Annotated in this window: 53 protein-coding genes (1 of these 53 only partly in view); 30 read left to right on the top strand and 23 right to left on the bottom strand. The window is 70.3% G+C overall.

Annotated features, from left to right (window positions below):
- Both ACFYP5_RS26915 and ACFYP5_RS26920 read right to left on the bottom strand, forming a co-directional pair.
- Positions 1-211: the start of a threonine/serine exporter ThrE family protein gene (locus ACFYP5_RS26915; protein ID WP_389040786.1), read on the bottom strand. Its footprint begins 1,493 nt before the window's first position; the window shows 211 of its 1,704 coding nt (coding positions 1-211); it begins with the start codon at positions 209-211; its stop codon lies off the left edge, out of view.
- 226 nt (positions 212-437) lie between these two features.
- Positions 438-932, bottom strand: a complete 495-nt coding sequence (locus tag ACFYP5_RS26920) for an inorganic diphosphatase (protein ID WP_003968257.1) — start codon at positions 930-932, stop codon at positions 438-440.
- Between the two features lie 86 nt (positions 933-1,018).
- Between ACFYP5_RS26920 and dacB the strand changes: the two genes are divergently transcribed.
- The 6 genes from dacB to folE all read left to right on the top strand — a co-directional run bounded on the left by dacB (position 1,019) and on the right by folE (position 8,666).
- The gene (gene dacB, locus ACFYP5_RS26925) at positions 1,019-2,524 is read left to right on the top strand and encodes a D-alanyl-D-alanine carboxypeptidase/D-alanyl-D-alanine-endopeptidase (RefSeq protein WP_389040788.1); all 1,506 of its coding nucleotides are present in this window, start codon (positions 1,019-1,021) and stop codon (positions 2,522-2,524) included.
- Between the two features lie 49 nt (positions 2,525-2,573).
- Positions 2,574-3,707 (top strand): zinc-dependent metalloprotease, encoded by a 1,134-nt coding sequence (locus ACFYP5_RS26930; RefSeq protein ID WP_389040790.1) that lies wholly within the window; start codon positions 2,574-2,576, stop codon positions 3,705-3,707.
- 197 nt (positions 3,708-3,904) lie between these two features.
- Positions 3,905-5,023 (top strand): tRNA lysidine(34) synthetase TilS, encoded by a 1,119-nt coding sequence (gene tilS, locus ACFYP5_RS26935; protein ID WP_389040792.1) that lies wholly within the window; start codon positions 3,905-3,907, stop codon positions 5,021-5,023.
- Between the two features lie 99 nt (positions 5,024-5,122).
- On the top strand, positions 5,123-5,662 hold the full coding sequence (gene hpt / locus ACFYP5_RS26940; RefSeq protein WP_030972308.1) for a hypoxanthine phosphoribosyltransferase: 540 nt from the start codon (positions 5,123-5,125) through the stop codon (positions 5,660-5,662).
- 228 nt (positions 5,663-5,890) lie between these two features.
- The gene (gene ftsH, locus ACFYP5_RS26945; RefSeq protein ID WP_389040794.1) at positions 5,891-7,918 is read left to right on the top strand and encodes an ATP-dependent zinc metalloprotease FtsH; all 2,028 of its coding nucleotides are present in this window, start codon (positions 5,891-5,893) and stop codon (positions 7,916-7,918) included.
- 142 nt (positions 7,919-8,060) lie between these two features.
- Positions 8,061-8,666: a GTP cyclohydrolase I FolE gene (gene folE, locus ACFYP5_RS26950; protein ID WP_389040795.1), complete on the top strand. Its 606-nt coding sequence runs from the start codon at positions 8,061-8,063 to the stop codon at positions 8,664-8,666.
- Between the two features lie 62 nt (positions 8,667-8,728).
- Here the strand turns inward: folE and ACFYP5_RS26955 are convergent, their stop codons facing one another.
- From ACFYP5_RS26955 to ACFYP5_RS26980, 6 genes are all read right to left on the bottom strand, one after another.
- The gene (locus ACFYP5_RS26955; protein ID WP_389040797.1) at positions 8,729-9,211 is read right to left on the bottom strand and encodes a DUF3180 domain-containing protein; all 483 of its coding nucleotides are present in this window, start codon (positions 9,209-9,211) and stop codon (positions 8,729-8,731) included.
- 96 nt (positions 9,212-9,307) lie between these two features.
- On the bottom strand, positions 9,308-9,919 hold the full coding sequence (gene folK, locus ACFYP5_RS26960) for a 2-amino-4-hydroxy-6-hydroxymethyldihydropteridine diphosphokinase (RefSeq protein ID WP_389040799.1): 612 nt from the start codon (positions 9,917-9,919) through the stop codon (positions 9,308-9,310).
- On the bottom strand, positions 9,916-10,275 hold the full coding sequence (gene folB / locus ACFYP5_RS26965) for a dihydroneopterin aldolase (protein ID WP_313937934.1): 360 nt from the start codon (positions 10,273-10,275) through the stop codon (positions 9,916-9,918). Before folB ends, folK begins: the two co-directional genes overlap by 4 nt.
- A gap of 181 nt (positions 10,276-10,456) precedes the next feature.
- Positions 10,457-10,939 (bottom strand): nuclear transport factor 2 family protein, encoded by a 483-nt coding sequence (locus tag ACFYP5_RS26970; RefSeq protein WP_389040801.1) that lies wholly within the window; start codon positions 10,937-10,939, stop codon positions 10,457-10,459.
- Positions 10,936-11,733 carry a dihydropteroate synthase gene (gene folP / locus ACFYP5_RS26975; RefSeq protein ID WP_389040903.1) on the bottom strand — a complete coding sequence of 266 codons (798 nt, stop codon included), beginning with the start codon at positions 11,731-11,733 and terminating at the stop codon, positions 10,936-10,938. The genes ACFYP5_RS26970 and folP overlap by 4 nt, the downstream gene beginning before the upstream one ends.
- A 93-nt stretch (positions 11,734-11,826) precedes the next feature.
- Positions 11,827-13,668: a phosphatidylglycerol lysyltransferase domain-containing protein gene (locus ACFYP5_RS26980; protein WP_389040803.1), complete on the bottom strand. Its 1,842-nt coding sequence runs from the start codon at positions 13,666-13,668 to the stop codon at positions 11,827-11,829.
- A gap of 139 nt (positions 13,669-13,807) precedes the next feature.
- Between ACFYP5_RS26980 and ACFYP5_RS26985 the strand changes: the two genes are divergently transcribed.
- Positions 13,808-14,929: an alpha/beta hydrolase gene (locus ACFYP5_RS26985; protein ID WP_389040805.1), complete on the top strand. Its 1,122-nt coding sequence runs from the start codon at positions 13,808-13,810 to the stop codon at positions 14,927-14,929.
- A 31-nt stretch (positions 14,930-14,960) separates the two neighbouring features.
- Here the strand turns inward: ACFYP5_RS26985 and ACFYP5_RS26990 are convergent, their stop codons facing one another.
- Positions 14,961-16,148 (bottom strand): ABC transporter ATP-binding protein, encoded by a 1,188-nt coding sequence (locus ACFYP5_RS26990; RefSeq protein WP_389040807.1) that lies wholly within the window; start codon positions 16,146-16,148, stop codon positions 14,961-14,963.
- 131 nt (positions 16,149-16,279) lie between these two features.
- On the opposite strand from ACFYP5_RS26990, the gene ACFYP5_RS26995 reads away from it, so the two are divergent.
- From ACFYP5_RS26995 to ACFYP5_RS27010, 4 genes are all read left to right on the top strand, one after another.
- A complete protein-coding gene (locus ACFYP5_RS26995) occupies positions 16,280-16,993 on the top strand; it encodes an ABC transporter permease (protein ID WP_389040809.1) in 714 nt (237 codons plus the stop codon).
- Between the two features lie 3 nt (positions 16,994-16,996).
- Positions 16,997-17,671, top strand: coding sequence for an ABC transporter permease (locus tag ACFYP5_RS27000; RefSeq protein ID WP_389040811.1), 675 nt, complete (start codon positions 16,997-16,999; stop codon positions 17,669-17,671).
- Between the two features lie 68 nt (positions 17,672-17,739).
- Positions 17,740-18,717, top strand: a complete 978-nt coding sequence (locus ACFYP5_RS27005) for an ABC transporter substrate-binding protein (protein ID WP_389040813.1) — start codon at positions 17,740-17,742, stop codon at positions 18,715-18,717.
- Positions 18,718-18,823: 106 nt separating this feature from the next.
- The gene (locus tag ACFYP5_RS27010; protein WP_389040815.1) at positions 18,824-19,837 is read left to right on the top strand and encodes a hypothetical protein; all 1,014 of its coding nucleotides are present in this window, start codon (positions 18,824-18,826) and stop codon (positions 19,835-19,837) included.
- Between the two features lie 58 nt (positions 19,838-19,895).
- Here ACFYP5_RS27010 and ACFYP5_RS27015 read toward each other — a convergent pair whose 3' ends face one another.
- Positions 19,896-21,038 (bottom strand): NADH-quinone oxidoreductase subunit D, encoded by a 1,143-nt coding sequence (locus ACFYP5_RS27015; protein WP_389040817.1) that lies wholly within the window; start codon positions 21,036-21,038, stop codon positions 19,896-19,898.
- Between the two features lie 123 nt (positions 21,039-21,161).
- Positions 21,162-22,193: an SAM-dependent methyltransferase gene (locus tag ACFYP5_RS27020; protein WP_389040819.1), complete on the bottom strand. Its 1,032-nt coding sequence runs from the start codon at positions 22,191-22,193 to the stop codon at positions 21,162-21,164.
- A gap of 96 nt (positions 22,194-22,289) precedes the next feature.
- On the opposite strand from ACFYP5_RS27020, the gene ACFYP5_RS27025 reads away from it, so the two are divergent.
- A complete protein-coding gene (locus tag ACFYP5_RS27025; RefSeq protein ID WP_389040821.1) occupies positions 22,290-23,489 on the top strand; it encodes a sensor histidine kinase in 1,200 nt (399 codons plus the stop codon).
- 41 nt (positions 23,490-23,530) lie between these two features.
- Positions 23,531-24,208 (top strand): response regulator, encoded by a 678-nt coding sequence (locus ACFYP5_RS27030; RefSeq protein WP_389040823.1) that lies wholly within the window; start codon positions 23,531-23,533, stop codon positions 24,206-24,208.
- 23 nt (positions 24,209-24,231) lie between these two features.
- On the opposite strand, the gene ACFYP5_RS27035 is transcribed toward ACFYP5_RS27030, so the two are convergent.
- Positions 24,232-25,344 carry a DUF5937 family protein gene (locus ACFYP5_RS27035; RefSeq protein ID WP_389040825.1) on the bottom strand — a complete coding sequence of 371 codons (1,113 nt, stop codon included), beginning with the start codon at positions 25,342-25,344 and terminating at the stop codon, positions 24,232-24,234.
- Positions 25,345-25,448: 104 nt separating this feature from the next.
- Between ACFYP5_RS27035 and ACFYP5_RS27040 the strand changes: the two genes are divergently transcribed.
- Positions 25,449-25,718 carry a hypothetical protein gene (locus tag ACFYP5_RS27040; protein ID WP_389040827.1) on the top strand — a complete coding sequence of 90 codons (270 nt, stop codon included), beginning with the start codon at positions 25,449-25,451 and terminating at the stop codon, positions 25,716-25,718.
- Between the two features lie 37 nt (positions 25,719-25,755).
- Here the strand turns inward: ACFYP5_RS27040 and ACFYP5_RS27045 are convergent, their stop codons facing one another.
- Entirely contained in the window at positions 25,756-26,991 is a 1,236-nt protein-coding gene (locus ACFYP5_RS27045) for a threonine aldolase family protein (RefSeq protein WP_389040829.1), read from the bottom strand.
- Positions 26,992-27,172: 181 nt separating this feature from the next.
- Here ACFYP5_RS27045 and ACFYP5_RS27050 point away from each other — a divergent pair, with 181 nt between their 5' ends.
- From ACFYP5_RS27050 to ACFYP5_RS27095, 10 genes are all read left to right on the top strand, one after another.
- Entirely contained in the window at positions 27,173-28,132 is a 960-nt protein-coding gene (locus ACFYP5_RS27050; protein WP_389040831.1) for a Rossmann-like and DUF2520 domain-containing protein, read from the top strand.
- Positions 28,129-29,139, top strand: coding sequence for a pantoate--beta-alanine ligase (panC, locus tag ACFYP5_RS27055; RefSeq protein WP_389040833.1), 1,011 nt, complete (start codon positions 28,129-28,131; stop codon positions 29,137-29,139). Before ACFYP5_RS27050 ends, panC begins: the two co-directional genes overlap by 4 nt.
- Positions 29,136-30,923, top strand: a complete 1,788-nt coding sequence (locus ACFYP5_RS27060) for an L-aspartate oxidase (protein ID WP_389040835.1) — start codon at positions 29,136-29,138, stop codon at positions 30,921-30,923. Before panC ends, ACFYP5_RS27060 begins: the two co-directional genes overlap by 4 nt.
- 2 nt (positions 30,924-30,925) lie before the next feature.
- Positions 30,926-31,969, top strand: a complete 1,044-nt coding sequence (gene nadC / locus ACFYP5_RS27065) for a carboxylating nicotinate-nucleotide diphosphorylase (RefSeq protein WP_389040837.1) — start codon at positions 30,926-30,928, stop codon at positions 31,967-31,969.
- On the top strand, positions 31,969-32,766 hold the full coding sequence (locus ACFYP5_RS27070; RefSeq protein ID WP_030925312.1) for a type III pantothenate kinase: 798 nt from the start codon (positions 31,969-31,971) through the stop codon (positions 32,764-32,766). Before nadC ends, ACFYP5_RS27070 begins: the two co-directional genes overlap by 1 nt.
- Positions 32,767-32,904: 138 nt before the next feature.
- Positions 32,905-33,492, top strand: coding sequence for a hypothetical protein (locus tag ACFYP5_RS27075; RefSeq protein WP_389040905.1), 588 nt, complete (start codon positions 32,905-32,907; stop codon positions 33,490-33,492).
- Positions 33,493-33,554: 62 nt separating this feature from the next.
- Positions 33,555-33,734, top strand: a complete 180-nt coding sequence (locus ACFYP5_RS27080; protein WP_389040839.1) for a hypothetical protein — start codon at positions 33,555-33,557, stop codon at positions 33,732-33,734.
- A gap of 133 nt (positions 33,735-33,867) precedes the next feature.
- Positions 33,868-34,284 (top strand): BlaI/MecI/CopY family transcriptional regulator, encoded by a 417-nt coding sequence (locus ACFYP5_RS27085; RefSeq protein ID WP_389040841.1) that lies wholly within the window; start codon positions 33,868-33,870, stop codon positions 34,282-34,284.
- Between the two features lie 9 nt (positions 34,285-34,293).
- Positions 34,294-34,851: an amino-acid N-acetyltransferase gene (locus ACFYP5_RS27090; protein WP_078852725.1), complete on the top strand. Its 558-nt coding sequence runs from the start codon at positions 34,294-34,296 to the stop codon at positions 34,849-34,851.
- Between the two features lie 144 nt (positions 34,852-34,995).
- Entirely contained in the window at positions 34,996-35,331 is a 336-nt protein-coding gene (locus ACFYP5_RS27095) for an Lsr2 family protein (protein ID WP_267004524.1), read from the top strand.
- Here the strand turns inward: ACFYP5_RS27095 and ACFYP5_RS27100 are convergent.
- Positions 35,310-35,924 (bottom strand): SCO3374 family protein, encoded by a 615-nt coding sequence (locus ACFYP5_RS27100; RefSeq protein WP_389040843.1) that lies wholly within the window; start codon positions 35,922-35,924, stop codon positions 35,310-35,312. The two genes, ACFYP5_RS27095 and ACFYP5_RS27100, sit on opposite strands and share 22 nt — an antisense overlap.
- Before the next feature lie 429 nt (positions 35,925-36,353).
- On the opposite strand from ACFYP5_RS27100, the gene ACFYP5_RS27105 reads away from it, so the two are divergent.
- Positions 36,354-38,882: an ATP-dependent Clp protease ATP-binding subunit gene (locus ACFYP5_RS27105; RefSeq protein WP_030925328.1), complete on the top strand. Its 2,529-nt coding sequence runs from the start codon at positions 36,354-36,356 to the stop codon at positions 38,880-38,882.
- 1,114 nt (positions 38,883-39,996) lie between these two features.
- Entirely contained in the window at positions 39,997-40,707 is a 711-nt protein-coding gene (locus ACFYP5_RS27110) for a M23 family metallopeptidase (protein WP_389040845.1), read from the top strand.
- A gap of 35 nt (positions 40,708-40,742) precedes the next feature.
- Here the strand turns inward: ACFYP5_RS27110 and ACFYP5_RS27115 are convergent, their stop codons facing one another.
- Positions 40,743-41,327, bottom strand: coding sequence for a TetR/AcrR family transcriptional regulator (locus ACFYP5_RS27115; RefSeq protein WP_389040847.1), 585 nt, complete (start codon positions 41,325-41,327; stop codon positions 40,743-40,745).
- Between the two features lie 124 nt (positions 41,328-41,451).
- Here ACFYP5_RS27115 and ACFYP5_RS27120 point away from each other — a divergent pair, with 124 nt between their 5' ends.
- A complete protein-coding gene (locus ACFYP5_RS27120; protein WP_389040849.1) occupies positions 41,452-43,077 on the top strand; it encodes an MDR family MFS transporter in 1,626 nt (541 codons plus the stop codon).
- Positions 43,078-43,193: 116 nt separating this feature from the next.
- Here ACFYP5_RS27120 and cseC read toward each other — a convergent pair whose 3' ends face one another.
- The 5 genes from cseC to ACFYP5_RS27145 all read right to left on the bottom strand — a co-directional run bounded on the left by cseC (position 43,194) and on the right by ACFYP5_RS27145 (position 47,796).
- Positions 43,194-44,597 (bottom strand): two-component system sensor histidine kinase CseC, encoded by a 1,404-nt coding sequence (cseC, locus tag ACFYP5_RS27125; RefSeq protein WP_389040852.1) that lies wholly within the window; start codon positions 44,595-44,597, stop codon positions 43,194-43,196.
- Positions 44,594-45,298: a two-component system response regulator CseB gene (cseB, locus tag ACFYP5_RS27130; protein ID WP_389040854.1), complete on the bottom strand. Its 705-nt coding sequence runs from the start codon at positions 45,296-45,298 to the stop codon at positions 44,594-44,596. The genes cseC and cseB overlap by 4 nt, the downstream gene beginning before the upstream one ends.
- A gap of 78 nt (positions 45,299-45,376) precedes the next feature.
- Positions 45,377-46,066: a hypothetical protein gene (locus ACFYP5_RS27135; RefSeq protein WP_389040856.1), complete on the bottom strand. Its 690-nt coding sequence runs from the start codon at positions 46,064-46,066 to the stop codon at positions 45,377-45,379.
- Entirely contained in the window at positions 46,054-46,704 is a 651-nt protein-coding gene (locus ACFYP5_RS27140; protein ID WP_389040858.1) for a SigE family RNA polymerase sigma factor, read from the bottom strand. The genes ACFYP5_RS27135 and ACFYP5_RS27140 overlap by 13 nt, the downstream gene beginning before the upstream one ends.
- Positions 46,705-46,893: 189 nt before the next feature.
- Positions 46,894-47,796 carry an A/G-specific adenine glycosylase gene (locus ACFYP5_RS27145; RefSeq protein ID WP_389040860.1) on the bottom strand — a complete coding sequence of 301 codons (903 nt, stop codon included), beginning with the start codon at positions 47,794-47,796 and terminating at the stop codon, positions 46,894-46,896.
- An 882-nt stretch (positions 47,797-48,678) separates the two neighbouring features.
- Between ACFYP5_RS27145 and ACFYP5_RS27150 the strand changes: the two genes are divergently transcribed.
- Positions 48,679-49,482 (top strand): hypothetical protein, encoded by an 804-nt coding sequence (locus ACFYP5_RS27150; protein ID WP_389040862.1) that lies wholly within the window; start codon positions 48,679-48,681, stop codon positions 49,480-49,482.
- 316 nt (positions 49,483-49,798) lie between these two features.
- Here the strand turns inward: ACFYP5_RS27150 and disA are convergent, their stop codons facing one another.
- Together disA and radA are read right to left on the bottom strand one after the other, a co-directional pair.
- Positions 49,799-50,923: a DNA integrity scanning diadenylate cyclase DisA gene (gene disA, locus ACFYP5_RS27155; RefSeq protein ID WP_030972387.1), complete on the bottom strand. Its 1,125-nt coding sequence runs from the start codon at positions 50,921-50,923 to the stop codon at positions 49,799-49,801.
- Positions 50,924-51,003: 80 nt separating this feature from the next.
- A complete protein-coding gene (gene radA, locus ACFYP5_RS27160; RefSeq protein WP_389040864.1) occupies positions 51,004-52,416 on the bottom strand; it encodes a DNA repair protein RadA in 1,413 nt (470 codons plus the stop codon).
- Positions 52,417-52,604: 188 nt separating this feature from the next.
- Between radA and ACFYP5_RS27165 the strand changes: the two genes are divergently transcribed.
- Positions 52,605-54,434, top strand: coding sequence for a hypothetical protein (locus ACFYP5_RS27165; RefSeq protein WP_389040866.1), 1,830 nt, complete (start codon positions 52,605-52,607; stop codon positions 54,432-54,434).
- 26 nt (positions 54,435-54,460) lie between these two features.
- Here ACFYP5_RS27165 and ACFYP5_RS27170 read toward each other — a convergent pair whose 3' ends face one another.
- A complete protein-coding gene (locus ACFYP5_RS27170; protein ID WP_389040868.1) occupies positions 54,461-55,330 on the bottom strand; it encodes a hypothetical protein in 870 nt (289 codons plus the stop codon).
- Positions 55,331-55,370: 40 nt separating this feature from the next.
- On the opposite strand from ACFYP5_RS27170, the gene ACFYP5_RS27175 reads away from it, so the two are divergent.
- Positions 55,371-56,315 (top strand): Ppx/GppA family phosphatase, encoded by a 945-nt coding sequence (locus ACFYP5_RS27175; protein ID WP_389040870.1) that lies wholly within the window; start codon positions 55,371-55,373, stop codon positions 56,313-56,315.
- Positions 56,316-56,558: the final 243 nt, after the last annotated feature.

Here is a 56,558-nt window from a genome sequence, read left to right on the forward strand (position 1 = left end):
AGCCGCTGCCCGAACCCGCCCCGGAGCCGGAAGCGGAACCTGCACCAGGGGGCTCGGGCGTCAGACCAGCCGGAATGGCGAACTCCGAAGTGGGATGGTCGTCCTCCGGCGGAGCTGCGGACTTTCCCACCCCCTCCGGCGGGACGAAGGCGCTGCGCGCCTCGTCGGACTGGGGCTTCTGGTCCTCCGGACCGCCCTGTTCCGCCACCACTCGACCTCGCTCCTTCTTGGCTGCGCGTCTTCGGTTGCGCTTGTGCCCAGTATGGGCACGGACATGGGCGCAGACGCGAAACGGGCGGCACACCTGTGAAAGGTGTGCCGCCCGTTCCTTGCGCGGAACCGCGCACGGACCTTGCGCGGGATCCTGCGGAGCGTGCGCAGGACCGCATACGGAATCTGCGTCGAGCCGGTCCGACGGCTGCGGGGGACCGCAGGCGTCAGTGCGCGCCGCCCTGCGCCTCGAGGCGCTTGTAGGAGGCCTCGATCTCGGCCTCCGCCTCGGCGCGGCCGACCCAGTCGGCGCCCTCGACGGACTTGCCGGGCTCCAGGTCCTTGTAGACCTCGAAGAAGTGCTGGATCTCCAGGCGGTCGAACTCCGACACGTGGTGGATGTCGCGCAGGTGCTCCACCCGGGGGTCGGAGGCCGGGACGCACAGCAGCTTGTCGTCGCCGCCGGCCTCGTCCGTCATCCGGAACATGCCGATGGCGCGGCACTTGATGAGGCAGCCGGGGAAGGTCGGCTCGTCCAGGATGACCAGCGCGTCCAGCGGGTCACCGTCCTCGCCGAGGGTGTTCTCGACGAAGCCGTAGTCCGCCGGGTAGCTGGTCGAGGTGAAGAGTCGACGGTCCAGGCGGATCCGACCGGTCTCGTGGTCCACCTCGTACTTGTTCCGCGAACCCTTCGGGATCTCGATGGTGACGTCGAACTCCACGGGTGGCTCCTCCATGATCAACACATACGACTGGTGATTAAGTGTCCCCCACGGAGATGTGTGCTCGCGAAAGGGGCTGGTCAACGGTGGCCGAGCCGGTGAAAAGACCGTCGATCAATCCGTTGAAAGCGTTCCGCGGGCCGACCGGAGCGGCCCGCCCGAACAGGTTGCACGGACTGAGCAACTGGCAGTTCACGGCAGGCTCCGCCGTCCTCGGCCTGGCGCTCGCAGCCGGCGCCGTCCTCGCCGCCGGCCCCTGGGACTCGGGTCAGCGTAAGGCCGAGCGGGAGTGGGCCGCCGCCAGGAGCCGCACAGGTGGCGCACATCACGAGGTCACCGCACCGTCCGGCCCGGCCCCGGCCCCCAGTGCCCCCGCGGTCCTCGCGGGCCTGAGCACCGGGGTCGACAAGTCCGCCCCGGACGCCCCGGACGTCCCGGACGGAGCAACGGCCGATCTCCGGCACACCCTCACCCCATTGCTGAACGCCTCCGCGCTCGGCACGGTCCGTACCGCCGTCGTCATCGACACCGCCACCGGCAAGCGGCTGTACGGGAAGGGCGCCGACACGGCCATGACGCCCGCCTCCACCATCAAGATCGCCACCACCGTCGCCGCGCTCTCCGCCCTCGGCCCCGGACACCGCATCGCCACGACGGTCCAGGCGTCACCGGACTCCCGGAGCCTCACCCTCGTGGGCGGCGGTGACCCCACGCTGGACAAGGCGGCGCTGCGCGAGCTGGCCGCCGACACCGTGCACGCGCTGCGCGACCGCGGCATCGACACCGTCCGGCTCGCGTACGACACGTCCCGCTACTCCGGACCCGCGCTGCACCCGATCGGCCCCAACGAGAACATCGCCCCGGTCAGCGCCCTGATGGTGGACGAGGGGCGGCTCGACGGTACGGACAGCGGGCCCGCCCCGCGCAGTGGCGACCCGGCCGGTGACGCCGCCCGGGCCTTCGCCGGACTGCTGAAGGACGCGGACATCGACACCGGCTCCGGCCCGGTGTCCGGCCGCCCGGTCGCGAAGTCCCGGCCCCTCGCCAAGCACCTCTCCGCCCCGCTGTCCGCCCTCGTCGAGCGCGCCCTGACCAACAGCGACAACGACATCGCCGAGGCACTGGCCCGGCAGACCGCCCTGGCCGCGGGTGAACCCGCGAACTTCGACGGCGGCCGACGGGCCGTCACCGCGCAGCTGAAGAAGCTGCATCTGCCGCTGAACGGCGCAAAGTTCGCCGACGGCAGCGGACTGAACCGGCAGGACAAGGTCACCGCCGGGCTGCTGGCCGGGCTGCTGGCCCGCGCCGCCGACCCGGACCACCCCGAACTGCGCACCGTCCTCACCGGCCTCCCGGTGGCCGGCTTCAGCGGCACCCTCAGCAAGCGGTACACGGAGACATCGCGCGGCACCGGCCTGATCCGCGCCAAGACGGGCACCCTCACCGGGGTGAACACCCTCGCCGGGACCGTCGTCGACGGGCAGGGGCGACTGCTCGCCTTCGCCTTCCTGGCATCCGGTACGACCTCGCCGTCCGAGGCCCAGTCCTCGCTCGACGCCCTTGCCGCGAGCCTGGCCGCCCGCACCGGATGAGCCGGTCAAGAGCTCACCGCGGAGCGACCCGAGCACGTACGGTTGACGCATGACGAGCATCGGTGGTGCCGAGATGGTCGACTGGAATCTGGCGGTTGCGACCGCGACCCGGCTTGTACGGCCGGGCCCCGACATCAGCCGCGAGGAGGCCCGCGAAGTCGTCGCGGAGCTCCGCCGGCATGCCAAGTCCGCGGAGGAACACGTCCGCTCCTTCACGCGGATGATCCCCGAGGGGACCGAACCGGAGGACACCCCGGTCCTGGTCGTCGACCGGGCCGGCTGGATCAGGGCGAACGTCGCGGGCTTCCGCGAACTCCTCCGCCCCCTCCTGGAGAAGATGCAGGACCGGCGCGGCAACAGCCCGGGAGGCGCCGTACTCGGCGCCGTCGGCGGCAAGGTCACGGGTGTCGAACTGGGCATGCTGCTGTCGTTCCTGGCATCCCGGGTGCTCGGCCAGTACGAGACCTTCGCCCCGGCCGGCCGCGACCTCCCGGCCTCGGCCAACGGCGGCGGCAGGCTGCTGCTCGTCGCCCCGAACATCGTCCACGTCGAGCGTGAACTGGAGGTCGACCCGCACGACTTCCGGCTCTGGGTCGCACTCCACGAGGAGACCCACCGCACCCAGTTCACCGGTGTGCCGTGGCTCCGTGACCACCTGCAGGGTGAGATCCAGTCGTTCCTCGACGAGACCGACGTCGACCCGATGACCGTGCTGGAGCGGCTCCGCGAGGCCGCCCAGTCGCTCGCCGGCGGCCGGCCCGAGGGCGAGGACGGCGAGGACGGCGGCCGCAGCCTCGTGGAGATCGTCCAGACCCCTGCCCAGCGCGAGATCCTCGGCCGGCTCACCGCCGTGATGTCGCTGCTCGAAGGACACGCCGACTATGTGATGGACGGCGTCGGCCCCGAGGTCGTGTCCTCCGTCGGCGAGATCCGGGAGAAGTTCCAGCAGCGCCGGGCGCGCGGCGCCTCGCGGCTCGACCAGGCGCTCCGCAAGCTCCTCGGCCTCGACGCCAAACTGCGCCAGTACCGGGACGGCGAACGGTTCGTACGGGCCGTGGTCGACGAGGTCGGCATGGGCGGCTTCAACCGGGTCTGGACGTCCCCGAACACCCTCCCCACCAAGGCCGAGATCGCCGCTCCGGCCGACTGGATCGCGAGGGTGCACCGTAAGGCAGAGTCGTGATCATGAGGCGGCCGACGGCGGAAGACGACAGAAGTACGCGCCGGTAATCACCCATCCGAGGGACCGTAGGGGCATGGAAAGGCGTGCAATGCTCGATGGGCGGCCCGGCTCTGTCACCATCGACGCACTCTGAGTGACGGCACTCGACCGTGCCGACGCTCCGAAGCACCCCTAAAACTTCACGAAGGGCACCGGACATGGGTCCCCATCCTGCGGTCGCGGCGATACGCCTGGCGGTTCGCCGCGTACTCCACGACGTACTCAACGAATTCGCCGAACGCACCGATCACAACGACCACATCGCACATACCGAGCGCGCCTCACGCCCCGAGTTCGCCGAAGCCGGCACGGGCAGGTGCGGCGCCGCACTAGCCGACCGTCCCGCGCTTCCCGAACGGCCCGAAACCCCGCTGGTCCTGGTCGCCTGTTCCGGCGGCGCCGACTCCATGGCGCTCGCCTCCGCCCTCGCCTTCGAGGCCCGCAAGCTGGCCGTCCGGGCCGGCGGCATCACCGTCGACCACAACCTCCAGGACGGGTCCGCCGTCCGTGCCGCCGAGGTCGTCGCCCGGCTCAGGGACATGCACCTCGACCCGGTCGAGGCCGTTGCCGTGCACGTCGGCAGCGAGGGCGGTCCCGAGGCCGCCGCCCGTGACGCCCGCTATGCCGCCCTGGACGCCGCGGCCGAGCGGCACGGCGCCGCCGCGGTGCTGCTCGGCCACACCCGCGACGACCAGGCGGAGACGGTCCTGCTCGGCCTCGCCCGCGGCTCCGGTATCCGCTCGCTCTCCGGCATGGCCGCCGCATCCGGTCCGGCCGGCCGCTACCGCCGCCCCTTCCTCCAGCTCGACCGGCAGACCGCCCGCAAGGCCTGCCTCGTCCAGTCCCTGCCCGTCTGGGACGACCCGCACAACATCGACCCCGCCTACACCCGCTCCCGGCTGCGTCATGAGGGCCTGCCCGCCCTGGAGAAGGCCCTCGGCAAAGGCGTCGTCGGGGCCCTGGCCCGTACCGCGCAGCTCTCCCGCGACGACGCCGACGCCCTGGACACCTGGGCCGCCGAGGCCGACTCCGCCGTACGCGACGACGCCGGGCAGCTGGAGTGCGCCAAGTTGTACGCGCTGCCGCCGGCCGTCCGCCGCCGAGTGCTGCGCCGTGCGGCCGTGGAGGCAGGCGCTCCGGCCGGTTCGCTGTTCGCCCGGCACATCGAAGAAGTCGACCGGCTGATCACCGGCTGGCGCGGCCAGCAGGCCATCAACCTCCCCGGCCGAGTCGAAGCCCGGCGCCAGGGTGGCAGACTGGTGATTCGGCAGAGCTGACGCACAAGCGGCTGACATGCAGGCGAGCGGCCGCGCAGGTCGGGGGCACCACCCCGGACCGGGCAGGCAGAGAAAGAGACGCGGGTGAACGAGAAGGACATGGGCACCGACCTTCAGGCGGTGCTCCTCACCAAGGAAGAGATCGACGCGAAGCTCGTCGAGCTGGCCGCGAAGATCGACGCGGAGTACGCGGGCAAGGACCTGCTCATCGTCGGCGTCCTCAAGGGCGCAGTGATGGTGATGGCGGACCTGGCGCGCGCGCTGTCCACACCCGTCACCATGGACTGGATGGCTGTCTCGTCGTACGGCGCGGGCACGCAGTCGTCCGGTGTCGTCCGGATCCTCAAGGACCTGGACACCGACATCAAGGGCAAGCACGTCCTGATCGTCGAAGACATCATCGACTCGGGTCTGACGCTGTCCTGGCTGATGTCGAACCTGGGCTCGCGTGAGCCCGCCAGCCTGGAGATCTGCACCCTGCTGCGCAAGCCGGACGCGGCGAAGGTCGCGCTCGACTGCAAGTGGGTCGGCTTCGACATCCCCAACGAGTTCGTCGTCGGTTACGGCTTGGACTATGCGGAGAAGTACCGCAACCTGCCCTTCGTCGGGACGCTCGCCCCGCACGTCTACGGCGGCTGACCGGCCCCGGCCCCTCCCTGCCAGGTCCGCATCCGACGTGGGCGGGCTGCCGGGGAACCCTTGACCGCCGTGCGGCGTTGAAGGCTTCGAAGGCACGTTTGACAGACGTCCCCGGCGGTCACGGGTGACAATGCTGGGGTACCGTCCGAAGAACAGTCTTTTCTCATAGCAGCATTCAGCAGCATTTACCTACGGGCAGGAGGGACGGGGCGACTTCGCTCCGTATGGATGGACGTGAAGCGATACTTCCGTGGGCCGGTCATGTGGATCGTGCTGGCCGTCCTCGCCGTGGTCGTGCTGATGCAGGTCGTCGGCTCGTCGGGCGGCTTCAAGACGGTGGACACCGGCAAGGTGATCCAGGCGATCAGCAAGAACCAGGTGGAGCAGGCCAAGCTGACCACCGGTGACGAACAGATCCTCAAGATTGAGCTGAAGGACGGCCAGAAGCTCTCGGGCGAGTCCGGCAGCAAGTTCCAGGCGAGCTACATCGGTGACCAGGGTGTCCAGCTTGCCGACACGCTGCAGAAGAAGTTCGAGAGCGGTGACATCGAGAAGGGTTACACCGTCTCGCCGTCGAAGCAGTCGCCGTTCATCTCGATCCTTCTCTCTCTGCTGCCCTTCGTCCTGATCGTGGTCGTCTTCCTGTTCCTGATGAATCAGATGCAGGGTGGCGGCTCCAAGGTCATGCAGTTCGGCAAGTCCAAGGCCAAGCTGATCACCAAGGACACCCCGAAGACGACGTTCGCCGATGTGGCGGGGTCCGACGAGGCGGTCGAGGAACTCCACGAGATCAAGGAGTTCCTCCAGGAGCCGGCGAAGTTCCAGGCCGTCGGGGCCAAGATCCCCAAGGGAGTCCTGCTGTACGGGCCTCCCGGTACGGGCAAGACGCTGCTCGCACGCGCCGTCGCGGGCGAGGCGGGCGTCCCGTTCTACTCGATCTCCGGTTCCGACTTCGTCGAGATGTTCGTCGGTGTCGGTGCCTCCCGGGTCCGTGACCTGTTCGAGCAGGCCAAGGCGAACGCCCCGGCGATCGTCTTCGTCGACGAGATCGACGCCGTCGGCCGGCACCGCGGTGCGGGTCTCGGCGGTGGCCACGACGAGCGCGAGCAGACCCTGAACCAGTTGCTCGTCGAGATGGACGGCTTCGACGTGAAGGGCGGCGTGATCCTGATCGCCGCCACGAACCGGCCGGACATCCTCGACCCGGCGCTGCTGCGTCCGGGCCGCTTCGACCGGCAGATCGCGGTCGACCGGCCGGACATGCAGGGCCGTCTCGAGATCCTCAAGGTGCACCAGAAGGGCAAGCCGGTCGCCCCGGACGTCGATCTCGGCGCCGTGGCCCGTCGTACGCCTGGTTTCACCGGTGCCGACCTGTCGAACGTGCTGAACGAAGCGGCGCTCCTCACGGCGCGCAGCAACCAGAAGCTGATCGACAACGAGATGCTGGACGAGGCGATCGACCGCGTCGTGGCCGGCCCGCAGAAGCGGACCCGGATCATGTCCGACAAGGAGAAGAAGATCACCGCGTACCACGAGGGCGGACACGCCCTGGTCGCGGCGGCTTCGCCGAACTCGGACCCGGTGCACAAGATCACGATCCTCTCCCGCGGTCGCGCCCTCGGTTACACGATGGTGCTGCCCGAGGAGGACAAGTACTCCACGACGCGCAACGAGATGCTCGACCAGCTCGCCTACATGCTGGGCGGGCGCGCGGCCGAGGAGCTGGTCTTCCACGACCCGACCACCGGCGCTGCGAACGACATCGAGAAGGCCAGTGCCACGGCCCGCGCGATGGTCACGCAGTACGGCATGACGGAGCGGCTCGGCGCGATCAAGTTCGGCGGCGACAACACCGAGCCCTTCCTGGGCCGGGAGATGGGCCACCAGCGCGACTACTCGGAAGAGGTCGCGGCGCTCGTCGACGAAGAGGTCAAGAAGCTCATCGAGACCGCGCACAACGAGGCCTGGGAGATCCTCGTCGAGAACCGCGACGTTCTCGACAACCTGGTCCTCCAGCTGCTGGAGAAGGAGACCCTCGGCAAGGAGCAGATCGCCGAGATCTTCGCCGGAATCGTGAAGCGTCCGGCCCGTCCGGCGTGGACCGGCTCCGCACGGCGTACGCCGTCGACGCGGCCTCCGGTGCTCTCGCCGAAGGAGCTCGCTCTCACCAACGGCGTCACCACGGCCAACGGCTCGACGCCGACGGACACCGCCCCGGCCACCGAGGCGGTCCCGGAGGAGCGTCCGGAGAGCTAGTACGGACCCGGTGTGCCCCCGTCACGGGGGTCGCCGACCCGGAATGGATGCCGTGCCCCCCAGGTTTTAGCCTGGGGGGCACGGCTTTTTGGTAGGACCGCGCGATGTCCGCGCAGGTGACAGCTGAAGGAACGAGGCACAGATGACCGACCCGGTGACGCTGGAGGGCCAGGGCTCGATCGGTGAGTTCGACGAGAAGCGGGCCGAGGCCGCGGTGCGCGAGCTTCTCATCGCCGTCGGGGAGGACCCGGACCGGGAAGGACTGCGGGAGACGCCGGGACGGGTGGCGCGGGCGTACCAGGAGATATTCGCAGGCCTGCACCAGACGCCCGAGGACGTCCTGACGACCACGTTCGACCTCGGTCACGACGAGATGGTGCTGGTCAAGGACATCGAGGTGTTCTCCACCTGTGAGCATCACCTGGTGCCGTTCCGGGGGGTCGCGCACGTCGGGTACATCCCGGCGACCACCGGAAAGATCACCGGCCTGTCGAAGCTGGCCCGGCTGGTCGACGTCTACGCCCGGCGCCCGCAGGTCCAGGAGCGGCTCACCACGCAGATCGCGGACTCGCTGATGAGGATCCTGGAGCCGCGCGGAGCCATCGTCGTGGTCGAGTGCGAGCACATGTGCATGTCGATGCGCGGCATCCGCAAGCCGGGCGCGAAGACGCTGACCTCCGCGGTACGCGGCCAGCTCCGTGACCCCGCGACGCGCGCTGAGGCGATGAGCCTGATCATGGCGCGCTGAGGGCCGGTCGCGGTGCCGGTGCTGCCGTGGGTGGTGCCGATGTGCCGGACGGGCACGGCGCGTCAGGTGGAAGCGGCGCTCTTGTCGTCGTCCTTGTCGTCCGGGAGCTTGCAGACGCGCTCCAGGAACAGGGCGGCGGCAACCACCCCGATGCCGGCCAGCACCGCGAACCCGGCGTAGATCGCCTGGTCGCGGCGGGCAGGCACGTCGAGCGAGCCGAGCAGGAAGACTCCCACGCCGCCGTACAGTCCGGCGACCAGCGAGACGACCAGGGCGCTGGCCTGGCCGAACACCACGGCGCGGGCCGCCATCAGCGGCTCGACGCCCTTCGCGCCCGGGCGGCGCTCACGCTGGGCGCGCAGCCGGGAGCGGATGGAGAGCGCCGTCGCGAGCAGGATGACCGCGATCACCGCGAGCACGACGGGTGCGGCGAGCGGCACGCTCGGCAGGGTGTCGAGCGAGTCCCAGAGGCGGGCACCGCCCCAGGACAGCACGCCTGCCGCGACGAAGATTCCGGCCAGTACCCCGAGCCGTAGTTGCCTCACCGCGAGAGCCGCCCTTCACCGCCGGTCGACCGACCGTCGGTCTCCGTGTCCGTCCGTCTGTTCCGTGCCGTTACCGGCCTGCCCTGAGCCTAACGACTACTCGGGCAGGCGGAGTTCCAGATCGGGCCGGGGACGTATGCCCTCGCGTCCGACGCCGTTGAGCAGGTCGGCGACCGGGCCGCGGCCGGGCAGCTGGGCCTCGGGGTCGATGTCGTGCCACGGGGCGAGGACGAAGGCGCGCTCATGGGCCCGGGGGTGGGGGAGGGTGAGGACCGGGTCGTCGGAGACGACGTCCGCGTACGCCACGATGTCGACGTCGATGGTGCGCGCGCCCCAGCGCTCGTCACGGACGCGCTCGAACGCCTCCTCGATGGCCTGGCCGCGCTCCAGGAGGGAGGACGGGGGAAGCGTCGTCTTCACGACGATCACCGCGTTGAAGTACATCGGCTGGGAGCCGGGGGCGACGCCCCAGGGCTCCGTCTCGTACACCGGGGAGACCGCTTTGACCCGGAGACCGGGGGTGTCCTCCAGCGCGTCGATGGCGCCCTGCAGGGTCTCCAGCCGGTTGCCGAGGTTGGAGCCGAGGGAGAGCACAGCGCGTTTGGGGTTCGAAAGGGTGATGTCCGCGGCGTCCACCTGCTCGACCACGGAGGCGGGAACCGGCTGTACGGTCGGGTCGCTCTGCCCCTCGGTAGAAAATGCAGTCATGCTCGGCTCCGGGTGATGGTGATGGTCACATCGTCGAAGGGAACGGTGATCGGCGCGTCCGGCTTGTGGACGACGACCTCCACCTCCTCGACACCTTCGTGCCCCAGGCACTTCTGGGCGATGCGTTCCGCGAGTGTTTCGATCAGATCGACCGGGTCCCCCTGCACGATTTCGACGACTTCCTCCGCGACCACCCCGTAGTGCACGGTCTTCGTCAGGTCGTCGGCGGCTGCCGCAGGGCGGGTGTCGAGGCCGAGAACCAGGTCCACGATGAAGGTCTGGCCCTCTTCCCGCTCCCGGGGAAACACACCATGGTTCCCACGGGCCCTGAGGCCGCGCAGCGCGACACGATCCACGCGAATCACTCCTGCTTTCGTTGGTCGTAGAGGCACGGGGCCGCATGCGGGCGGCGAGGTGCTCTCATTCGAATCTACCTGCGAGCACCGACAGTGCTCGCCCGCGGGGCTATGGACAGGGCCGGTAGCCGCCTCCCCTACCCGCGGTCCCGGATTCCATTCCTTTCGGAGGCATACCCGCTCAGGAGGGCGTGTCCTCGTCATCGTCGTCATCGGAGTCGGCCAGCACCGGCGACCCGTGGTGGGACCAGAGCTTCCAGCCGTCCCCGGTGCGGCGGAAGACATTGGTGGCGACGACGAGTTGGCCCACCAGCGGCCCGAGCTCGCCGCCGTCCTCCGCCGGGCCGCCGCTGAGGATGTTCTCGGTGCAGGTCACCAGGGCCGTGTCACCGGTCATGGCGACCCCGACGTCGGTGAGGAAGAACTGGATGTACTCGGTGTTCGCCATGATCAGTGCATAGCTGCGCAGCACCTCGCCGCGGCCGCTGAGCACAGGCCAGCCGGGGTGGACGCAGGAGATGGTGAGGTCCTCGCCGGGGAGCCAGAGCCCGGACAGCTCGTCGAGATCGCCGCGTTCCATCGCCTCGTAGAAAGCGGTGTTGGCCTGCTCGACCGCCGCGATGTCGGCGGCGATCTCCGCCTGGTCGTCGTGGCGCTCGCTCACGCGGCTCCCTCGACGGCGCGGGCGACCCGTACGGCATCGGCGGTGGCCCGGACCTCGTGGACCCTGACCGCCCAGGCGCCCGCCTGGGCGGACAGGGCGGAGATCGCGGCGGTGGCCGCGTCGCGTTCGCGGGCGGGCGGCGGGGCGGCGCCCTCACGGGCCAGCACATGGCCGAGGAACCGCTTGCGGGAGGCGGCGACCAGCAGCGGACGGCCGAGAGCGCGCAGCTCGTCCAGGTGAGCGACGAGGGAGAGGTCGTGGGCGGCGTCCTTGGCGAAGCCGAGGCCCGGGTCGACCACGATCCGTTCGGGGGCGACACCGCCCGCGACGACGGCGTCCATCCGTACCCGCAACTCCGCGACGACCTCGGCGACGACGTCCTCGTACACCGCGCGGCTGTTCATGGACTCGCTGAAGCCGCGCCAGTGCATGACGATGAACGGCGTGCCGGACGCGGCGACGACCGGGATCATGTCCGGGTCGGCGAGCCCGCCGCTCACATCGTTGACGAGGGCCGCACCGGCGGCGACGGCCTGTTCGGCGACGCGGGCCCGCATGGTGTCGACGGAGATCGTGACGCCTTCCCGGGCCAGCTCCCGGACGACCGGGACCACGCGCCGCAGCTCCTCGGACTCGTCCACCCGGCTGGCGCCGGGGCGGGTCGACTCGCCGCCGACGTCGACCAGGTCGGCGCCCTCGGCGACCAGGTCGAGGCCGTGCTTGATCGCAGCCGTGGTGTCGAACCAGCGGCCCCCGTCGGAGAAGGAGTCCGGGGTCACATTGACGACACCCATGACCGCACAGCGGTCCCACTCCGGCAGGCCTTGGACCGTGCCTCGTCCACGCAACGTACTCATGCGACCAGCGTAGGCCCGTACCGAGCAGTGTTATGCCGTGCGGGCACCGTGCTCCTGCCCGGTGACCGGTGCGTGGGCGCAGGGGAGGGGCCGGGCGGACGCGAAGCGGCGGGCGAACGGACGGGGCAGGCCGACGTTGACGAAGCCCTCGGCCTGCATTGCGGCGAACGAGATCCGGGGCAGGTCGCGGCTGGTGCGGTAGACGACGAAGCGGGGCTCCCAGCGGGGCCGGAACTTGGCGTTGAACTTGTACAGCGACTCGATCTGGAACCAGCGCGACAGGAAGATGAGCAGGCCGCGCCAGCCCCGGAGCACCGGGCCCGCACCCAGTCGCTCGCCGCGGGCGAGCGCCGAGCGGAACATCGCGAAGTTCAGCGAGATGCGCTCGATGCCGAGCCGGGGCGCGTCCTGGAGGGAGGCGACGATCAGCAGCTCGTTCATGCCGGGGTCGGCGGAGCGGTCGCGGCGCATGAGCTCCAGGGACATGCCGTCCGTACCCCACGGGACGAAATGGATCACGGCCTTCAGGTCGCCGTACGCGGAGTCGGCGGTGCGTTCGTCGGCCTTGTGAGCGGTGGCGATGACGCAGTCGCCGTCGGCCGGGTCGCCGATCCGGCCGAGCGCCATGGAGAAACCGCGCTCGGTGTCCGTGCCGCGCCAGTCCGAGGCGGCCCGCCGGATGCGGGCCAGTTCGGTCTCGCCGATGTCGTGGACGCGCCGGACGCGGGTCTCGTAGCCGGCCCGTTCAATGCGCTTCACCATCTGGCGCACGTTGCGCATCGCGCGCCCGGCGAGCGAGAAATCCGCGACATCCACCACCGCCTCGTCGCCGAGCTCCAGCGCGTCGAGTCCGGTCTCGCGGGTCCAGACCTCGCCGCCGGTCTCGCTGCAGCCCATCACCGCGGGTGTCCAGGAGTGCGCCTTGGCCTCGTCCATGAACCGCTCGATGGCGCCCGGCCAGGCCTCCACGTCGCCGATCGGGTCGCCGCTGGCCAGCATCACTCCGGAGACGACGCGGTAGCAGACGGCTGCCTTGCCGCTGGGGGAGAAGACGACACCCTTGTCGCGGCGGAGTGCGAAGTGTCCGAGCGAATCGCGGCCGCCGTGCCTGTCGAGGAGGGCGCGCAGCCGGAGCTCGTCCTCCTCGGTGAGGCGGGCGGCCGGATGTTCGGGGCGGAACGCGAGGTAGATGGTGGTGACGGCGGTCAGCAGGCCGAGCGCGCCGAGCGAGTACGCCACGGTCCAGGAGGTCACCCCGGCGTACTCGACGGGGCCCTCGAAACCGAACATTCCGTACAGGACGTGCTGGAGCCGGTCGGCGATGGAGGGGTTCCCGACGACCCGGCCGGGGTGGACGGAGACGATGACCAGCCCCAGGCCGAGCGAACCCGCCCCGAGGAGAACGAAGTTGGCGAGCGCCCTCCAACGGCTCCGAGGGTCGGGGAGCGCGGTGAACTCGCTCCGGTGGCGGACCAACAGGTAGCACAGCGCCAGTGAGACGACGGTGCCGATGACCGAGTGGCGGTAGGTGAACTGCGCTGCCGCACCGGCCGGGAGGAGGGCCACGGCGGCGCGCCAGGCCCGCCGCTTGCGCCGCTTGAGGCCGTGTGCCAGCAGGAGCAGCAGCACTCCCGCGCTCAGCGACAGTGCGGCGGCGAAGGGCCCGAGGGCCCCGGGGAGCACTTCGGCGAGCGTGTGCATCCGGCTGTGCCTGAAGCGCGGGAACACACCTGCGGCGACGTCGATCAGGCCGACGAACGAGCATGCGGTGCCGACGAGCGCCGGAACGGCCTCCGGGCGCGGTCCGCGTACGAGCTTGCGCACAGCCCGCGGAACCAAACCCGATTTATCCCCATCTAGCGTGACAGACATCGCTTCCCGTGGCTCCGCGAGAGTTTCCTGAGTCCGTCGGCCGAAGCGCCCCGGACGATGTGCGACCTCTAGGACGAGGCTTCCGGGCAGCGGGTTCACCCGCATCCCGGAAATTTCCTGACAAGAAAGCTCACCCACTATGGGGCTCACCAGTAAGGCAGTTCTGGCCCTGGCCATCGGGCTGGCTGTCGTTCTGTTCGCCGCCACCGTCTGTATCTGGCCGAGGCTCGCCCGCCGCAGTGTGTCCGCGGTGATCGGCCGGATCGGCCTGTTGCTGGCCACCCAGGTGATGCTCTTCGCCTCGGTTGGCCTGCTGGCAAACAACTCCTTTCAGTTCTACGGCTCCTGGGCCGATTTTTTCGGCCGGCAGCAGGAACCGGGCGTGGTCGTGGACGGTGCCGACGGGGCGTCGGCATCGAAGAACATCGTCCGGGTCGGTATGGAACGGCCCGATGTCCCGGGCGAATCGCGGCTCACGTCCGTCGGCCGGATCGACAAGGTCGCCGTCGCAGGACGGCTCTCGGGAATCGAGAGCTCGGCCTACGTGTATCTGCCGCCGGAGTACTTCCAGTCCGAGTACGCCCGCCGGATGTTCCCCGCGGTCGTCGTCCTCACCGGCTACCCGGGTACCTCGGAGAACCTCCTGAAGGGACTTCAGTACCCGCGGACCGCGCTCGATCGGGTGAGGTCCGGCCGGGCGCAGCCGATGATTCTGGTGATGCTGAGGCCGACGGTCGCGCCGCCGAGGGACACCGAGTGCGTGGACATAGAGGGTGGCCCCCAGACCGAGACGTTCTTCGCGAAGGACCTGCCGCAGGCGGTCTCGGACGCGTACCGGGTCGGGAAGCGGGCGCGGAACTGGGGCATCATCGGTAACTCGACGGGTGGCTACTGCGCGCTGAAGATCGGCCTGCACCACCCGGACGGGTTCGCGGCCAGCGCCGGACTGTCCGCCTACTACAGGGCGGCCGAGGACCCGACGACCGGTGATCTCTTCCACGGGAGCCGGCGGGCCCGCGAGCGCGCCGACCTGCTGTGGAGCCTGGATCATCTGCCGCAGCCCGACTCGTCCTTCCTGGTGACCACGTCACGGCACGGCGAGGGGAACTACCGGGGCACGCGGCACTTCATGGCGAAGGTGAGGGCGCCCGCCCAGGTGTCGTCGATCGTGCTGGACAGCGGCGGGCACAACTTCAACACGTGGCGACGAGAGATCCCTTCGGTGCTGGAGTGGATGAGCAGCCGGCTCAGCGAGAACTGAGCGCTCGTCGCATGCTCGGCGGGGGCCGGTCTCAGTGAGAGCCGGGCCTGGCAATGGTCGCCACGGTTTCCACAGCCACCTCTGCGCGGGGCACGTCCTGGGCGTCCGCGTCGATCGAGCGGCGCAGCGCTTCATGGAGGCGAGCCGGGGTGAGCACCCCGAGGAAGCGGCCGGTGCTCTCCTCGTCGATGACCGCTATCCAGCCAGCGTCGTGCTGGAGCATGGTGGCGAACGCCTGCTTGAGCGGGGCGCCGACGGGGAGCCAGGCCTCCATGCGGCGGGCGTGTTCACGGACCGTGCCCTTGGCCTCGGTGGGGGCGGTGTCCGCCGGGATCCAGCCGTGCAGTCTGTCGTCGCGGTCCAGGACGACGGCCCAGCGCGCCCCTTCCGCGCGCAGCCGTTCGGTCGCCCGGGAGAGCGGGTCGTCCAGATGCACGACAGGAGGCTGGTCGAGGTCGCTCTCCTCGATGGGGGTGACGGAGAGCCGCTTGAGACCGCGGTCCGCGCCGACGAAGTCCGCGACATAAGGGGTGGCGGGTGCACCGAGCACGGTCGCGGGGGAGTCGAACTGCTCGATGGAGCCCTGCCCGTAGACGGCGATTCGGTCGCCGAGCCGGACGGCTTCCTCGATGTCGTGGGTGACGAAAAGCACGGTTTTGCGGACCTGTGCCTGGAGTCTGAGGAATTCGTTCTGCAGGCGTTCACGGACGACCGGGTCGACCGCTCCGAAAGGTTCATCCATCAGCAGTACCGGCGGATCCGCGGCCAGTGCCCTTGCCACTCCGACGCGTTGTCGCTGACCGCCGGAGAGCTGGTCCGGATATCGGTCACCGTAAACGGACGGATCGAGTCCCACGAGGTCGAGGAGTTCGGCGGCGCGCTCCCGGCCCTTTCCCCGTTTCCAGCCGAGGAGATGGGGAACGGTCGCCGTGTTTTCCAGCACCGTCTTGTGCGGGAAGAGACCGACCTGCTGGATCACATAGCCGATACGGCGGCGCAGCAGGACGGGGTCGATGGCGGATATGTCGTCCCCGTCGAGGAATATCCGGCCCTCGGTCGGTTCGATCAGCCGGTTCACCATCTTCATGGTGGTGGTCTTGCCGCAGCCCGACGGCCCTACGAGGGTGACCAGTTCACCCTCGGCCACGTCGAAGGAGAGATCGTCGACGGCGGTCGTGCCGTCCGCGTACCGCTTGGTGACGTGCTCGAATCGGATCATGGTTCCCCATTGTGGCGCGTGTTCTGTGAAGGACATGTTGCTGGAATACAACGGCCTCGGCGATTGTCAGTGGTCGAGGATAGGGTCGCCAGACATCGGTCCGACACGGCAAACGGGAGATGGGGGGACGGATGGCCGGACAGAACTGCCTGGTGGCGAACGACTGGATCTGCGGGGAGTATCTCCGTTCCCGTAGCCAGGAGTTGACCGATGCGACCGTCCAGCACATCTGGATCACCGCCGTATCGGTGGTGATCGGACTCCTCGTGGCATTTCCGCTGGCGTTGCTCGCGCGCCGCAGCCGGCGGCTCGCGGGACCGGTGCTCGGTCTGACGACGGTGCTCTACACCGTGCCTTCGCTGGCGATGTTCTCGCTGCTGCTGCCGCTGTTCGGACTTTCCGCCGCGCTCGTCGTCACCGGCCTGGTGCTGTATTCGCTGACCATTCTCGTACGGAACATCCTGGCCGGGCTCGAAGCGGTGCCGCAGGAGGCGAAGGACGCGGCGAAGGGCATGGGGTACGGGCCGGGGAGGCTGCTGTGGGAGGTCGAACTCCCGCTGGCTCTGCCCGCGTTGATGGCCGGGGTCCGGATCGCCACGGTCTCCACGATCGCGCTGACGACCGTCGGCTCGATCGTCGGCAGAGGCGGCCTCGGCAACCTCATCGAGGATGCCCTGCCGAGCTTCTTCAAGGCGCAGGTGCTCACCGCGTCGGCGCTCTGCGTCCTGCTCGCGGTGGTCGCCGACCTGCTGCTGCTCGGGGTGCAGCGGCTGCTGACGCCCTGGACCCGGATACCGAGGACCCGCGACGCCGTGGGTACGGCTGCTACGGCAGGGGCGGTCTGACGCATGGGAGTTCTCGGAGAGGCCTGGACCTGGCTGACCACCGGTGCCAACTGGTCGGGGGAGAGCGGGGCGGGTCACCGGCTCGGCGAGCATCTGTACGTCAGCGGGGTGTCGCTCGCGCTGGCCTGCCTGATCGCGTTGCCGTCGGCCCTGTATCTGGGGCACATCGGGAAGGGGGGCGCGCTGGCCGTCAACGTCTCCAACGTGGGGCGGGCGATCCCGGTCTTCGCGGTGCTGGCCCTCTTCATGGTGTCGCCGCTGCGCAACGCCGGATATGTGCCGACGGTCATCGCGCTGGTGCTGTTCGCCGTGCCGCCGCTGCTGACCAACGCCTATGTCGGGATGACGGAGGTGGACCGGTCGGTGGTGGAGGCGGCGCGGGGCATGGGGATGTCCGGCGGCCAGCTCTTCGTGCGGGTCGAGCTCCCGCTGGCCTACCCGATGATCATGACCGGTCTGCGCTCGGCGGCGGTCCAGGTCGTCGCCACGGCCACGATCGCCGCGATGGTCGGCCAGGGCGGTCTCGGCCGGATCATCACCGCCGGATTCAACACGTACAACACACCGCAGGTGGTCGCGGGCGCGCTGCTCGTCGCCGTGCTCGCGCTGCTCGTCGAGGCGGTGCTGGTGGGGCTGGACCGCGCCCTGTCGCCGCTCCGCCGCCGGCGGACCACCTGATCACCCGATCCCATTCATGTGCCCAACACACCTCGCAAACAGCCCTGTTGCTGTGGACGGAGAACAACATGAGCAAGACCTCGCGCATAGCGGGCGCGGTCGTCGGCATGGCCGTGCTGGCCGGCTCGCTCGCAGCCTGCGGCGGCGACAGCCTGGAGAAGGACAAGGGCGGTTCCGCCGCGTCCGGTGATTCCGGGAAGAAGGGCTCGCTCGTCGTCGGCGCCGCCGCGTTCACCGAGTCCAAGGTGGTCGCCGAGCTGTACGCGCAGATTCTCGGGGACACCGGATACAGCACCTCGGTCACCACGGTGAAGAACCGGGAACTGTATGAGCCGTCCCTGGAGAAGGGCGAGATCGACGTCGTACCGGAATATGCCGCGACGATCGCCGAATTCCTCAACGCCAAGGTGAACGGCGCGAAGGCGGCCGAGGAGAAGCCGGTTGCCTCCGGTGACGCGGCGGCCACCGTCGCCGCGCTGGAGAAGCTCGCCACCCCGCGCGGACTGAAGGTGCTTCCGGCCGGTGACGCCGTCGACCAGAACGCCTTCGCGGTGACCAAGGAATTCGCCGACAAGCACAAGCTGAAGACTCTTTCGGACCTCGGTGCTTCCAAGCTGAAGGTGAAGATCGCGGCGGGTGACGAGTGCGAGGTGCGGCCGTTCTGCGCACCGGGTCTGAAGAAGACGTACGGCATTGATGTCACCGGTATCGACCCCAAGGGCGTCGGCACCCCGCAGGCCAAGCAGGCCGTGAAGGACGGCAAGGACCAGCTGGTCCTCACCACCACCACGGACGCGGTGCTGGACAGCTACGACCTGGTGTTCCTGGACGACGACAAGAAGCTCCAGAACGCGGACAACGTCCTTCCGGTTCTCAATGCCAAGGACGCCGGCGCACCGGACATTGCCGATGCGCTCGGCAAGCTCACCGAGGTGCTCACCACGGAGGACCTCGCGGAACTGAACCGCAAGGTCGACGCCGAGCGCGCCAAGCCCGCCGATGTGGCCAAGGACTATCTGCAGTCGAAAGGCCTGATCAAGAAGTAGCGGATGTCGACTTAGGAGGCCGCCGGTAAGCCCGTCAGGTAACTGCCGGGGAACAGATTGCCGGGCGGCCTCCCAAGTGACCCCTACGCACGGTAAATTTCAGGCCATGCCACGTGGACGTCATCGCCATTCGCCACCTCTGCACAGAATCCTTCCTCCGTCGGTCGTCGCCGGAGCGGCAGTCGTCTGTGCGGCGGGCGCCTGGCTGCTCGCCGAACCCCTGGTCCTGCGCGGACTGGTCGCCGCCGCGGCGGCCGCCGCCGTCACCGGGGCGTATCTGATGCGCGCCTGGGACCGGGAGGCGGGCCGCCGCGTCGCGGATCTGACGCGCGCCCGTGCCAGCGACGAATGGAAGACCGAGGAGCGCATAGCGGAGCTCGAGGCCGACCTCGACGAGTCGCGGACGCTGCGCGTCCGGCTCGAGACGAAGCTGCGCCGCAAGCGCGTGGAGCTCGCCGGTCTGCGCGGTGAGCACGCCGCACTGCTGCGCCGGTACGCCAACGCCGAGACCGAGCGGGCCAGCGCGCTGGAGGGCCGCAGGCAGCTCGCGATCGAAGCGGCCGCCACGCCCCGGGAGCTGCCCACCGCCCGTTCCACGCCGACGCCGGCCGCGTATCTGCGCGCCGCCCAGGCCCTGCAGGATCTCAGCCGCAACGCCGCGCTCCAGGAGGCCCGCCGCACCGCCGAGCAGGCCAGGAAGCGTGATCTCGAGGAGCGCGCCCGGGAGGCCGAGGAGCCGCAGGGGAAGCACGCGGCGACCGCGGCACCGGGCACCGAGCAGCGCCGCCCGCAGGCCGCCCTGCCCCCGGCCCGCCGCCCGTCGACGGTGCTCCCGGCGCCGCGCACGGTCCCGGCTGCCAGCGCGGTCGTTCCGTACGCCGCGTCCCGCCGCCATCCGGTGCCGCAGGGAAGCTTCGACTTCTTCGGTACGCAGAAGGCGCACGCCGCGATCGAGTCCGTGCAGAACGAGGACCTCGCCGACGTGGTCGGCGAGGAGGCACTGGCAGCGCACCGCACGGGCACGGCCGCGAACCGCACCGTCGGCAAGGTCATCGACCTGACGGCGCACGACGAGACCGAACAGCTGGACGTCGCCGGACTGCGCAGCGCGATCTCGTAGCGGGCCGGCGGATCCCGTCACGGGCCGGCGGCAGCGGGCCGGCCCGGGGCCCCGCCGGCTACTTGTCGATGTCGCCGACCACGAAGAACAGCGAACCCAGGATCGCCACCATGTCGGCGACGAGCGTCCCTGGCAGCAGTTCGGTGAGCGCCTGGATGTTGTTGTACGAGGCGGAGCGAAGTTTCAGCCGGTATGGGGTCTTCTCGCCCTTGGACACCAGGTAGTAGCCGTTGATGCCGAGCGGGTTCTCGGTCCAGGCGTAGGTGTGGCCCTCGGGGGCCTTGAGCACCTTGGGGAGCCGCTGGTTGATCGGACCGGGCGCCAGCTCGGCCATCCGGTCCAGGCAGGCGTCCGCCAGGTCCAGGGCGTTGTGGGTCTGCTCCAGCAGGCATTCGAACCGGGCCAGGCAGTCGCCCTCGGTACGGGTGACGACCTTGAGGGTGTCCTGCAGCTCCCCGTACGCGAGATACGGCTCGTCGCGCCGCAGATCGAAGTCGACTCCGGAGGCGCGGGCGATCGGACCGGACACCCCGTACGAGTGCACGGTTTCGGCGGACAGCACGCCGACACCGCGGGTCCGGCCCCGGAAGATCTCGTTCCCGAGCACCAGCCTGTCGTACACGTCCATCCGCGAGCGGACCGACGCGACGGCGTCCCGCGCGCGGCCCAGCCAGCCCGCCGGGAGGTCTTCCTTGAGACCGCCGACCCGGTTGAACATGTAGTGCATCCGGCCGCCGGAGACTTCCTCCATCGCGGCCTGGAGCTCCTCGCGCTCCCGGAAGGCGTGGAACACCGGAGTGATACCGCCCAGTTCGAGCGGGTACGAACCGAGGAACATCAGATGGTTCAGCACCCGGTTCAGCTCGGCGAGCAGGGTCCGCGTCCAGACCGCGCGCTCCGGGACCTCCATGCCGAGCATCCGCTCGACGGCCATCACGACGCCCAGCTCGTTGGAGAACGCCGACAGCCAGTCGTGGCGGTTGGCGAGCATCACGATCTGCCGGTAGTCGCGGGCCTCGAAGAGCTTCTCCGCGCCGCGGTGCATGTAGCCGATGACCGGCTCGGCGTGCTGGATCCGCTCGCCGTCGAGGACGATCCGCAGACGGAGCACGCCGTGGGTCGAGGGGTGCTGGGGCCCGATGTTGAGCACCATGTCGGTGCTCTCCGCCGCGCCGCCGATGCCGACTGTCGTCTCCGTCATACGGCCAGTATTCCCTGAGCGCCGGGGGCGGTGCGGGGTGGGGCGCCTGCGATGGGCCCGTCTGAGCGCCCCTTCCCGTCCCGGCCCCCCGGCGCTCGACGACGGACGGGCCGAGAGACGACCTCAACCGCCAGGGGGGCCGGCAGTGCCGGACGCGGCCGCCGGACAAGGCCCCTGCGTCACCCGTTGCATCAGCCAGCCGAAGTCCCCGAGCCCGCCGCGGGCGGTCAGCTCAGCCGCCTCGCCCGCCGACGCGAGCGCGCGCAGGTACCCCGCCGGATCGGTCGAGGCCAGACCGAGCGACGGCCGCTCCCCGCTGATACCCAGCCCCCGCAGTGCCTCCCTCTGGTCCACCACCTCGGCTTCCTCGCCGCCCAGGGCACCGGCCGCCGCGCACGCGTCGAGCGCGACATGCGAGGTGAGATCGCAACTGCCGTCCGGCACCGGCCGCACCTCGCGCCCCGCCCGGAAGCCGGTCAGCGTGCCGAACGGCGGCCGCGCCTGCCGTACGTGGGCGTAGTCGACAGCCACCGCGAGCCCCGCGGACAGGGTGGAGACCGCCCGCGCCCACGCCTCGTCGCGCGGCCGGCCGATCTCCGCACGGCTGCCCGGCCCGGCCGACGGCCACCAGCGCCGCAGCCAGGCGGCGTCCGCCCCGGCCACTGGTTCACCCAGCCGCTCGGCGCCGTCCGCCGTCCTGACGAGGACGTACCGGTCGATGCCGTCCGCGTCGGTCTCCGCGACCGGCGTCGGGACGTTGTCCAGCCACTCGTTGGCGAAGAGCAGCCCCCGCGCCCCCGGCGGCGGCTCGGCGCACCACTCGATCCGGGGGTCCAAGCCGGCCGGCCGCCCGGCGATCTCCACCGCGTACGCCCGTACCGAAAGTCCCGCCGGGGCGATCCCGGGCAGTGCCGCAAGCACCCCCGTCAGCAGCTCTCCCCGCCCGGCCCCCAGATCCACCAGATCGACCGTGTCCGTCCCCAGCTCCCGCGCCGTCCTGACCAGCATCCGGGCCACTGCGGCGGCGAACAGCGGGGACGCGTGCACGGACGTACGGAAGTGCCCGGCCGGCCCTTCGAGGCTCCGGTAGAACCCCCCGGCCCCGTACAAAGCGGTCTCGGCCGCCTCCTGCCACCCACGCCACTCATCCGTCACGGGGCCAAGTCTCCACCTTGGGGAGTACGGTCCCAGGAACCGGATCGACCCTCCGGCTGACCCACCCACCTGCCGCCTGTCCCTACGCTGGGTTACGTGCAGCGCCTTTACGACTTCATCCGCAGACACCCGACGGGCGTCGACATCTTCTGGGCTGTCGTCCTCCTCGGGCTCTCCGGCGTGTTCATCGTGGGTGACCCCAGCCGCGGCACGCAGCCGCTGGCTGCCGTGCCGGTCGTCATCGGCCTCTGCCTGGTCGTCGCGCTGCGCCGCAGGGCGCCGGAGAAGATGCTGCTGCTCGCCGTCGCGGCGGGCGTCGCGCAGCTGGTGCTCGACGTCAGGCCGAGCGTCGCGAACTTCGCCATGCTGGTGATCACCTTCACGGTGGCCACGGTCGGCGAGCGATGGGCCTCACGGCTCGCACTGGTCTGCAGCCTGGGCGCGGCCGGTCTCTCGCAGCTGCGCTGGCCCAGCGAGACCCGGGGCGGCTGGGTCCAGGAGGTCTTCGTCGTCGTCGTCATGACCGTGCCGTTCGTCCTCGCCTGGGTGCTCGGCGACTCGATGCGGACCCGGCGGGCGTACTTCAGTCAGCTGGAGGAGCGGGCCGCCCGGCTGGAGCGGGAGCGCGAGGCGCAGTCGAAGGTCGCCGTGGCCGCCGAGCGGGCCCGCATCGCCCGCGAACTCCACGATGTCGTGGCGCACAACGTCTCGGTGATGGTGGTGCAGGCCGACGGGGCGGCGTACGTGATGGACGCGGCGCCCGACCAGGCCCGGCAGGCCCTGGAGACCATCTCCGGCACCGGCAGGCAGGCCCTCGCCGAGATGCGCCGGCTGCTCGGCGTGCTGCGCACCGGCGACAGCCAGGAGAGCGGGGAGTACGTCCCGCAGCCCGACGTCGAGCAGATCGAGGACCTGATCGAGCAGGTCCGCCGGACCGGTCTGGCGGTGGACTTCAAGATCGAGGGCACGCCACGCCCGCTGCCCACCGGCGTCGAGCTGACGGCGTACCGCATCGTCCAGGAAGCCCTGACCAACACCCGCAAGCACGGGGGCCCGGACGCCGGGGCCAGCGTGCGGCTGGTCTACTTCGACGACGGGCTCGGGCTGCTGGTCGACGACGACGGCCGGGGCGCGGCGCACGAACTGTACGAGGACGGCGGCGCCGACGGCGCAGGTCACGGAATGATCGGTATGCGCGAGCGGGTCGGCATGGTCGGCGGCACGCTGGACGCCGGGCCGCGTCCCGGCGGCGGGTTCCGGATCAGCGCACTGCTGCCGCTCAAGCCCGCCCACTAGCCCACTGCCCCCTTGCCGGACAGGAACAGGAGACAAGACCCATGGCGATCCGCGTGATGCTCGTCGACGACCAGGTGCTGTTGCGCACCGGCTTCCGGATGGTGCTCGCGGCGCAGCCGGACATGGAGGTCGTCGCCGAGGCCGGCGACGGCGCGGAGGCGATCGAGAACCTTCGCGCCACCGCCGTCGACGTGGTGCTGATGGACGTACGCATGCCGAGGCTGGACGGTGTCGAGGCGACCCGGCGTATCTGCGCCCGGCCCGATGCGCCCAAGGTGCTCATCCTGACCACGTTCGACCTGGACGAATACGCCTTCTCCGGTCTGAAGGCCGGGGCCAGCGGTTTCATGCTCAAGGACGTGCCGCCGGCCGAACTGCTGGGCGCGATCCGTTCGGTGCACAGCGGCGACGCGGTCGTCGCCCCGTCCACCACCCGGCGGCTGCTCGACCGCTTCTCGCCCCTGCTGCCGAGCAGCACCGACGAACCCGAGCACAAGGACATCGGCAAGCTCACCGAACGCGAACGGGAAGTGATGCTGCTGGTCGCGCAGGGCATGTCGAACGGCGAGATCGCGGCGCGGCTGGTGCTCTCCGAGGCGACGGTCAAGACGCACGTCGGCCGCATCCTCACCAAGCTGAACCTGCGGGACCGGGTTCAGGTCGTCGTGCTCGCGTACGAGACGGGGCTGGTGCGGGCCGGCGGAGGCGGGGCGGGCTGACAAGGGCGGGCGCGCCGGTCACCTCACCGCAGCACGCCCTCCAGGAAGTCGCTGCCCAGCCTGGCCACCACCGTCAGGTCCAGCTGATGCAGTACGTAACGGCCGCGCCGCCGCGTGGTGACCAGACCGGCCTTCTTCAGTACCGAAAGATGCCGGGAGACCTCGGGCGCCGTGATGCTGTGCGAGTCGGCGAGCTCACCGGTCGTGTACGGAGAACGGGCGAGGTTGCGGCACAGCCGCATCCGCATGGGGTGGGCCAGGGCCTCCATCCGCAGCTGGAGCATTTCGACCGAGGCGGGGGAGGGCAGCTCGGGCCGGCGCACCGGATAGTGGATCACCGGCCGCCAGCCCGGCGCGTGCAGCACCATCAGATGCGGCCAGCCGAAGCTGGTCGGGATGAGCGTGAGCCCGGCACCGACGGCCGGGTCGGTCGCGGTGGTCGAACCCTCCGTCATCTTGTCGGCGCTGATCCTGCACGCGCCCTCGTCGAGCGAGAGCGCGGCGGACACCGCGCCCAACGCCTCACCGGCCCCCTTGCGGCGCAGCAGATCCGTCTTGTGCCGGGCGTCGGCGACCAGCTGGACCTGGACCCGCCGCCAGGTGTCCGCGAAGAAAGCCTCGTCGCAGTCCTCGAAGAGACGCCGGACCCAGCGGCGTACGGGGACGGGGTCGGCCAGCAACTGCCGGGTGAACTCCACCTGCCGCGGGCCGCGCGCCGCCGCCATGTCCAGTGCGCGGGCACGCATCATCGGGTCGCTGAGCGGGGAGGGTGCGCCGATCCCGTACAGACTGGCGCAGGTGAACTCCAGGGCGGAGGCGACGAACCGTTCGTCGTCCAGCCGGTCGAGGATGTCCAGATCCTCGGCGAGCGTCGCCCCGGTCCGGCCGTCGCCGCCGCGCACCCCGGCGAACGGCATGAAGACGTCGGAGAACGTGTTGCGCCACAGGAACTCGGCCTCGTGCAGCCGGTCGGCCAGGTCGGGCTCCAGCGAGGCGGCGGTCGCCGTTGCCCAGCCGTGAAGCCCGGGATGGTGCCCCGGCTCGGAGAGCGCATGCAGAGCCAGCCCCAGCTCGGCGAGGGGGGAGGTCTCGAAGACGATGCGCTCGGGCGGCAGTCCCGCGATGTCGATGTTCACGCTCACCCCTCCATAGTGCGGGGTGCGGTGAATACGTCAGGCGCCGTTTGACGGGGGTCGTCAATCGTCGCGCGGGACTGCCGGCACCGGCCCACGCTGAGTTCATGGACGCCATGCAGCAGCACATGATCGACAGCTATCGGGCAGCCCAGCACGGGGAACTGCCGCCGCCGCTGCCCGGCCGGCACGACTGGGCGGTGGCACGGGACGTACGCGACCGGCGCCGCTTCGACGCGGTGATGGCGGGCCTCCCGGCACGCCGCCGCTGGCGGACGGCGCTTCGAGAACTGTTCACCAGCGGCCACCGCCCCACCTCAGCGGACTCACTGGACAACTCCACCCCGCCGGGCAACTCCAGCCCCTCCGGCGTCTGAGGACGGAGCGGCCGCCGGACGGCCTCCGGCGCCCCCGCTAACCCAGCCGCTTCACGAACTCCCCCACCGCCATCCGCACATCCCGCGGGGTCCACTCCAGCCCGGCCTCCGACACCGTGACCTCCGTGAAGGACACCCCGGGCGGTCCCGCCGCAGCCGGGTGCCACTTGCGGAAGAGTGCCACGCCCGTCTCCTCCGCCTGCCGTACCGCAGCCTCGGTCAGGGCCTCCGCCCCGTACGGCAGCCAGACCTGGAACTGGTGCGTGTGCGGCGGTTCCGGATGCACCCGGAACCACGGAACCGCGGACTCCGTGAAGCCCTCGGACAGGGCGCCGGCCACCACCTTCGCCTGTGCCACGTAGGACGACAGCTTCGGCAGCTCCCGGTCCAGGCCGACCAGCGCGGAGAGCGCCGCGGGGAACTGCTGGAAGAGCTGGCCGCCGTACCGGTGGCGCCAGGTGCGGGCCTCCTCGATCAGGGACTCCGGACCGGCGAGCGCGGCCCCGGACAGTCCGCCGAGGGTCTTGTAGAACGACACGTACACGCTGTCCGCGAGCGCTGCGATCTCCGGCAGCCCGCGCCCGAAGCGGGGGGCGCATTCCCACAGTCGCGCGCCGTCGAAGTGCACCACTGCATCGCGTTCGCGGGCGGCCGCCACCGCGTCCTCCAGCTCCTCCCACTCCGGCAGTACGAAACCGGCGTCGCGCAACGGCAGCTCCAGCATCAGCGTGCCGAAGGGTTCGGCGAAGTCGCGGATCTCCTGCGCGGTGGGCAGCCGTGGCTCGGCCGTCGGGTGGACGGTACGCAGCCCGCTCACCGACTCCAGAGCACCGCGCTCGTGCACCTCCGGGTGGGCGAGCGGGTGCAGTGCCACGGTCGGGCTGCCGGTGCGTCCTGCCCAGCAGCGCAGGGCGACCTGCTGAGCCATCGTTCCGGTCGGGAAGAAGGCCGCGGCCTCCATGCCGAGCAGATCGGCGACGCGCTGCTCCAGTACGGCGACGATCCCGTCGCCGTAGATGTCCGCGGGCCTGTCCAGATCGGCGACGGAACCGGCGTACGCACCCAGGTCGGCCAGTTGCTCGCCGAGGGTGCGGTCGACGGGCGGCCGCGAAAGGATCCGCTCGGCCCGGCGCCAGGCGGCGATCCGCCGGAACCGTTCAGCCGTTTCGCGGTCCGGCTCACCGTCCCGTATCCCGTCCCCCGCCCGGTCCCGGACCTCGTCCCGGACCTCGTCCGGCGTCTGCGCTCGTGCCTGCTCGTGCCTGTCTGCCATGGGACGATCATCACGCAGAAGGCGGTCCCCGCCCACACGGTTACGCGATCCCCGCCCCGGCGGTCGTCCACGCATTCGTCCACAGGCTGTGGACGGCCAGGAGTCCGCGCGAAACGCTGGCGTAGCATGCAGAGAAATCGTCCGGTACCCCCCGCGGACTGGAACGGAAGGCCATCGCCGCGTGAACGCATCAGCACCCAAGGAGCCCCTCGACGCGAGGGACCGCCCCGCCCGCCTCACCGTGGGCGTCGTGGGCGCGGGCAGGGTCGGCCCTGCCCTTGCCGCGTCCCTGCAACTCGCCGGTCACCGCCCGGTCGCCGTGTCGGGCGTCTCCGACGCGTCGGTGCGCCGGGCCGCCGCGCTCCTGCCCGACGTGCCCCTCGTACCGCCCGCCGAGGTGCTCGCGCGGGCCGAGCTGGTCCTGCTGACCGTGCCCGACGACGCCCTGCCCGGCCTCGTCGAGGGACTCGCCGAGACCGGTGCGGTCCGCCCGGGGCAGCTGATCGTCCACACGTCGGGGCGGTACGGGACACGGGTCCTGGACCCTGCCCTGCGGGCCGGCGCGCTGCCGCTCGCCCTGCACCCTGCGATGACGTTCACCGGCACGAGCGTCGACGTCCAGCGGCTGGCCGGCTGCTCCTTCGGTGTCACCGCGCCCGAGGAGCTGCGGCTCGCCGCGGAGGCGCTCGTCATCGAGATGGGCGGCGAGCCCGAATGGATCGCGGAGGAGTCCCGTCCGCTCTACCACGCGGCGCTCGCCCTCGGCTCGAACCACCTGGTCACGCTGGTCGCCCAGTCGATGGAGCTGCTGCGCACGGCAGGGGTCGAGGCTCCCGACCGGATGCTCGGCCCGCTCCTCGGCGCCGCTCTCGACAACGCCCTGCGGTCCGGTGACGGCGCGCTGACCGGTCCGGTCGCGCGCGGCGACGCGGGCACGGTCGCCGCGCACATCGGCGAGCTGCGCAAGCACGCCCCGCAGACCGTGGCCGGATACCTCGCAATGGCCCGCGCCACCGCCGACCGGGCGCTGGCGCACGGTCTGCTCAAGCCGGAGCTGGCGGAGGACCTGCTCGGCGTCCTGGCCGACGGGGCCACGGGTGCGGGCACCACGGGCAGCACCGGACCGGGAGAGACCCGATGACCGAAACGTCCACCGCCCTGGTCCGTACGGCAGCGGAGCTCGACGCGTCCGGCGGGCGCAAGGGACCGCGGGCCGTCGTCATGACCATGGGCGCCCTGCACGAGGGGCACGCGAGCCTGATCCGGGCCGCCCGCGCCGCGGCGGGCCAGGACGGCCAGGTGGTCGTCACCGTCTTCGTCAACCCGCTCCAGTTCGGGGAGTCCGCGGACCTCGACCGCTACCCCCGTACCCTCGACGCCGATCTCGCCGTCGCCGTCGCGGCAGGTGCCGACGTGGTCTTCGCCCCGTCCGTCGACGAGGTCTACCCCGGCGGTGAGCCGCAGGTCAGGATCGCCGCCGGCCCGATGGGCGAGCGGCTGGAAGGGGCGTTCCGGCCCGGCCATTTCGACGGGATGCTGACCGTCGTCGCCAAGTTCCTGCACCTCACCCGCCCCGATGTCGCGTTCTACGGGCAGAAGGACGCCCAGCAGCTGGCGCTGATCCGCCGTATGGTGCGCGACCTGAACTTCCCGGTGGAGATCGTCGGCGTGGAGACGGTCCGCGAGCCGGACGGCCTCGCGCTCTCCAGCCGCAACCGTTTCCTCGACGCCCAGGAGCGCCACACCGCCCTGGCTCTGTCCCGGGCCCTGTTCGCGGCCCGCGACAGGCTCGCCGCCCAGCAGGCGCTGCACGCCCGCGCACAGACCACCCCGGCGACGACGGGCCGGGCCGCCGCGCTCACCCGGCTCGGCGAGGCCCGCGCGGCCGCCGACACCCAGGCGGTGGCCCGGGCCAGACCGGACGACGGGCCCGCGGCGGTGCGCGCCGCCGCGCGCACGATCCTCGACGACGCGGCCGCCGAACAGCCCCCGCTCGCCCTGGACTATCTGGCGCTCGTGGACCCGGCGGACTTCACCGAGATCCCCGACGACCGGACCACCGGTGACGCGATCCTCGCCGTCGCCGCCCGGGTGGGCGCCACCCGCCTCATCGACAACATCCCGCTGACCTTCGGAGCCGACACGTGACCGGAATACGGCTGACCGCCCCCGCCCCCGGCTGGGCCATCGACGCGGATGTCGTGGTGGTCGGCTCCGGCGTCGCCGGCCTCACCACCGCGCTGCGCTGCGCGGCCGCGGGCCTCGCCACCGTCGTCGTCACCAAGGCCCGGCTCGATGACGGCTCCACCCGCTGGGCGCAGGGCGGTATCGCGGCAGCCCTCGGCGAGGGCGACACCCCGGAACAGCATCTGGCCGACACCCTGGTCGCGGGCGCGGGCCTGTGCGACGAGTCGGCGGTACGGACCCTGGTCACCGAGGGTCCCGACGCCGTACGCCGCCTGATCGAGACCGGCGCGCACTTCGACACCACCGACACCGGCGACATCGCGCTCACCCGTGAGGGCGGCCACCACCGCCGCCGGATCGCGCACGCGGGCGGGGACGCGACGGGTGCCGAGATCTCCCGCGCCCTGGTCGAGGCGGTCCGCTCCGCAGCCCTCCACATTGTGGAGAACGCCCTGGTCCTGGACCTGCTGACGGATGCCGAAGGCCGCACCGCCGGCGTCACCCTGCACGTCATGGGTGAGGGCCAGCACGACGGTGTCGGCGCGGTCCACGCCCCTGCGGTGATCCTCGCCACCGGCGGTATGGGCCAGGTCTTCTCCGCCACCACCAACCCACCGGTCTCCACCGGCGACGGCGTCGCGCTCGCCCTGCGGGCCGGCGCGGAGGTCTCCGACCTCGAATTCGTCCAGTTCCACCCGACGGTGCTCTTCCTCGGCGCCGACTCCGAGGGCCAGCAGCCCCTCGTGTCCGAAGCGGTACGGGGCGAGGGCGCCCATCTCGTCGACGCGTCCGGAACGCGGTTCATGGTCGGCCGGCACGAGCTGGCGGAACTGGCGCCGCGCGACATCGTCGCCAAGGCCATCACCAGCCAGATGCAGCTGCACGGCACCGAGCACATGTACCTCGACGCCCGCCATTTCGGCGCCGAGATGTGGGAGCAGCGCTTCCCCACGATCCTGGCGGCCTGCCGGGCCCATGGCATCGACCCGATCACCGAACCGATCCCGGTCGCCCCCGCCGCGCACTATGCCTCCGGCGGCGTCCGTACCGATCTGCGCGGCCGGACGACGGTCCCGGGGCTGTACGCGTGCGGCGAGGTCGCCTGCACGGGCGTGCACGGCGCGAACCGGCTGGCGTCCAACTCTCTCCTCGAGGGCCTGGTCTTCGCCGAACGCATCGCGGCGGACATCGTCGAGGACCGGTCGCGCACGACGCAGGCCACGGCCCCCGTGACGAAGGCGGCGACGCCGGTGGTGGACCTGGAGACCGGACCGGACACCGACCGCCCCGCCCCCTCGCCGCTGCTCGCCCCCGAGGCGCGGACCACGATCCAGCGGATCATGACCCGGGGCGCCGGCGTCCTGCGTTCCGCCGCCAGTCTCGTCACCGCCGCCGACGAACTCGAGGCCCTGCACAACAGTGCGGCCGCCGACGCCTGGGCGGCCGGGCCGAAGCGCGCGGAGCCCGGTGTCGAGGCGTGGGAGGCCACCAACCTGCTCCTCGTCTCGCGTGTCCTGGTCGCCGCGGCCCGGCAGCGCGAGGAGACCCGCGGCTGCCACTGGCGCGAGGACCGGCCCGAGCGGGACGACGAGACCTGGCGCCGCCACCTCGTCGTGCGGCTCACCCCGGGCCGCCGGCTTGTCCTCACCCGGACTGAATCCGAGGCATTCCCGCCCGTACACCCGGCGGGGGCACCAGACTGCGCAGCAGCGACCACGAACCACCCCACCCCCGAGGAGCCGTAACCGTGAGCACGCCCGAAGAGAATCCGCGCCCCACACCTGTGGACGTACCGCTGATCCAGATCGGCGCGCCCGCACCGTCCGCGGGCGGCTGCGGGGACGCCTGCGGCTGCGGCGGGGACGACGACTACGAGCTGGACCCGCTGGAGTGCGGCCTCGACCCGGACCTCGCCCAGCTTCTCGCCGACGCAGGCCTCGACCCCGTTCAGGTCGAGGACATCGCGCACGTCGCCATCGAGGAGGACCTCGACCACGGCGTGGACGTCACGACCGTCGCGACGGTCTCCGAAGAGGCCATGGCCACCGGTGACTTCACCGCCCGTGAGGCCGGTGTCGTCGCGGGTCTGCGGGTGGCCGAGGCCGTCCTGTCCATCGTCTGTACGGCCGAGTTCGAGGTCGAGCGCCATGTCGAGGACGGCGACCGCGTCGTCCCCGGCCAGAAGCTGCTGACGGTCACCACCCGAACCCGCGACCTGCTCACCGGCGAGCGCAGCGCGCTCAACCTGCTCTGCAGGCTCTCCGGCATCGCGACCGCGACCCGCGCCTGGGCCGACGTGCTCGAAGGCACGAAGGCCAAGGTCCGCGACACCCGGAAGACCACTCCGGGACTGCGCGCCCTGGAGAAGTACGCGGTGCGCTGCGGCGGCGGCGTCAACCACCGGATGTCGCTCTCCGACGCAGCGCTGGTCAAGGACAACCACGTCGTCGCGGCGGGCGGTGTCGCCGAGGCGTTCAAGCGGGTGCGGGACGAGTTCCCGGACGTACCGATCGAGGTCGAGGTCGACACCCTGGACCAGGTCCACGAGGTCCTGGAGGCGGGCGCCGACCTGATCCTGCTGGACAACTTCACCCCGGCCGAGACCGAGGAGGCCGTAGCGGTCGTCGGCGGCCGCGCGGCCCTGGAGTCGTCGGGCCGTCTCACTCTCGACAGCGCCCGTGCCTACGCCGACGCGGGCGTCGACTACCTCGCCGTCGGTGCGCTCACCCACTCCTCACCGATCCTCGACATCGGCCTGGACTTCCGCGACACCGACGGGGCCGGCGCCTGATGCTGCTCACCATCGACGTCGGCAACACCCATACCGTCCTGGGCCTGTTCGACGGTGAGGAGATCGTCGAGCACTGGCGGATCTCCACCGACGCCCGGCGTACCGCGGACGAGCTCGCGGTGCTGCTCAACGGCCTGATGGGCATGCACCCGCTGCTCGGCGAGGAGCTGGGCGACGGCATCGAGGGCATAGCGATCTGCGCCACCGTCCCGGCGGTGCTGCACGAGCTGCGCGAGGTCACCCGCCGTTACTACGGAGATGTCCCCGCGGTGCTCGTGGAGCCCGGCATCAAGACGGGCGTGCCGATCCTGGTGGACAACCCGAAGGAGGTCGGCGCCGACCGCATCATCAACTCGGTCGCCGCCGTCGAGCTCTATGGTGGCCCGGCCATCGTCGTCGACTTCGGCACCGCCACCACGTTCGATGCGGTCTCCGCCCGCGGCGAGTACGCGGGCGGCGTCATCGCCCCCGGCATCGAGATCTCGGTCGAGGCGCTCGGCGTCAAGGGCGCCCAGCTCCGCAAGATCGAGCTGGCCCGCCCGCGCAGCGTGATCGGCAAGAACACGGTCGAGGCCATGCAGGCGGGCATCGTGTACGGCTTCGCGGGTCAGGTCGACGGTGTCGTCGAACGCATGAAGAAGGAGCTGGCGGCCGACCCGGACGACGTCACCGTCATTGCGACCGGCGGCCTTGCTCCGATGGTGTTGGGCGAGTCCTCCGTGATCGACGAGCACGAGCCCTGGCTCACGCTCATCGGCCTGCGCCTGGTGTACGAGCGCAACGTGGCCCGGATGTAGGCGCAGCGCCGGGCACCTGCGAGAACGACGCGGCGGCGGGACGGCCGCCGCCGCGCCGCCGTCGGCCAGCTAAGCCGATTTTGTCCATTTAGCACGTATTGTCGCGTCATGCCCACGCCTTACGGATCACGCGGCGGTATGGCGTTCAGCGCGGACGAGCTGCGAGTGCTCCGACGCGCCCTCGCCAACGCCCTCCACCCCGCGCCCCTGCCCGACGACGATGTCCAGGACTGCCTGCGTCTTGCGGGCTCCGTCGACGAGGTGGCCGGCGAGGCAGGACGGCTGCGCGCGTTCCTCCTCGCCGACCTCGTCCGCTACCGAGAAGCCCTTCCCGGCTCCGCCGCCGGCTATCTGGAACTGCTCCAGGACGCCCTGGCCGCCGGTTACGACCCCCGCCCGGAGGATCTGGCCGCACTGCGCCTCCAGCGCTGCAGACCGGTCGCCGCAGCGCTCCTGGAGCGCTGCCAGGTGCTCGCCGAGCGGTCGGTACGGGCCAGGCTCGCCGGCCGGGCCGTGCCCGCGACGACCCCCGCCCCGCGCAGCCGGCTGCTGGCGCTGCCCGGCGGCCGGGCGGCGGCCGCCGAACCCGAACGGCCGAAGACCCCGCCGGCCCCGGCCCGTCCGGTGCCGCCGCCCGAGCGCCCCGCACCGAAGCCCTCGGAGGTCTTCCCGCCCCGCCGCCCGGCCCCGCCGGCCCCGCCCGCGCAGCAGCGCGCCGCGGGATAGCCACGCCGGACGGCGGAGGGGGTACACGGGAAGTCCGTACCGGGCTCGCTACTCTGGACGCCATGGACTACGTATCCGCGCTCGTGCCCCCCGTGGTGATGGCCGCCTTCTTCATCGGTCTCGTCGTGACGATCGTCAAGAGCCAGGGCGGCCCCAACAAGGCCAAGGAGGACGCGGCCGTGGACTCGGCGATCAGCCGCGCCGAAGCGGTGCGGAAGACCCCGCGGACCGACGGGGCCTGACCGGTACCTCGCGTACTGCACTCGATCGCATCGCGCTGCACCGGGCGAAGGGCGTACGGCTCATCATGAGCCGTACGCCCTTTTGCTGTGTAAATAACCTGCCATTCCAGACATCTAGCACTATGGTGACGCTGTGCCCCGCCAATTGGGAGAGCTGGAAGACGCCGTCATGACACGGGTCTGGCAATGGAACCGTCCGGTCACCGTGCGGGAAGTCCTTGAGGACCTTCAGCAGGAACGGTCCATCGCGTACACGACCGTGATGACGGTAATGGACAATCTCCATCAGAAGGGCTGGGTGCGCAGGGAAGTTGAGGGCCGCGCATATCGATATACGGCGGTCTCCACCCGCGCCGCCTACTCGGCCGCACTGATGAACGAAGCCTGGTCGCACAGTGACAACCCGGCGGCCGCTCTTGTCGCCTTCTTCGGCATGATGTCCGCCGAGCAGCGCGAAGCTCTCCGCGATGCGATGCGGATCGTATCCCCGGATGCCCCGGAGGCCGGTGATCACCCGGCTGATGACGCGGGCCCGGAGGCCGAGCGATAGCGTCGGGGCATGTCCTCAGAGCTTCCGCATACAGATTTCCGTACCGAACCGTCGGTTATAAACGCAGCCATCACTGTCCGTCGTGCCAGGACGAGCGATGTGCCCTCGGTCCGCCGTCTCCTCGACGGGTACGTACGCGAAGGCATCCTGCTCGACAAAGCGACGGTGACGCTTTACGAGGACATCCAGGAGTTCTGGATCGCGGAACGCGACGCGGATGCCCGGGTCATCGGCTGCGGTGCACTCCATGTGATGTGGGAAGACCTCGCCGAAGTCCGTACTCTCGCGGTCGATCACAGCATCAAGGGTGTCGGAGTGGGGCATCAAGTACTGGACAAGCTGTTGCAGACCGCTCGCTGGCTGGGTGTGCGCCGGGTTTTCTGTCTCACCTTCGAAGTCGACTTCTTCGCCAAGCACGGCTTCGTGGAGATCGGAGAGACGCCGGTCGACACAGATGTCTACAGCGAGCTGCTGCGTTCCTATGATGAGGGCGTAGCGGAGTTCCTCGGTCTCGAACGAGTGAAGCCGAACACCTTGGGCAACAGTCGGATGCTTCTGCACCTGTGACCGCTGGAAGAACCCGGAACCCTATGTCCGAATCGCGCATGTTTCCCGTGTTCTTGCACTCCTGAACCTCTGCCAGGGGTTTGTGTTTTCCGGAGAAAAGCGGTTTCCTTTCCGCGTACTGCATTTTCGATGAAAGGAAATCCGGTGGCACAGAAGGTTCAGGTCCTTCTTGTCGATGACCTCGACGGTGGCGAGGCGGACGAGACAGTGACGTTCGCTCTGGATGGCAAGACGTACGAGATTGACCTCACCACGACCAACGCGGACAAGCTCCGGGGTCTTCTTGAGCCGTACACCAAGGGTGGCCGACGCACCGGTGGCCGTGCCGCGGCCGGCCGCGGCAAGGGTCGCGCCGTTCCCGGTGGCAACAAGGACACCGCCGAGATCCGTAAGTGGGCGCGCGAGAACGGTCACAATGTGAATGACCGCGGTCGTGTTCCGGCGGAGATCCGCGAGGCTTACGAGAAGGCCAACGGCTGAGCTGTCGACTGATCGGCCGTGCAACTCGTTGCCGGCCAGACTGTTCCGGCACGCGTCAACCGGGCCCGGTGGCATTCCGTCGCCACCGCGTCCACGAGCCGCACGAGATCGGGAGCATCCCCACCCCTGCTCCCGAGGCCGGCGAGAGCCGGGAGCTCCGACTCCCCCTCGTGCCGCAGCTCGGGGGGCCGCAGCCATACGGCGGCCCCCGGCGAGCCGGCCGCCCAGCCGGGCGGTGCCGGCGCGATGATCCGCCCGCCCGTACCGACGGCGGTCATTGTGAGGGCCACCCCGCCCCATTCCAGCCAGTCGAGCAGCCCCGGCAGCTCGTCGGCGCTCCCCGGGGCCACCAGTAGCCCCATGGTCTGCCCGGTCAGTGCCACCGGCCCAGTGCGTCCCACCCGCCGCAGTGCGGCGTGACCCGCCACCGCGGGCAGTTCCAGGACGTCGAACCGCAGCCCGGTCAACAACCGGACCGGAGCGGTGCCCGTCGTCGCCCAGCCGAGCTCGCGCTCGTACCACTGCGCGTGGTCTCCATGGCCGTCGCGGTCGTCGGCGAGCGGCGAGCGCGGAGGCGGGACGGTGAGGGCCATGCCGGAAGAACTGTCGAGAGACCTCATGAGTTACGCAGAGTCCCCGATTGCATGCATAGCGTGTCCGAAAGGAGGGCGCACGCGCGCATTTCGGAGCGCAAGGATGTTCGCCCGTAGCTGAGGGAACCGGCGCGCGCCGCATGGACTGTCTGTAATTACGGGTAAGACATCCCTAGTGGGGAGGGGCGACACGCAGGCCGAGACGTCTCACGTTCGCCGTCGGCGTACTGGCGATAGGGGTATCTGCCTGGCCTGCGGGAACATCGTCTCGCACCATCGGGTTGGAGCAGTTGTCGGCGTTCGGGGCAGGAGGCCAAGGACGGGTGTCGGCAGTTGGAATGAGCGGTCCCCGCTTGCGGGACTAAGCTGCGGAAGGACAGGGAGGGGACCGACCCCTTACTGCCTGACCGCTCTGAGGAGCGATTAACGATGTTCGAGAGGTTCACCGACCGCGCGCGGCGGGTTGTCGTCCTGGCTCAGGAAGAAGCCCGGATGCTCAACCACAACTACATCGGCACCGAGCACATCCTCCTGGGCCTTATCCACGAGGGTGAGGGTGTCGCCGCTAAGGCCCTGGAGAGCCTCGGGATTTCGCTCGAGGCGGTCCGCCAGCAGGTGGAGGAGATCATCGGTCAGGGCCAGCAGGCCCCGTCCGGGCACATCCCCTTCACTCCGCGAGCCAAGAAGGTCCTGGAGCTGTCGCTCCGCGAGGCTCTTCAGCTCGGCCACAACTACATCGGTACCGAGCACATCCTGCTCGGCCTGATCCGCGAGGGCGAGGGCGTCGCCGCCCAGGTCCTCGTGAAGCTGGGCGCCGACCTGAACCGCGTGCGGCAGCAGGTCATCCAGCTGCTCTCCGGGTACTCGGGAGGCAAGGAGGCGGCCACTGCAGGCGGCCCCGCGGAGGGCACGCCCTCCACGTCCCTGGTGCTCGACCAGTTCGGCCGGAACCTCACCCAGGCCGCTCGCGAATCCAAGCTCGACCCGGTCATCGGGCGCGAGAAGGAGATCGAGCGGGTCATGCAGGTGCTGTCCCGCCGTACCAAGAACAACCCGGTTCTCATCGGCGAGCCCGGCGTCGGCAAGACGGCGGTCGTCGAGGGCCTGGCGCAGGCCATCGTCAAGGGCGAGGTGCCCGAGACCCTCAAGGACAAGCACCTCTACACCCTCGACCTCGGCGCGCTGGTCGCCGGCTCCCGCTACCGCGGTGACTTCGAGGAGCGCCTGAAGAAGGTCCTCAAGGAGATCCGCACCCGCGGCGACATCATCCTGTTCATCGACGAGCTCCACACCCTGGTGGGTGCGGGCGCCGCCGAGGGCGCGATCGACGCGGCAAGCATCCTCAAGCCGATGCTGGCGCGAGGCGAGCTCCAGACGATCGGTGCGACGACGCTAGACGAGTACCGCAAGCACCTGGAGAAGGACGCGGCCCTCGAGCGCCGCTTCCAGCCCATCCAGGTGGCGGAGCCGTCGCTGCCGCACACCATCGAGATCCTCAAGGGTCTGCGCGACCGCTACGAGGCCCACCACCGCGTGTCCATCACGGACGAGGCGCTGGTCCAGGCCGCGACGCTGGCCGACCGCTACATCTCGGACCGCTTCCTGCCGGACAAGGCGATCGACCTGATCGACGAGGCCGGTTCCCGGATGCGTATCCGCCGGATGACCGCGCCGCCGGACCTCCGCGAGTTCGACGAGAAGATCGCGGGCGTCCGCCGCGACAAGGAGTCGGCCATCGACTCCCAGGACTTCGAGAAGGCGGCGTCTCTCCGCGACAAGGAGAAGCAGCTGCTGGCGGCGAAGACCAAGCGGGAGAAGGAGTGGAAGGCCGGCGACATGGACGTCGTCGCCGAGGTCGACGGCGAGCTGATCGCCGAAGTCCTGGCCACGGCCACCGGCATCCCGGTCTTCAAGCTGACGGAGGAGGAGTCCTCCCGGCTGCTGCGCATGGAGGACGAGCTCCACAAGCGCGTCATCGGCCAGAAGGACGCCATCAAGGCCCTCTCGCAGGCGATCCGTCGTACGCGAGCCGGTCTGAAGGACCCGAAGCGCCCCGGTGGCTCGTTCATCTTCGCCGGCCCGTCCGGTGTCGGTAAGACCGAGCTCTCCAAGACGCTCGCCGAATTCCTCTTCGGTGACGAAGATGCACTGATCTCCCTCGACATGTCGGAGTTCAGCGAGAAGCACACAGTTTCCCGCCTCTTCGGTTCTCCCCCCGGTTACGTGGGTTACGAAGAGGGCGGCCAGCTCACCGAGAAGGTGCGCCGCAAGCCGTTCTCCGTCGTCCTCTTCGACGAGGTCGAGAAGGCCCACCCCGATATCTTCAATTCCCTGCTCCAGATTCTGGAAGACGGTCGCCTGACCGACTCCCAGGGCCGGGTCGTGGACTTCAAGAACACGGTCATCATCATGACGACCAACCTCGGGACCCGGGACATCTCCAAGGGCTTCAACCTGGGCTTCGCGGCCCAGGGCGACGTCAAGACCGGCTACGAGCGGATGAAGAACAAGGTCAACGAAGAGCTCAAGCAGCACTTCCGGCCCGAGTTCCTCAACCGTGTGGACGACACGGTCGTGTTCCACCAGCTGACCGAGGAAGACATCATCCAGATCGTCGACCTCATGATCGCCAAGGTGGACGAGCGGCTGAAGGACCGCGACATGGGCATCGAGCTCAGCGCGGAGGCCAAGTCGCTCCTGGCCAAGAAGGGCTACGACCCCGTGATGGGCGCCCGGCCGCTGCGCCGGACGATCCAGCGCGAGATCGAGGACATCCTCTCCGAGAAGATCCTCTTCGGTGAGCTGCGTCCCGGTCACATCGTGGTCGTGGGTACCGAGGGCGAGGGTGAGGAAAAGAAGTTCACCTTCCGCGGCGAGGAGAAGTCGGCACTGCCCGACGTCCCGCCGATCGAGCAGGCGGCAGGCGGCGCCGGCCCGAACCTGACGAAGGACGCGTAAGGGCGCGTCGAGCGTCTGAGCAAGTGAAGGGGCTGCCCCGGACCGTTCCGTACGGTTCCGGGGCAGCCCCTTTTGCTGTGCGGTCCGGGGTCAGCGGGTGATGCGGAGGCCGTCGATGCCGAGGATGTGGACATCGGCGTCCTCGCCCTCGACATCGAAGCCGGGCAAGGCCTGGAGCGGAGTGAGATCCACCGACGCCCACCATTTCCTGCCCTGAGGCCGATCAGCTCCCTCCCCGGCCTGCGCCGAGTGAAGCTTGTGCACGCGCCCGCACGGGCTGGACAGCGTCCTCATGTACGGGCCGGGACAAGCCGGCTGGTTCCGGGCCTCACAGGACGCCCCATGGGACGGTCTCGGCGCCTGAGCGGGCCCGACACCGTTCTGTGTACGCACCCGCGCGCTGCCGGCGGCCCCCTTCGCCGTTCTGCGTACGCACTCGCGCGCTGCCGGCGCCCCCTCTTCGCCGTTCTGCGCCGGACGCCCGCTGTCACCGGCCTCGGCCGGCCGAGCCCGCGCGGCAAGGCCTCGCCGCCGAAGCTGCCCTGCCTGCGGTCGGAGGCCCCCGGAGCATCGGACAGGGCGTCCCCGTGGACCGGCACAACGCGGTCTCCGAGCGGTACTGGAGGTCCAGACAGGTTCCGGGCTCCGCCGGATCGGGCGGCGCGGCCGACGGGGACGACTCCCGCCGTTCGGCGCCGACGGGTCGCCGGCCGAAGGTCCCGAATCGGACAGCCCTTGGTCCCACCGCGGGTGACAAGGCGCACAGCCCTTTCGGGGCCTACTAGGAGGCTTAGGGGACATGGCGGCGAGTGCGGGAGGGGCCTCTGCCCCGGGCGTGACCGGGACCTTCGGGGCGACAGTGCGGGATGCCTGGAACGCTAGGCAATGTCCGTTTAGAGCGGTTTAGAACTGGGGTTAAACCTGACCGGCCGAAGAGATCCGGCGGGGGTGTGGAGCGGGTGATACCAGGCCCCCGGGAGTGGATTCCCGACATGTCGGCTACGGCTTTTGTTCGTAGATGGGGTGTTTGGGCATTGCTGGGGGTCCGGGTTACCAAGGGATAGCCAGCCCGGCGGACAAGCCGGGACGACTCACCTCCGGAGGATCTCCGCATATGTCGAAGCGCGCTACGTTCCAGCACTCCCGCCGTCCGTCCGTGTCCCGTGTCCGTGGCGCCGTGGTGGCAGCCGGTCTGGGGACGACGATGGTTCTCGGTGCGGGCGCTGCGTTCGCGGCCGGTGCGTCGGCGAGCGCCCCCGACGCGGCGGGCCTGGTCAATACCGTCGCGGCCGAGTCGGTCGCCAAGCAGGCGACCGTGCAGGGCAAGGCGGCCCAGATCGCCAAGCAGGCGGTGGCCAAGAAGGCTGCCGAGGCGAAGAAGGCCGCGAAGAAGGCCGCTCTGGCGACCTCCTGGGAGGCGCCGGTCAGCCACTACACGCTGAGTGCCAGCTTCGGCAACGACGGCTCGCGCTGGGCCCACAAGCACTCCGGCCAGGACTTCGCCGTACCGATCGGCACCACGGTCGAGGCCGCGCACAGCGGCGTCGTCGTGAAGGCCGGTCCGAACGGTGGCGGTGACGGCCCCGCGTACGGCAACGCCATCGTGATCAAGCACGGCAACGGCATGTACTCGCAGTACGCCCACCTGTCGAAGATCGACGTGCACATCGGCCAGTCGGTGGAGAAGGGGCAGAAGATCGCCCTTTCCGGTAACACCGGCAACTCCAGCGGCCCGCACCTGCACTTCGAGATCCGGAACACCGCCAACTACGGTTCCGCGGTCAACCCGGTCGCCTTCCTGTTCAAGCACGGCGTCACGGTCTGACCCGACCGGACGTACTCACCGCAGCCCGGGCCCCGCTACTTCGCGGGGCCCGGGCTGTGGGCTTGGGTGACCAGACCGACGGCGACTTCGAGGACGGCCTCGCGCTTGTCCTCGAAGTCGCCGTCGACGTCCTTGAGGAAGAACATTCCGGCGTGCATCGAGACAAGCGCGCTGACGCAACGGACCTGGTCGGCGAGGGCCGCGTCGGGGTCCTTTAGCAGGTCGAGCAGCTCCATGAGCCGCTTCTTCGAAGTCTCCCCGACGCTGAGATCGCGCACGGCCGCCTGGTTCTCCTGCATGAAGCGGAACAAGGGGGCTGCGTCGATCAGTGCGTCGCTGTAACGGACCAGGAGCTCCTTCTTCGTCTCCAGGGTCCGCGGCTGCTCCTTGCCCCAGGCGATCAGCTTCTCGACGGGCCGGTTGAGGTCGTCGAAGATGCTGACCAGGATGTCTTCCTTGGTCTTGAAGTGGTAGTACAGCGCCGCCTTGGTGACGTCCAGCTTCTCGGAGATCTCGCGCAATGAGGTCTTCTCGTATCCCTGCTCGGCGAAGAGCTCCAGGGCGACGTCCTGGATGCGCTGGCGCGTGTTGCCCCGGCGTGGCTGCGGTGTGCTGCCCATGGTGCTCTCCCCAAAAAACTTACTTGACGCCCGGCTAGTTACGGGTTCTACTGTCCCCAGTGTAGTCAACTAGCCGGGCGGCAAGTAAGTGGCCGGTGAACAGGGGATCAGGGAGTTGGGGATCATGTCGGACCTGAAGAAGGCGGCAGGCGGGAAGGCGGGCGGCAGATCAGCCGACAAGGCTGCCGACATGCCGGCCACCGCGCCCGAGCCGCGGCAGCGCAGCGTCCGGGTGGTGATGCTCGCGCTGATGATCACGATGCTGCTCGCCATGCTCGACAACCTGATCGTCGGCACCGCCATGCCGACCATCGTCGGCGACCTCGGTGGTCTGGAGCATCTGTCCTGGGTCGTCACCGCGTACACCCTGGCCACCGCGGCCTCCACCCCCATCTGGGGCAAGCTCGGCGACATGTACGGACGCAAGGGCATCTTCCTCACGTCCATCGTGATCTTCCTGATCGGCTCGGTACTGAGCGGAATGGCCCAGGACATGGGCCAGCTGATCGGCTTCCGGGCGATCCAGGGGCTCGGTGCGGGCGGCCTGATGGTCGGCGTCATGGCGATCATCGGCGACTTGGTGCCGCCCCGTGAGCGCGGCAAGTACCAGGGCCTGATGGCCGGTGTGATGGCGATCGCCATGATCGGCGGACCGCTGGTCGGCGGCACCATCACCGACCACCTCGGCTGGCGCTGGAGCTTCTACATCAACCTGCCGCTGGGTGCGGTCGCCCTTGCCATGGTCACCGCTGTGCTGCACCTGCCGAACAAGGAGCGCACCAAGGCGAAGGTCGACTACCTCGGTGCCGGGCTGCTGACTCTCGGCATCACCGCGATCGTGCTGGTCACCACCTGGGGCGGTTCGGAGTACGCCTGGGACTCCGCCATGATCATGGAGCTCGCCGCGATCGGTGTCGTCTCCCTCGTCGGCTTCCTCTTCGTCGAGACGAAGGCTGCAGAACCGATCATTCCGCTGCACATCTTCCGCAACGGCAACTTCACGCTGATGTCCCTCATCGGCTTCATGTCCGGCTTCGTGATGTTCGGCGCGGTGCTCTTCCTGCCGCTGTTCCAGCAGTCCGTCCAGGGTGCGTCCGCGACCAACTCCGGACTCCTGCTCCTGCCGATGCTCCTGTCGATGATGATCGTCTCGCTGATCGCCGGGCGGGTCACCACCAGCACCGGAAAGTACAAGATCTTCCCCATCGTCGGCTCCGTCCTGATGGTGGCCGGTCTGTTTCTGCTCTCGCAGATGGACACCGACACCACCCGCTTCACCTCCGGCATCTACATGGCGGTGCTCGGCGCAGGTATGGGCTTCCTGATGCAGATCACCATGCTCGTCGCGCAGAACAGCGTCGAGCTGAAGGACATGGGCGTCGCCTCCTCCGCGACCACCCTCTTCCGTACGCTCGGCAGCTCCTTCGGTGTCGCGATCATGGGGGCGCTGTTCACCGGACGAGTGCAGGACGAGATGGCTTCCCGCGGCGGCGGAGCGGCCACCGCAAGGTCCGCGCAGCTGGACGCGGCGAGCCTGGCGAAGCTGCCGGACCCGGTGCGTGAGGCGTACCAGTTCGCAGTCTCGTCCGGGACCCACATCGCCTTCCTGGTCGGCGCTTCGGTCGGCGTGATCGCGCTGCTGGCGGCGCTGTTCGTCAAGGAGGTGCCGCTGCGCGGAGCCGGCCCGGAGGCCAAGGAAGAGGCCGTCGCGGACGCCGGTACCGGCCCCAGGCAGAGCGAGACCGTCTGATCACGGTCCGGTCCGGCCGACCTGGCAACAACGGCAAGGCCCCTGGGGCGCGCGATCCGCGCGCACCCCAGGGGCCTTGCCGGTCTCTGGCTCAGCTCGGCTCGGCTCGGCCCACCTCAGCCACCGGACTGTGTGCCGTCCGACGCGGCCTTCGCCCCCGGACCGTCCGCGTCGCCGGGCTCGGCCTTGGCCGCCCTGCGCTGTTCGGCGAGCTGAAGGATGGGGAAGCTGCCCGTGTTCGTCGGGGCGTGCTCCGGCAGCCACAGCACGGCGATCGCTCCGCCGGCCCCCTGCGCCGCGCCCTGCGGCGCCGCGTTCCGGAAGGTCAGCCGGGCGCCGAGGACCCGGGCCTGACCGGCGGCGATGGTCAGCCCCAGGCCGTGCCCGTGCCCGGCGCGGTCGCTGCTTCCGGTACGGAACCTGCTCGGGCCCTCACGCAGCAGCGCCTCCGGGAAACCGGGCCCGTGATCGCGGACGCGTACCACCCGTCCCTCGACCGTGACCTCCACCGGAGTGGAACCGTGCTTGGCGGCGTTGCCCAGCAGATTGCCGAGAATGCGCTCCAGCCTGCGCGGATCGGTGTTGACCCACGACTCGTGCACCACCTGTACCCGCACATCCGGATCCAGCAGAGCGACCCGTCGGCTGACGAACTCGCCGAGCGCGATCTCCTGCAGCTCGGCCCGCTCCGACGCACTGTCCAGCCTGGCCACCTCCAGCACGTCCTCGACGAGCGTGCGCATCGCCTGTGCCCGGTCCCGTACGAGCTCGGTGGGGCGGCCCGGCGGCAGCAGCTCGGCCGCCGTCAGCAGCCCGGTCACGGGTGTGCGCAGTTCGTGCGCGATGTCCGCGGTGACCCGGCGCTCCGCCTCGATCCGTTCGTTCAGCGCGTCCGTGAGGGCGTCCACCGCACGGGCCAGGTCGTCGGTCTCGTCCCGGATGACGCCGCCGATGGCATCCCTGACCCGTACCTCCGTATTGCCCCGCGCGACCTTCCCGGCCGCGGCTGCCGCCTTGCGCAGCCGACGCGACAGCTGGCCGCCGATCAGTACGCCGAGCGCGCAGCCGCCGAAGACCACCGAGACGGAGCCGATGATCAGTGCGCGGTCGAGATCGCCCATGATCGTGGCGCTGCGGTTGGCGAAGCGGGTGTGCAGCGACAGCACGTCACCGTTGGCCAACGGCACGGCCGCCCACACATCGGGCACCCCGTTCGCGTACTCGTCGACATGCGTGGCGCGCCGGTTCTTACGGGTTTCCGCGCGCAGGCTCTGCGGCATCGTCGGGTCGTTGAGCTTGGCGCCGAACTTGGGGTCGGCCTTCTTCGTCTTCGTCGCCTCGTACAGCAGCTGCGCGTACGTCAGCCGCTCCAGCTGGACCTCACGGGCGTTCTCCAGCATCGAGACACGGGCGGCGTTGTGCACGACGAGGCTCAGCGCGACGGCGATCAACGCGCCGACCGCCGCGATCGCGATGCTGATCTTCCAGCGGACACCTGTCCGCAGAGCCGGCCGCGTCATGCCTTGAGCTTGTAGCCGAAGCCGCGGACCGTCTCGATCCTGTCCTGTCCGATCTTGGTGCGCAGCCTCTGCACGTGGACGTCCACGACCCGGGTGTCGCCGCCCCAGCCGTAGTCCCAGACCCGTTCGAGCAGCTTGTCGCGGGAGAGCACCGTGCCGGGCGCGGACGAGAATTCCAGCAGCAGCCGCATCTCGGTCGGGGTGAGCGCCACCTGCTCACCGCCCTTGCGTACCTCCATGCCCTCGGTGTCCACCTCCAGATCACCGAAGACCAGCACCCCGCCGACGGGTTGCGTCTCCGTCTCCGTACCGCCCGGCTGTCCGCCCGACGCATGACCGAAGCGACGCAGCACGGCGCGGATCCTGGCTACCAGCACGGCGCCGTCGAAAGGCTTGGTGACGTAGTCGTCGGCGCCGGCCTCCAGGCCCAGCACCACGTCGATCGAGTCGGCACGGGCCGACAGCATGATCACCGGAACCGTCGACTCGTCCCGGATGCGCCGGCAGAGACTGACGCCGTCCAGGCCCGGCACCATCACGTCGAGCAGGGCGATGTCCGGCCGGTCGGCCCGAAATGCCTCCAGGCCGGAGAGGCCGTCGGGCATCGCGGTGACCACGAATCCGTCCCGTTCCAGCGCCAGCTGGGTGGCCTCGCGGATGACATCGTCGTCCTCGACGAACAGGACGTGGGTCTCGGCCATCGACTGCTCTCAGCTCTCGCTTCTCGGGTTGGCGGCTTTCGCCGGCTCGTTCGCGCCGGTATCGGTCCTTCGGGGGTCTCAGTCCGTCGTCGGCTCGGCGGGCTCCGGGAACTCTGCTTCTCCGTTGCCGACAGCTCTGTTGAAGTCGTTGTGCACCCGGTCGTGCTCGTTGAACCGGTTGCCGGCCCAGCGGTACGTGACCACTTCGTCGCCGGACGGGTACGCGACGGCGTCCTTCTTCTCGTACACCTGCGTCGTCACCACCAGGTCACCCCGGTCGATGGTGCCGTAGACCGCGGGCTGCTCAGTGGTGAAGACGTTCTGGTACGTGCCGTCGCTCCGCGCGCGGTACACGTAGGTGCCGACCCCTACCGAGTCGCCGCAGGTCATCACATTCACCACGACGTCCGACGACGAGCCGCCGGTCAGCGTGCCGTACGAGGCGTCGACCGGGTACTCGTCCCCCGTGCAGGGCTTCAGGTCCGTCCTGACCCGCTCGCTCACCTTGGGGTCCCGCTTGATCAGCTGGACGGCATCGACCCGCCGCACGGACTTCCCGGTGGGCGGGGTGGTGACCGACGGTGTGACCTGCGCGACCGGCTGTGTGCCGGCCGGTCCCTCGTCGCGGGTGCCCGTGCCACCGGTGGAGCAGCTGACGGTGAACAGCCCGAAGGCGGCGAGCCCGGCCATTGCCGTGCTGCCCGCCGCCCAGCCGGTGCGACCGCCGCCTCCGCCGGTCGCTCTGCTTCTGCCTGTCAGGCCGCGCACCGCTCCCGCCCCCGCTCCTCATGCCGCCGGTCCGCCTGTCCGCGAACCTGCGCCGGTACCCGTGCACGTCCCGGAGCGGCGGCGGCCGGAGCCCGGTTGCCCGCCGTGCGGCCCTGGGCCTCACGGATCGTGGCTTCCCTGTTCATCGCCTCGCGGCTCTCCAGCTCCTGACGCAGTCGCGCCAGCGCCCGGTGCAGCGTGCTCTTCACCGTACCGGCCGACATCCCGAGCGCCGCGGCCGTCTCCTCCGTGCTCATCTGCTCCCAGTGTCGCAGCACCACGACGCTGCGCTGCTTGGGAGCCAGCACGCTCAGGACGTCCATCAGCAGAGCACGGTCGGCACGTTGCTCGGTGCCGTCCTCGACGCTCGCGTCGGGCAGCTGCTCGGTGGGAACCTCCTCCAGCTTGCGGGCCCGCCACCACTCGGTACGCGTGTTGATCATGACGCGGCGCAGGTAGGCGTCGGCGAGGGACTTGTCGGCGATGCCGTCCCAGCGGCCGTACGTACGGGCCAGGGCGGTCTGCAGAAGGTCCTGCGCGTCCACCGGGTCGGGGACCAGGCGGCGCGCACTGCGCAGCAGGGCCTCCTGCCGGGTGCGTACGTACTCTTCGAATTCGAGCACCTCGCCATGCGCCATTCCAACCGCCTCCGTCCCCGTAGATCCCCGTCTGACCTCTGCCAGCCGCTGGTCGCGTGAGCTGACGGTCGGAGACGTTACGGAGCGGTTGTCACGGCGCTGTGCGGAGCAGCCATACGCCGACGCACGGCTGTCCATCGGTTGTGTAACAGCGGGCGCAAGCCCCCGCCTGCTGCTACGGGACAGTCCTTAGCCCACCGGCAGTTGGTAGTGGCCGCCCGGAAGTGGTTCGACCAGGCCGTCGGCGACCAGGCCGTCCAGAGCCCGGGCCCGTTGCGCCGGCTCCTCCCATACGGCGTCGAGCGCCGACTGCGGAACCGGGGCCACCGACTCGCGCAGCACGGCGAGCAGCCGGCCGCGCACCTGCCGGTCCGTACCGGCATAGGTCTGGCCGCGGCGCGGGGGCCCCTGATGCTCCGGCTTCCCGGCCAGCCGCCAGGCGCACTGCGTGGCGATCGGGCATCGCGTGCAGTCCTCGTTCTTGGCGGTGCAGACCAGCGCTCCGAGCTCCATCGTCGCGGCCGCCCAGCGGGCCGCCCGTTCGTCCTCGTCGGGCAGGAGCGCGCGGGCGAGCTTCCGCTCGGCGGCGGTGGTCGCGTTCGGCGGGTACTGGATGCCGGTCGCGGCCCGGGCGAACACCCGGCGGACGTTCGTATCGAGTACGGCATGCCGCTGTCCGTACGCGAACGAGGCCACCGCCGCCGCCGTGTACTCACCGATGCCGGGCAGCGCGAGCAGCTGACTGTGCTCGCTCGGCACGTCGCCACCGTGTCGTTCAGTTATTGCCTGCGCGGCTCCGTGCAGGCGCAGTGCTCGCCGGGGGTAGCCGAGCCGGCCCCAGGCGCGGACCGCTTCACCGGGCGGCTCGGCGGCCAGATCGGCAGGGCGTGGCCAGCGGGCCAGCCACTGCTCGTACACCGGGAGGACCCGGCTGACGGGGGTCTGCTGCAGCATGAACTCGCTCACCATCACACCCCAGGCACCCGCTTCGGGGCGGCGCCAGGGCAGATCGCGGGCGTGCTGGTCGAACCACCCGATGACGGGCGCGTGGAGGGATGCGGGGGGCGTCTGTGTCGCAGTCATGGCAGTCATCGCAAGCCGATCCTGGCATGGAAGGGCAGGCAACGGTCTTGGCGACAGGGGTGTCGCCCGTCATGGGGGCCCATGGAGTGATAATGCCACCCGTCTGTCCCCACGGTGAGCCCCAGCCGGCGCCTCCATCCGGACTCGGCGCGGACTCGGCCGTCCGCTCCGGGGCCCGTTGTCCGGACCGGGAGAGGTGCCAGCTGTCCGGACCGTGAGGGGCGCCCGTTGTCCCTTGCCGTCAGAGCGAGCGAGCGACCGCGCCGGGCAGGACAGCAGGGCGATCACCGGCGCAGCGACCGATCCCCCACGAACGGGCCCGCCGCCGCATCGTGCGGAAGGCGCGCCCCGGCGAAGATCCGCGAGAACGCCGTCAGCAGCGGGGTGACATCGTGAACCAGGCCTGTGCGCGAACCAGGCCTGTGCGCGGCCGGGCGACCGCGAGAGCGACGGCAGCCGCCAGTTGGTTGCCGGGAAACGACCGGTCGCCGTCGGCGGACACGGCACCGGTGAGGCCGCGCGGCAACGACCGACCGGTAGGGAGGCTCCTCGTCCGTGATCGGTTGGGGAAGCTCACCGGCGACGTGGCTGACGGCCGTCGTGGTTGGCGCGAGCAGCGGCAGGGACAGGGATCCGGTATTCACGCCGCGCGCACGTGCCGTGTGCGAAATCCGTGACGCCGCTGTGCAGGAGGGAGAAGGGAGTTGAACTCTTCATGTGACAGACCGTAGGCAACAGGGCGGGGTTGTCACGGTGGGCAATCATCAGGGGGTGCGCCTGACGAAAGTCGGGGTCGGAACAGGCCACCGCATGATGATGATCCGCAAAACTTGGGGATCAGAGCGGCGGGTGGGGCGGGAGTTGGCGCGGATCTCTCGTACAGTTTGCGCCGTGGGATCTCTGCGCAATCCGATCGGGCCGCTTCCCTCCAGCATCTATTGGCGACGGAGGGCCGTAGCGGCGATGCTGATTGTGCTGCTCGCGTTGCTGATCGCATGGGCTGTCACTTCCGGTGGCGGCAAGGGGAACATGGACGACTCCCGGCCCAACGGGTCCGGACCCGCACACTCGATCACTCCGGGACCCGCCAGTTCCGGTCCGGCCATCAGTCAACAACCGGGCGGGCGCGACGATTCGGACGACTCCGGTGAGGGCGGCGGCAGCGGCGGCGGTACGGACGCGGGTTCCGACGGCGCCGCCGACGGTGGCACCGGCGCCGGAGCCGGATCGGGTTCCGGCAGCGCGTCAGGTGGCGGAAGCGAGGGGCAGCAGGTTCCGGCCGGCTCCTCGATCCCCGACTGCACTTCCTCCGCACTGCAGTTGACCCTGCGCACCAAGCTCAACTACAGCCCCGGCGAGAATCCGAAGTTCGAACTGGTCGCCAAGAACACCTCGTCCACCGCCTGCAAGGCCGATTTCGGGCCGAAGAGTGCGGTGGTGACCGTCACCGAAGCCGGTGGCGACGACGAGGAGGTGTGGTCCTCCAAGGACTGCCCGCACAATGCGGGCGGTGTGCTGCTGGAGGTTCCGGCGGGCGCGACCATCGTCCACACCGTGGAGTGGGACCGGAAGAAGAGCGCCCCGCAGTGCGCGACGCCGCCCGCGGGAGCTGCGGGGGCCGGTACCTATCTCGTCGAGGCGAAGGCTCCCGGCGAGCCGGTGCAGCGCGCCTCCTTCGTCCTCGCGAAGGACTGAGCGGCGCCCGCCCGAGCAGTTCCCGGCCGGTGCGCGATCACTGTCGCGGCCCCGTACTGTCGATCACGGGCGTGGTCCGAAACGTGCTTCGGGGCCCGGTCCACCGGCCGGGCCCCGCGACGTGTACTGCTCCACGCAACCGCTGCGTACCGCTGAGGGTTGCCCCGTGATCCCTGGTGGATCAGCGCGCGGCGTCAGCTGCGGTGCATCGCAAGGCGGAGGGCTGTCCTCGTACCGGTCGTATCCGGGCGTTCCGGCAACGCGGCGAGGTGCTGTGGCTGTCGTCGTGCGCCCGCCAGGGATTGCGGGGCAGCCCTTAGACGTACCGCTCAAGAATCGACGACTCGGCCAGTCGTGACAGCCCCTCGCGCACGCTCCGCGCCCGCGCCTCGCCGACTCCGTCCACCGTCTGAAGGTCGTCGACGCTCGCTGCGAGCAGCTTCTGCAGTCCGCCGAAGTACTCCACCAGCCGGTCGATGATCGCCCCGGGCAGCCGCGGCACCTTCGCCAGCAGCCGGAAACCGCGGGGCGAGACCGCCGAGTCGAGGGTCTCGGGTGAGCCGCTGTACCCCAGGGCCCGTGCCACGACCGGCAGTTCGAGCAGCTCGGTGTGCGAGAGCCCGTCCAGCTCGGTCAGCGCCTCCGCGACCGTACGCGACCGCTTGGCGGTCGGCTCCGGCACGTAATCACGCACGACCAGTTCCCGTTCCGGCTCGACTCCCGCGATCAACTCGTCGAGCTGGAGGGAGAGAAGCCGGCCGTCGGTGCCCAGCTCCACCACGTATTCGGCGATTTCGGTCGCGATCCTGCGGACCATCTCCAGACGTTGCGCGACAGCCGTCACGTCCCGCACCGTCACCAGGTCCTCGATCTCCAGCGCGGAGAGCGTGCCCGCGACCTCGTCGAGGCGGAGCTTGTATCGCTCCAGGGTGGCGAGTGCCTGGTTGGCGCGGGAGAGGATCGCGGCGGACTCCTCCAGGACCCGGCGCTCCCCGTCCACGTACAGCGCGATCAGACGCATCGACTGCGAGACCGAGACGACCGGGAAGTTGCACTGCCTGGAGACCCGGTCCGCCGTGCGGTGGCGGGTTCCGGTCTCCTCGGTGGGGATGGAGGCGTCCGGGACCAGCTGCACGCCGGCCCGCAGGATCTTCGTCATGTCCTTGTCGAGGATCAGTGCCCCGTCGAGCTTGGCCAGCTCGCGCAGCCGCGTCGCGGTGAACTCCACGTCCAGCACGAAACCGCCGGTGCACATCGACTCGACGGTCTTGTCCATGCCGAGCACGATCAGCCCGCCGGTGTTGCCGCGGAGGATGCGCTCCAGGCCGTCCCGCAGGGCCATTCCGGGCGCGACGGCGCTCAATGAGGCGCGCATCAGCGCCTCATTACCGGTGCCTTGGCCGGACTTTCCGGGCGATGCTGCCCGGTCGCTGGCTGCCACTGCACTCCTCCGGTCACAGGTTCGCGGTGCCCTTATGTCCCTCATACCGTTCGTACGGACGGGCGAGACCAGGGCAAAGTCTACCGGCGTGCGTCGGCCTCCCGTGGGGGCTCTGTACGAGAGCGGCGCGGGAGCACTCTCAGCGCGTCGCCCATGTTGGCGACTTCCGTGACCTTCATACCGGACGGCACCTTCCCCGGGTCGGTCGGGACCAGCGCGTGGGTGAAGCCGAGGCGGTGTGCTTCGGCCAGTCGGCGCTGCACTCCCGTAACCCTTCTGACCTCGCCCGCGAGGCCCACCTCGCCGATCGCCACCAGGTTCTTGGGCAGCGGTGTGTCGCTCGCCGCACTGGCCAGGGCAAGCGCGATCGCAAGGTCCGCGGCGGGCTCGGAAAGCTTCACGCCGCCGACGGTGGCGCTGTAGATGTCCCGCTTGCCGAGCGCGCTGATCCGGCCGCGCTGCTCCAGAACCGCCAGCATCATCGAGACCCGGGACGTCTCCAGGCCGGAGGTGGTGCGCCGCGGTGAGGGGATCTGCGAATCGACCGTCAGCGCCTGCACTTCGGCGACGAGCGGGCGCCGCCCCTCCAGCGTGACCGTCAGACAGGTGCCCGGCACGGGTTCGTCGCGCCGGGTGAGGAAGAGGCCGGACGGGTCGGCGAGGCCCGTGATGCCCTCGTCGTGCAGTTCGAAACAGCCGACCTCGTCGGTCGCCCCGTACCGGTTCTTCACGCCCCGGACCAGCCGGAGGCGCGCATGGCGGTCGCCCTCGAAGGACAGCACCACATCGACGAGGTGCTCCAGCAGCCGTGGCCCGGCGATTGCGCCGTCCTTGGTGACATGACCGACCAGCAGCGTGGACATGCCGCGCTCCTTGGAGGCGCGGATGAGCGCACCGGCCACCTCCCGGACCTGTGCCATTCCGCCGGGTGCGCCGTCGATCTCGGGCGAGGCGACGGTCTGTACCGAGTCGAGGATGAGCAGGGACGGCTTGACCGCGTCCAGATGGCCGAGGACCGCGGAGAGGTCGGTCTCGGCGGCGAGGAAGAGGTGATCGTTGATCGCCCGGATCCGGTCGGCGCGCAGCCGGACCTGGCTCGCGGACTCCTCCGCGGTGACATAGAGGGTGCGGTGCTCCTCGCCTGCGGCCTTGGCGGCCACATCCAGCAGGAGCGTCGACTTGCCGACGCCCGGCTCGCCCGCGAGCAGCACCACGGCGCCGGGGACCAGCCCGCCGCCGAGCACCCGGTCCAGCTCGTCCACCCCGGTCGGCCGGGCGGTGGCCTGTCGGCTGTCGACCTGGCCGATGGGGAGTGCGGCCGAGCTGACGCGGCCGGCCGCAGTCGTCCGAACGGCAGGGGCGCCGCCGAACTCCTCGACCGTCCCCCACGCCTGGCATTCGGGGCATCGGCCGAGCCACTTGGCGGTCGTCCAGCCGCACTCGGTGCAGCGGTAGGACGGCCGGTCCTTCGCGGATTTTGTACGGGCAGCCATGGCGCCACCGTATAGGTGAGGACCGACAGCGCCGTCGGCGCAGGTTCACGGGAGCTCGCGGTGGGGTCCGTGGTGTGTGGGGAGGGAGGCGCGAGTGAGTGCGGGGAGAGGGTCGACCGGTCAGGAAGCTCGACGGAATTGACGATTCCTGTCCGCTTTCAAGGGATACGTTCACCCGTAAGGGTTAAATGTGCGAAAGGGGTGCCAAGGCCACGCTCTGCCTTGCTTACGGTCGCAAGGTGACGAGCAGCAGGCTGGAGACCCCGAGGCACACCACTGGCGCACACCGGGCGCAGCGCCGTGCGCCCCAGGCGTCGCCGAAGCGAGCGCCCGCCCGTTCCGAGGCGTATCTCGACGGCCTGTTCACCTACTGCCTCTCCGTGCTCTGCGATCACGACGGAGCCATCGAGGCGCTGGGCGCCGTACTCGCCATCGCGGAACGGCAGGACGGGCGGTGCCCCAAGGGGGAGGAGGAACGTAAAACCTGGCTGTACGCGCTGGCCAGGTGGACGTGCCTGCGCAAGCTCGCGGAGCAGAAGCACCAGAAGCAGAACCGGGGCCGGCAGGCGCACCGCCAGCAGGCCGCCAGGCAGCCGGGCGGTACGACCGGGACCGCCCAGGCGGCGCACTCACGAACATGTCCGCCCTCCGAGGCCATCGCCCTCGCCGCAGACGCCACGGACGCCTCCGAGACCGCCGCGGTAGCCGAAGCGCACCGCCGAGAACTCGCACAGCTCGCCTGGCCCGAGGCCGCCGGCACCACGCCCGAACAGCGCGAAGCGCTCGAACTGGCCGTACGCCACGGCCTCACCCCGCGCGCCGTCGCCTCCGTCCTCGGCCTCGACCCCGCGACCGCCCGTGAGCTGCTGGCCGCCGCGGCCTGCGAAGTGGAACGCACCCGGGCCGCCCTCGCCGTCGTGGAGACCGGCAACTGTCCCACCGTCGCCCGGCTCTTCGGCGACCACCGCGTTCTGCTCTCCGCCGCCCTGCGCAGCGAGCTCGTCCGCCACGTCGACGACTGCCCCCGCTGTCGTCGCGCCGCCGAGCGGGCGGGCGCCGAGGGCCCCTGGCCGGGCGCGTCCGTCAGCCCTGGCGTCGCACTTCCGGTCGTCGAGGCCCCGCGGCCCTCCGCGTACGTGGCGATGGTCCGTGCCCAGAGGAATCGGTCCGCCACTCCGCGGTTCGACCGGACGGGCTTCCCGATGGACCCGAAGGACCACGCCGCGCGCCGGGACCGGCTGCGGGCGAGAGTCGTGACGACGACGGTGGTGGCAACGGTCGTCGCCGCCCCCGTGATCGCGCTGTGGTCCGCCTATCGGGGCGCGCCGCTGACCGGCGAGGGGCACGACGGCTCCTCGGTCACCGCGACCGAGGAGGACGGCCGGAGCGAGTTCGAGGGCGACCCGTACGACCGTTACCAGAACGCGGGCAATGCCAGCCCCGACCCCGGATCCCGTTTCAAGGACGGCAGTCGTACGCCGGATGTCTCCGCCGAGGTCATCAGCTCCGGGACGGGGCACGGCCCCGGCCGGCTCGCCGTCACGGCCCGCTCGTCCGGAGCCACCACGCTGATCACACTGACCGCCTCAGGCGCTGCGCCCGTGACCTGGTCGGCACGGGCGGATGCGTCCTGGCTCCGCCTCAGCAGGTACTCCGGAACCCTCGCCGCGGGGGAGAGCGTCACCATCCACGCCTACGTGGACCATGCGCGGGAACCGGCCGGGGCCTGGAGCGCGAGCATCCGTCTCGCCCCGTCGGGTTCGACAGTGCTGGTCCGCGGGCACAGAGCGGCGCCGACCCCGTCCGGCCCCGCCACGCCGTCCCACCCGGGCCATCCGTCCGTCCCACCGTCGGCCTCGCCCCACCCGACCCGCCCGACGGACCCGACGGACCCCACACCCTCACCGACGAACCCGGAACCGTCCCCGGACCCGTCGAGCCCGTCCACCCCCTCCGACCCGTCCCCCGACCCCTCCGACCCGGGGACGAGCCCGAGCGATCCGGCGCCGACGGGCTGACCGACAGCCCGTCGCCCCGGCCTCGGTCAGGACCCCACAGGTCCCGACGACTGCACCGGAGGATCCGCCGGATGCGGCGCCATGGGCAGCAGCGAGGACAGCCGCTCCTCGCACAGCTCGACCAGCCGCTCGTACCCCTCCTTGCCCATGAGCTCGGTGAGCTCGGGCCGGTAGGACACATAGACCGGCTCGCCGGCGCCGTGCGCCGACGTCGCCGACGTGCACCACCAGTGCAGATCGTGGCCGCCCGGACCCCAGCCCCGGCGGTCGTACTCGCCGATCGAGACCTGGAGCACCCGCGTGTCGTCGGGCCGGTCGATCCAGTCGTACGTACGCCGGATCGGCAGCTGCCAGCACACGTCCGGCTTGGTCTCCAGGGGCTCCTTGCCCTCCCGGAGCGCCAGGATGTGCAGCGAACAGCCTGCTCCCGCCGCGAACCCGGGCCGGTTCTGGAAGATGCAGGACCCCTTCCAGCGGCGCGTCTGGCGTTCCCCGTCGTCGTCTACCTCGACCCAGCCCGTCTCCGTACCGACGTCGTGGAACTGCCACAGCTCAGGGGTCAGCCGGGAGACATGCTCCGCCACCCGCTTCTCGTCGTCCTCGTCCGAGAAGTGCGCGCCCAGCGTGCAGCACCCGTCGTCCGCACGGCCCGCCTGGATGCCCTGACAGCCACTGCCGAAGATGCAGGTCCACCTGGAGGTCAACCAGGTCAGGTCGCAGCGGAAGATCTGTTCGTCGTCCGCGGGGTCGGGGAACTCGACCCAGGCACGTGCGAAGTCGATCCCCTTCTCGTCTTCGGACCGGTCCGGCCCGTTCACTTCCGGCTGCTGCATCTCCTGCTTCATTTTCTGCTTCTTAGTGACTTTGTCCGGCTTCGCCTTTTTCGTCTTTGGCACGGGCCAAGGGTAAGTCCGCGAGAGCAGTAGCGTGCCGGGTATGAGACTCGGAGTCCTCGACGTGGGGTCGAACACGGTTCATCTGCTGGTGGTGGACGCGCACCCCGGCGCCCGCCCGCTGCCCGCGCACTCGCACAAGGCGGAGTTGCGCCTCGCCGAACTGCTGGACACGGACGGGGCGATCGGACCTGCCGGCGTGGACCGGCTTGTCACGACGATCACCGATGCGCTGCAGGCCGCCGAGGACAAGGGTTGCGAGGACGTGCTGCCGTTCGCCACGTCCGCGGTACGGGAAGCGAGCAACGTCGACCAGGTGCTGGCCCGGGTGCGGGAAGAGACCGGCGTCGACCTCGCTGTCCTCACCGGCGAGGAGGAGGCACGGCTCACCTTCCTCGCCGCCCGCCGCTGGTTCGGCTGGTCCGCCGGGAAGCTGCTGGTCCTGGACATCGGTGGCGGCTCGCTGGAGATCGGTTTCGGCATCGACGAGGAGCCGGACACCGCGGTGTCGCTGCCGCTCGGGGCCGGACGCCTCACCTCCGGCTGGCTGCCGGGCGATCCGCCGGACCCGGCGGAGGTGAAGGCGCTGCGCCGCCATGTGCGGGCCCAGATCGCCCGTACGATCGGCGAATTCAGCCGCTCCGGCCGTCCCGACCATGTCGTGGCGACCTCCAAGACGTTCAAGCAGCTCGCCAGGATGGCGGGCGCGGCGCGCTCCGGGGAGGGCTTGTACGTACAGCGCACCCTGACCCGCAAGGCGCTGGAGGAGTGGGTGCCGAAGCTGGCGGCGATGACCGCCGACCAGCGCGGGCGTCTGCCCGGGGTCTCCGAGGGGCGGGCCGCGCAGCTGCTGGCCGGGGCGCTGGTCGCCGAGGGGGCGATGGACCTCTTCGGGGTGGAGGAGCTGGAGATCTGCCCGTGGGCGCTGCGCGAAGGAGTCATCCTGCGCCGCCTGGACCACCTCCCGGCGTCCGCGGCCCTGAACTGACCCAGCCACCCACCTCACCCGGCCACCCACTCGGCGGACCGGACGGCGCGAAGGAGCACAGGAAGCCTTACGGAAGCCGCCCCCGGAATCCCGACAGGAGCCGCGGAGGCCGTCCGCAGCCGACCGGAAACAGGTCGGCGCCGACCGAAGCCGCCCGGCGCCGACCGAAAGGAGCCCTCGACCGACCGGAAGTCCGGCCGAGGGCCGATCGGGAGGACGCTGGGCCGACCATGGCACTGCTCA

Source organism: Streptomyces sp. NPDC005262 (assembly GCF_042872425.1).
Classification (GTDB): Bacteria; Actinomycetota; Actinomycetes; order Streptomycetales; family Streptomycetaceae; genus Streptomyces.

Coding starts and splice junctions, on each gene's coding strand:
- ACFYP5_RS26930 (WP_389040790.1), top strand. CDS start 2,574: ATGACGAGCATCGGTGGTGCCGAGATGGTCGACTGGAATCTGGCGGTT.
- tilS (WP_389040792.1), top strand. CDS start 3,905: ATGGGTCCCCATCCTGCGGTCGCGGCGATACGCCTGGCGGTTCGCCGC.
- hpt (WP_030972308.1), top strand. CDS start 5,123: ATGGGCACCGACCTTCAGGCGGTGCTCCTCACCAAGGAAGAGATCGAC.
- ftsH (WP_389040794.1), top strand. CDS start 5,891: ATGGACGTGAAGCGATACTTCCGTGGGCCGGTCATGTGGATCGTGCTG.
- folE (WP_389040795.1), top strand. CDS start 8,061: ATGACCGACCCGGTGACGCTGGAGGGCCAGGGCTCGATCGGTGAGTTC.
- folK (WP_389040799.1), bottom strand. CDS start 9,919: ATGACTGCATTTTCTACCGAGGGGCAGAGCGACCCGACCGTACAGCCG.
- folP (WP_389040903.1), bottom strand. CDS start 11,733: ATGGGTGTCGTCAATGTGACCCCGGACTCCTTCTCCGACGGGGGCCGC.
- ACFYP5_RS26980 (WP_389040803.1), bottom strand. CDS start 13,668: ATGTCTGTCACGCTAGATGGGGATAAATCGGGTTTGGTTCCGCGGGCT.
- ACFYP5_RS26985 (WP_389040805.1), top strand. CDS start 13,808: ATGGGGCTCACCAGTAAGGCAGTTCTGGCCCTGGCCATCGGGCTGGCT.
- ACFYP5_RS26990 (WP_389040807.1), bottom strand. CDS start 16,148: ATGATCCGATTCGAGCACGTCACCAAGCGGTACGCGGACGGCACGACC.
- ACFYP5_RS26995 (WP_389040809.1), top strand. CDS start 16,280: ATGGCCGGACAGAACTGCCTGGTGGCGAACGACTGGATCTGCGGGGAG.
- ACFYP5_RS27000 (WP_389040811.1), top strand. CDS start 16,997: ATGGGAGTTCTCGGAGAGGCCTGGACCTGGCTGACCACCGGTGCCAAC.
- ACFYP5_RS27005 (WP_389040813.1), top strand. CDS start 17,740: ATGAGCAAGACCTCGCGCATAGCGGGCGCGGTCGTCGGCATGGCCGTG.
- ACFYP5_RS27010 (WP_389040815.1), top strand. CDS start 18,824: ATGCCACGTGGACGTCATCGCCATTCGCCACCTCTGCACAGAATCCTT.
- ACFYP5_RS27015 (WP_389040817.1), bottom strand. CDS start 21,038: ATGACGGAGACGACAGTCGGCATCGGCGGCGCGGCGGAGAGCACCGAC.
- ACFYP5_RS27030 (WP_389040823.1), top strand. CDS start 23,531: ATGGCGATCCGCGTGATGCTCGTCGACGACCAGGTGCTGTTGCGCACC.
- ACFYP5_RS27040 (WP_389040827.1), top strand. CDS start 25,449: ATGGACGCCATGCAGCAGCACATGATCGACAGCTATCGGGCAGCCCAG.
- ACFYP5_RS27045 (WP_389040829.1), bottom strand. CDS start 26,991: ATGGCAGACAGGCACGAGCAGGCACGAGCGCAGACGCCGGACGAGGTC.
- panC (WP_389040833.1), top strand. CDS start 28,129: ATGACCGAAACGTCCACCGCCCTGGTCCGTACGGCAGCGGAGCTCGAC.
- ACFYP5_RS27070 (WP_030925312.1), top strand. CDS start 31,969: ATGCTGCTCACCATCGACGTCGGCAACACCCATACCGTCCTGGGCCTG.
- ACFYP5_RS27075 (WP_389040905.1), top strand. CDS start 32,905: ATGGCGTTCAGCGCGGACGAGCTGCGAGTGCTCCGACGCGCCCTCGCC.
- ACFYP5_RS27080 (WP_389040839.1), top strand. CDS start 33,555: ATGGACTACGTATCCGCGCTCGTGCCCCCCGTGGTGATGGCCGCCTTC.
- ACFYP5_RS27090 (WP_078852725.1), top strand. CDS start 34,294: ATGTCCTCAGAGCTTCCGCATACAGATTTCCGTACCGAACCGTCGGTT.
- ACFYP5_RS27100 (WP_389040843.1), bottom strand. CDS start 35,924: ATGGCCCTCACCGTCCCGCCTCCGCGCTCGCCGCTCGCCGACGACCGC.
- ACFYP5_RS27105 (WP_030925328.1), top strand. CDS start 36,354: ATGTTCGAGAGGTTCACCGACCGCGCGCGGCGGGTTGTCGTCCTGGCT.
- ACFYP5_RS27110 (WP_389040845.1), top strand. CDS start 39,997: ATGTCGAAGCGCGCTACGTTCCAGCACTCCCGCCGTCCGTCCGTGTCC.
- ACFYP5_RS27115 (WP_389040847.1), bottom strand. CDS start 41,327: ATGGGCAGCACACCGCAGCCACGCCGGGGCAACACGCGCCAGCGCATC.
- ACFYP5_RS27120 (WP_389040849.1), top strand. CDS start 41,452: ATGTCGGACCTGAAGAAGGCGGCAGGCGGGAAGGCGGGCGGCAGATCA.
- cseC (WP_389040852.1), bottom strand. CDS start 44,597: ATGACGCGGCCGGCTCTGCGGACAGGTGTCCGCTGGAAGATCAGCATC.
- cseB (WP_389040854.1), bottom strand. CDS start 45,298: ATGGCCGAGACCCACGTCCTGTTCGTCGAGGACGACGATGTCATCCGC.
- ACFYP5_RS27140 (WP_389040858.1), bottom strand. CDS start 46,704: ATGGCGCATGGCGAGGTGCTCGAATTCGAAGAGTACGTACGCACCCGG.
- ACFYP5_RS27145 (WP_389040860.1), bottom strand. CDS start 47,796: ATGACTGCCATGACTGCGACACAGACGCCCCCCGCATCCCTCCACGCG.
- radA (WP_389040864.1), bottom strand. CDS start 52,416: ATGGCTGCCCGTACAAAATCCGCGAAGGACCGGCCGTCCTACCGCTGC.
- ACFYP5_RS27165 (WP_389040866.1), top strand. CDS start 52,605: ATGTGCGAAAGGGGTGCCAAGGCCACGCTCTGCCTTGCTTACGGTCGC.
- ACFYP5_RS27175 (WP_389040870.1), top strand. CDS start 55,371: ATGAGACTCGGAGTCCTCGACGTGGGGTCGAACACGGTTCATCTGCTG.